Raw genomic sequence first — 49,236 nt, forward strand, 5'->3', positions numbered from 1 at the left:
TCTTTTCGCACACGCTGAAGTCGGCGATGACGCCATCCTTCATCGGGCGGATTGCCTGGATGTTGCCGGGAGTGCGGCCGAGCATGCGCTTGGCTTCGGTGCCGACGGCTACCACGCTTTTCTGGTTACCATGCGAGCGAATCGCCACGACCGAGGGCTCGTCTAGTACGATGCCGCGATCGCGAACGTAAATAAGGGTGTTGGCAGTGCCCAGGTCGATGGAAAGATCGCTGGAGAACATGCCACGAATTTTTTTGAACATGCGATGAATATACCCCGAGGGCGCGTGGGTTAAATGTCAAGAAACACTGATAAGCTACCCGCCGCTGCGGCGGGGCTCCCTTCATTCAGGGAAACGGGAGCGTAACCGGTCGGACAAGCTGACTCCCAGAGTAGCTGATCGGTACATCCTGAAGTGTCGCAACTCTAACAATGGCGGGGTTTTTGGGCAAGGCGCGTCTGTGGTAAATTCGCCCCTTTGTCCGGTTCCGACGCCGCCTTTTCGCGGACGCCGCAGAGGGTTGCGTGTCCTCTCGGATTCCTCCCGGCTTCATGGAGAAACAACATGGCCCTAGACCGTTCGGATGTGGAAAAGATTGCACATCTGGCCCGTATCGCACTGAGCGACGAAGACGTTCCTGCGACCACTGCCAAACTGTCCGGCATTCTCGGGCTTATCGACGAGATGCAGGCAGTCGATACCGACGGCATCGCACCGCTGGCCCACCCGCTGGAAACCACTCAGCGTCTGCGCCCCGACCAGGTCAGCGAGACCAATCAGCGCGAGACCTACCAGACCATCGCCCCGGCCACCGAAGCAGGCTTGTACCTGGTTCCCAAGGTGATCGAATAAGCCCGCCGCGTGCGGCGCAGACAGGACGAGACATTCCCATGCATGAGAAGACCCTGGCCGAACTCTCCCAGGCCCTGCAGAGCAAGAGCATTTCCAGTGTCGAGCTGACCGAGCACTACCTGAAGCGGATCGAGCAGCTCGATCCGGCATTGAACAGCTTCATCACCGTGACCCCGGAGTTGGCACTGCAGCAGGCGAAGGCCGCCGACGCGCGGATCGCCGCTGGCGATGCCGACCCGCTGACCGGTATTCCGCTCGCGCACAAGGATGTGTTCTGCACGCAGGGTGTGCGCACCAGCTGCGGCTCGAAGATGCTCGACAACTTCATTGCCCCGTACGAGTCGACAGTGACCGCGAAGCTGCAGGCCGCCGGGACCGTCTGCCTGGGCAAAACCAACATGGACGAGTTCGCCATGGGCTCGTCCACCGAATCGAGCTTCTACGGTCCGACGCGCAACCCGTGGAACACCGACCACGTGCCGGGCGGTTCTTCGGGCGGCTCGGCCTCTGCCGTCGCGGCCCGGCTGTGCGCCGGAGCCACCGGTACCGACACCGGCGGCTCGATTCGCCAGCCCGCCGGCTTCACTGCGCTGACCGGCCTCAAGCCGACCTATGGGCGCGTATCGCGCTGGGGCATGATCGCCTACGCATCGAGCCTCGACCAGGGCGGCCCGATGGCCCGCACCGCGGAAGACTGTGCGCTGATGCTGCAGGCCATGGCCGGCTTCGACGCCAAGGACTCGACCAGTGTCGACGAGCCCGTAGCCAACTATTCAGCCAGCCTGAACGATTCGTTGAAGGGGCTGCGCATCGGCCTGCCGAAGGAATATTTCGCCGGTGGGCTGGATGCGGCGACTGCCAGCGCCATCGACGAGGCGGTGAAACAGTTTCAGGCACTGGGCGCCGAGGTAAAAGAAATCAGCCTGCCGAACGCCCAATTGGCCATTCCAGCGTACTACGTCATCGCTCCGGCCGAAGCCTCTTCAAACCTGTCCCGTTTTGACGGCGTGCGCTTCGGCTATCGCTGCGACAACCCGGCCGACCTCACCGATCTGTACAAGCGTTCGCGGGCCGAGGGCTTCGGCGCAGAGGTCAAGCGGCGCATTATGGTCGGCGCCTATGCCCTGTCCGCGGGCTACTACGATGCGTACTACCTGAAGGCGCAGAAGATTCGTCGATTGATCAAGAATGACTTCATGGCTGCCTATCAAGATGTCGATGTGATTCTCTGCCCGACCTCGCCGACGCCGGCGTTTCGTATCGGCGAAAAAATCGACGATCCGGTCAGCCTGTACCTGACCGACATCTACACCATCACCGCCAACCTCGCTGGCGTACCCGGCGTCGCCCTGCCCGCCGGGTTCGCCAACGGCTTGCCGCTGGGCATGCAGTTGCTGGGACCGTATTTCAGCGAGGCCCGCCTACTGAACATCGCCCACCAGTATCAGCAGGTGACCGACTGGCATCGCCGCGCGCCGGCCGGCTACTGAGAGGATTGAGGACAGACTATGCAATGGGAAATTGTCATCGGCCTGGAAATTCACGCCCAGCTGACCACCGCCTCGAAGATCTTCTCTGGCAGCGCTACCACGTTCGGCGCTGAACCGAACACCCAGGCAAGCCTGGTTGACCTCGGCATGCCGGGCAGCCTGCCCGTTCTCAACGCCCAGGCGGTAAAGAACGCGGTCAAGTTCGGCTTGGCGGTAAACGCCGAGATTGGCATGACCAACGTCTTCGCCCGCAAGAACTACTTCTATCCCGACCTGCCCAAGGGCTACCAGATCAGCCAGATGGATCATCCCGTCGTCGGCAAGGGCTTTCTGGATATCACGCTCGAGGACGGCACGGTCAAGCGCGTCGGCATCACGCGCGCCCACCTTGAGGAAGATGCGGGCAAGAGCCTGCACGAAGATTTTCAGGGCATGAGCGGCATCGATCTGAACCGCGCCGGCACGCCGTTGCTCGAGATCGTGTCCGAGCCCGACATGCGCAGCGCGAAGGAAGCGGTCGCCTACGCCAAGACGATTCACTCGCTAGTGCGCTACCTGGGCATTTGCGACGGCAACATGGCCGAGGGCTCGCTGCGTTGCGACTGCAACGTCTCGATCCGCCCGAAGGGCCAGGCCGAGTTCGGCACGCGTTGCGAGATCAAGAACGTCAACTCCTTCCGGTTCATCGAAAAGGCCATCAACACCGAAGTGCAGCGGCAGATGGAGCTGATCGAGGATGGCGGCAAGGTGATTCAGGAAACGCGCCTGTACGATCCGAACAAGGACGAAACCCGTTCGATGCGGAGCAAGGAAGAAGCCAACGACTATCGCTACTTCCCTGATCCGGATCTGTTGCCGGTGGTCATCGAACCGGCCTTTATCGAAGAGGTGCGCCGCGAACTGCCAGAACTACCCCAGGACAAGCGCGAGCGTTTTCAGAGCGAATTCGGCCTGTCCGCCTACGATGCGAGCGTGCTCTCCGCCCAGCGCGAGCTGGCAGACTACTTCGAGGAAGTCCAGCGCCACTGCGGCGACGCCAAGCTGGCGGCGAACTGGGTAATGGGCGAACTGTCCAGCCTGCTCAACAAGTCCGACCTGGACATCAGCGAGTCTCCGGTCAGCGCCGCGCAGCTCGGCGGGTTGATCCAGCGCATTCAGGACAACACCATCTCCGGCAAGATCGCCAAGGTGGTCTTCGAAGCGCTAGCCAATGGTGAAGGCGACAGCGCCAATACGGTTATCGAAGCCAAGGGCCTCAAGCAGGTGACCGATAGCAGCGCCATCGAGACCATGCTTGACGAGGTGTTGGCTGCCAATGCCGAACAGGTCGAGCAGTATCGCGCCAGCGATGGAGCCAAGCGCGGCAAGATGTTCGGCTTTTTCGTCGGCCAGGCAATGAAGGCATCCAGAGGCAAGGCGAACCCGCAGCAGGTGAACGAGCTGTTGAAGAAAAAACTGGATAGCTGAGCGTGCGCCGGGTCGCTAGAACGCGCCCGGCCACATTCTAGAGCAGGGAGAGCCAAACATGCGCCGACGGATGATCGCATTGTTGATCGTGTTACCGCTGACCGCCGCAGCCAGCACTGCGCCGATCAGCGACAACACTGAGGCCGAGGTTTACAGCACCGTAGGCAAGGCGTCGTATTACTCCTCGCGCCTGCATGGCAGAGCGACGGCCAGTGGCGAACTCTACGATCAGACAGCCTTGACTGCCGCCCACCCGAATCTCCCGTTCGGTACCATTGTTTGCGTAACCAATACGCGCACCGGCCAGAGCGTGGCCGTGCGCATCAACGACCGCGGCCCCTTTACCGGTGGCCGGATCATCGACCTGTCACGCCGCGCTGCCCGTGAAATCGGCATGATCAACGCCGGAAGCGCCCGGGTTCACGTCGAATCCTGTCCGCAGATGGCTGAAGAGTCCTGACTGGCTCAGGACCAACCGCCCGCGCTTGCAAAGCGTTCTGCCTCGATTGAGGAAACATCCGGCCTCTAAGTAGTCCACTGGTCAGAACGTCGTCCGCGACGATTCGCTTCGAAACGACCAGAAGGAAACTTCAATGACGGCCAACAACCCAGCATGGAAGTCGACGATTCTCGTCCCGGTCTTCGCTCCCGCAGTCATCGTCACGCTGCTGCTTGTCATCGGTACCATCGCCAATCCCGAGCTGGCTGGCCAGGCCTTCTCGGCTACGCTTGGCTACATCACCCGCACCTTCGGCTGGTTCTACATGCTGGCGGTGGCAATTTTTTTGGTATTCATCGTGCTCGTGGCCTCGAGTCGATGGGGGAACATCAAGCTGGGCCCGGATCATGCTGAGCCGCAGTACAGCTTCCCCGCCTGGTTCGCCATGCTGTTTTCGGCCGGGTACGGTATCGCGCTATTGTTCTTCGGCGTTGCCGAACCTGTACTGCACTATGCGTCGCCGCCAGTCGGTGCTCCGGAAACGCTGGACGCCGCGAAACAGGCGATGCAGATCGCCTATTTCCACTGGGGCTTTCACATATGGGCGATATACGGTCTGGTCGGGCTGGTTCTAGCCTATTTCTCGTTCCGCCATGGGTTGCCACTGTCCATGCGCTCTGCGTTGTATCCATTGATCGGCGAGCGCATCCACGGACCCATCGGCCACGTCGTAGACGTATTCGCCATTCTCGGCACGCTGTTCGGTATCGCTACCACGCTGGGGTTGTCCGTCGCGCAGATCAACGCGGGGATGAATTACCTCTGGCCCAGCATCCCGGTCGCCACCTGGGTGCAGATAGTGGCGATCGCTGTCATCACCGGGCTCGCGCTTATATCCGTGGTAGCCGGCCTGGACAAGGGGGTGAAGAACCTCTCCATCCTCAACATGGTCCTTGCCGTTGCACTGATGCTGTTCGTGTTCATCGTCGGGCCGAGCATCTTCATTCTCGAAGCCTTTCTGCAGAACACCGGCAGCTACCTGAACAACATCGTCGAACGTACTTTCAACCTGCAGGCGTATACGCGCAGTGACTGGATCGGCAACTGGACACTGTTCATCTTCGGCTGGACCATCGCCTGGGCACCCTTCGTCGGCCTGTTCATCGCCAAGATCAGCCGCGGCAGAACCATTCGCCAGTTCGTCTTCGGCGTGATGTTCGTGCCGACCATGTTCACCTTCCTGTGGTTCGCGATTTTTGGTGATACCGCGCTGCATCTGATCATGAACGAGGGATACACCGCGCTTATCGGAGAAGTACAAAACGATACCGCCATTGCCCTGTTCAAACTCTACGAACGCTTGCCACTGACCAATATCGTCTCGTTCATCACCGTGATCCTGATCGTGACCTTCTTCGTCACCTCTTCGGACTCAGGCTCATTGGTCATAGACTCGCTGGCGTCCGGCGGGGCAATGGTTACACCCGCCTGGCAGAGAGCATTCTGGGCCATTCTCGAAGGTGCGGTAGCCTCCGCACTGCTGTTGGCTGGTGGTTTGAGCGCGCTTCAAACGATGACCATCGCCAGCGCTCTGCCGTTTGCGATCATCATGCTCATCGCCGCAGTCGGAATGTGGCGAGCCTTGGTCATTGAACGACATCAGGACGCGAGTCTGCGCCATCACATGCAGGCGTCACGCACTGCCAGCGGGAACCTGTGGAAGAAACGCCTGGCTGGCATCGTCAACTTCCCGGAACATGAGGCGGTGCAACGCTTTATCGAAACCACGGTGAACGAGAGCATGCAACGCCTGGCTCGCAATCTGGAGACGCAAGGCTGGCCGGCAAAGGTGAGCTACGACCCGGATCTGGTGCGCTCGTACATCGAGGTGATCAAGCCCGACCAGCTGGACTTCATCTACGAGATCCGCCTGCGCGAGTATGCTCGGCCGTCGTTTGCCTTCCCGCAGATCGATCCTGGCGACAGTCGCGAAGCGAGCTACTACCGTGCGGAAGTGTTTCTGCGCCGAGGCGGTCAGACCTATGACATCTACGGTTATGACCAGCAGGAGATCATCAGCGACATCCTCGATCACTTCGAGCGCTACCTTCACTTTCTGCACATCTCGCCAGGCTCGCTGCCGTGGAATATGGCCGAGCATGACGAGATGCTGCACCAGCCACTGCCTCCGGACGCCGCTGGTTCCACAGTGGGCGAGGATCCACCGAGGGCATGAACGAAAAAAAGCCAGGCGATGCCTGGCTTTTTTATTTCATCGCGATCACATTCAACGTTGCAGAATCTGCACAATAGCCGGATCGCGGAACACGCGAGTCAAGGCATCGCTCATCACTTCGGTAACCAGCTTGGTATTGGTCGCCTGATTGGGTGCGTAACCGAAACGATGCTGGGCCGATGCGTTGTAGCGGCCACGGTAGTTTTCGTTCAGCGAGCGCGCCTCGGCAGCGAAGGTAGCGCTGATATCAGCCTGGGTCACGTAGGCACCGTCGCTTGGCGAGCGGTAGTTCAGCTCCGCCAGATTGACGGTCAGCCGATTGGCGTTCGGCGTGCCCTCGGCGACCACGACAAAGCCCAGTTGCCGGACCGCCTGCTCGACCTGCTGGCGAATGTTGGCAAGGCTCTGCTCGGTGAGAGTGAGGTTGCTGGAATCGGGATAGATACCGCCGCGGGTGCCGAGCACCTTGGAAGGCCTGGTGTCCTGAACCACGACTACCACTGGCTGGTTGCGCGCGACGGCGTTGAGCGGAACCTGGACCTGAGGCTGCACATTGAGTTGCTGAGGACTATGAGCACAGCCCACCAGCGACATCGCCAGCACACCAAGGATCAGCACACCCACACGGTTCAACATGGTCAAGGCACTCCTGGAAAAACGGTTGGACAGATCGTGCGCCCGCGGCGCAGTAGGCTGCACAGCATAGCCCGATTCGCTCTTCCAGCCCAGCGGTGAGCGTGTCATCGCAATGCCATACAAGGCGCGGACAATCGCAGCAACAACCGACCAGAATGGACTGGCAATGCTCTGGAAACGCAGCAAGCCGCAACGATGTTTCGCTCAGCTCGATGCCAGCGGGCGCTGCATAGCCTTCTGGGTACTCCCGCAGCCACCGGCGTCGGGCAAATGGATGGAAGTCAGCGATGCGGACCCACGCTGGATCGGACGACAGCTGCACAACCTGACTGCCACCACCCTTCCTGCGCGGAGCGCGCGGCCCTGACCGGCTAGCGTTAACGCGCCCCCGCCGCCTCCAGCGCGGCTACGTATTCTTCGCCGCGCGAATGCTGGCGGACCGTATCGAGGAAGGTCTTGCCTTCGCGATCGGTCGCATTGAGGTCATAGCCCTCGGCCTTGAACATCACCAGGAAACGTTCGAAATCCTCGATCCGCAAGCCGCGGTAGGCGCGGGTCAGGATGTGCTGTTCCACCGACTCGTCGGCGTACGGACGTGCGTTGAGAAACGCGGCGACCTGCTCGTCACTCATCGGCTCGCCGATCACTTTCTGTTTGTCTTTACGCACAGGCACCTCGCTGGCTGCAATCGAAAGCGGAGATTGTAACGAGCCGGCCGTGGCGCCACCAGCGTTAGTCAACGACGGACCGCTACCGGCCCGCTGTGAATGTCCGACCAGACCGTGCCGTTCGCGTAGAAGCGGGCCTGCACATAGTGGGGACCGGGGCGGGAAAACAGCGTCATCAGCGTATCGAGCTGCGCCGCAGGCAGGTAGAGCATGAGCGTCTCGCTTGATCGGTCCAGCCGTGCCGGCAATACGCGGCCCCCAGCGTCGATCAGGTTCACCTGAGCCCGGCTGACCTCATTGCCCCCGGCCAGAGACCGGCCCTCAAGAAACAGCCAGGCCGAGCTGCCTTGCGCTCCGGGGATTGCCTGAGGAATGGTCTCGTTTCCAAGCGTCAGACGATAACTGGTGATCTCGATCAATACCTGCTCGGGACGGTCCTGACGATTGCCGTAAACGTCCGGCGGAAGGAATGCATCATGGGGCAAGCGGACCTGTTCGGCCGCACCGGCGGTTCCCAGCGCAGCCAGCAACATGGTCGTCAGCGTAATACGTTTAATCAACATACTGCCTGGCCCTCCCCGGCCCGGACCACGGCTCGCTCAATGGCCCTTGAGCGCGAAGATGCCGTTGGCGTTGCGCCAGTAACCTTTGTAATCCAGTCCAAAACCAAAGATGTAACGGTCCTCGACGTCCAGGCCGGTGAAATCGGCGCGCATGCCCGCGTAGGCCTTGCGATCATGAACTTTGTCGAGCAGTACCGCAGTGAGCACCTGTTTGGCGCCAGCGTCACGGCAATATTCCACAATCGCCGCCAGCGTATGTCCCTCGTCAAGGATGTCATCGATGATCAGCACGGTACGGTCGACCAGCGAATGCTCGGCCCGCGCTTTCCAGAACAGCTCACCACCGGTGAGCTTGTTGCGATAGCGCGTCGCATGCAGGTATCCAACTTCCATCGGAAAATCCAGGCGGGTAACCAATTGACCGGCGATGATCAGACCACCATTCATCACGCTATAGACGATGGGATTGCTGTCGGCCAGTTGCTGGTTGATGGACACTGCCATCTCGTCCATGGCGGCTTCGACCTGCTGCGCCGTGAACAGGCAATCAGCCTCGGCCATTACCTGCTTGATGTGTTCCAGATCAACCGACATGAGATTCTCCAGTGGGTGCCGCGAAAAAGGGGCGAAAAATACTGAGCTTGTCGGGCAAACGCAAGCGCACGCAAGGTCGGTCGTCGTTTATCAAAGACCAACCGCTTCCTGGCGCTCATGGCAAAATTTGCTGCGAAACCCTAAGCTATAGGCCGATCTATGGCCCTGCACGAGAACGCCCCCTGATGAACGTCAAAGAAATACGCCATCCGCTAATCCGTCACAAGCTGGGCCTGATGCGCCGGGCTGACATCAGCACGAAAAACTTCCGGGAACTGGCGCAAGAAGTCGCCTCTCTGCTCACCTACGAAGCGACCCAGGACATGGCTGTCGAAGAGCATAGCATCCAGGGATGGTGCGGCGAGGTGCAGGTCGAGAAGCTCTCGGGCAAAAAGGTCACCGTCGTGCCGATTCTGCGCGCAGGGTTGGGCATGCTCGATGGCGTCCTCAGCCTGATCCCCAGTGCCAAGGTGAGCGTAATCGGCCTGGTACGCAACGAGCAGACGCTCGAAGCCGATACCTATCTGGAAAAGCTCGTCGGCAACATGAATCAGCGCCTGGCATTGATCATCGACCCGATGCTTGCCACCGGCGGCTCCATGGTTGCCACCATCGACATGCTCAAGCGAGCCGGTGCGCGCGAGATTCGCGCGCTGGTGCTGGTCGCAGCGCCTGAGGGCATCGCGCGAGTCAACGCCACGCATCCCGACGTACAGATCTACACCGCGTCGATCGACGAGCGCCTGAACGAACACGGCTACATCATTCCCGGCCTCGGCGATGCTGGCGACAAGATTTTCGGAACCAAGCAGAAGGACGTTCAGTGATGCAGGACATCCAGACCACTGGCTGGCGCAGCGCACTGGCCGGTTCGCAAATGCTGTTCGTCGCGTTTGGCGCCCTGGTGCTCATGCCGCTCATCACCGGCATGAACCCCAGCGTCGCGCTGTTTACCGCCGGCATCGGCACACTGATGTTCCAGTTCATTACCCAGCGTCAGGTTCCGGTCTTCCTGGCCTCGAGCTTCGCTTTCATCGCGCCGATTCTTTACGCCAACCAGACCTGGGGACTGCCGGCTACGCTGGGCGGTCTGCTTGCCGCGGGCCTGGTCTACATTCTGCTGAGTCTGCTGGTCTGGTGGCGCGGGCCGGGGTTCATCCAGAAGCTGCTGCCGCCTGTTGTGGTGGGCCCGGTGATCATGGTGATCGGTCTGGGGTTGGCGTCAGTCGCGGTGAACATGGCGATGGGCAAGGCCGGCGATGGCAGCGCTCAACTGGTCGAATACAATACGGCCATTGTCATTTCCCTGGCCTCGCTGATCACCACCATCATCGTCGCCGTATACGCGCGGGGCATTTTCCGTCTGGTGCCGATTCTCGCCGGCATCCTGGTCGGCTACTCGCTGTCCTGGATCCTCGGCGTAGTCGATTTCAGCGGCGTAGCTCAGGCGGAATGGGTGTCGGTGCCCGGTTTCGTGACGCCTGAATTCCATCTGGCTGCCATTCTGTTCATGTTGCCGGTGGCGATCGCTCCGGCGATCGAGCATATCGGTGACGTGCTCGCCATCGGCTCGGTAACCGGCAAGGACTATATGCGCAAGCCAGGCCTGCAGCGCACCCTGCTCGGCGACGGGATCGCCACCTCCGCCGCGGCCATGTTCGGCGGACCACCCAATACCACCTACTCGGAGGTGACGGGCGCGGTCATGCTGACCCGGAACTTCAATCCGAACGTGATGATCTGGGCGGCGGTATTCGCTATCGGCCTGGCCTTCGTCAGCAAGTTCGGCGCGATCCTGCTGAGCATGCCGGTACCCGTCATGGGCGGCATCCTCTGCCTGCTGTTTGGCTCGATTGCGGTAGTCGGCATGAACACGCTGACCCGTCATCAGGTCGATTTTTCCCAGGCGCGCAACTTATGCATCGTCTCGGTGACGCTGGTGTTCGGCATTGGCGGCCTGGTCATCGGCAACGAGTCGGTCAGTCTGCAGGGCATCAGCCTGTGCGGTGTCGTGGCGATTATTCTTAACTTGATTCTCCCCGCCGAACGCGAACCGGTTCACCCCGCCTGAAGGCAACCTGTCCGCCTCAGCGGCGCCAGCATTTGGCGTCGCTGGGCGAACGCCGGCCGACCTGGTCCAGCGAGTAGTTAGCGCAGAGGTCCCCCGCCATCATCCCGCCCGACTGAGCCGTCGCACTGATCGAGTAGCTTTGGCTGTCCGCTACCAGCGACAGGTTGTATACCGGCGTACCCGTGACCGGAGCTTGTGATACCAGACCGCTGACAGCACCGGCATCATAGGCACCGTGGCGGGTGTAGTGTCGCTCTAGCAGTTGCGCGTTCTCGAGCATCAGCGCAGTGACTTCCGCGCGCCGGGTTTGCCGCACGTGCTCGATGTAACTCGGATAGGCGATCGCTGCGAGAATCCCGACGATCGCCACGACCACCATGACTTCGATAAGGGTGAAACCTCTGTGCTGGTTGTCGTGCATCTTCATGGCTCCCTCCTCACATCAACTGGCGCCACATGATGCGGCTGAGCTCACAGCGGCTGTTGCCAACCACCGACGTGATGCCGTCCGAGCCCGGCAGCAGATAGTATTCATCCCCACAATCAGGCGGTGGTGGGCAATCGTCCCCGGCGCAACCGCATTGCTCGCCCTCCGCGCAGTCAGGCTCTTCGGGTGGCCTTCTCACCAGGTTCAGTCTGCCTGGCAGGCCGATATCCAGATCCACTCCGGCGGCCGGGTCATCGTTTCCATCGACCACTCGATCGCCATTGGTATCGATAGTCGCGCTAGGCAACATGCCGCCGGAATAGATATCCAGTACCATCAGCCAGCCATCGCCCGTGGTAACACAGGGGTCCGCGCCGGTATCGCGGATCAGCCCGGTCGTGAAGATGACTCGGCTTCCCTGGGTAATGAAGTCTCGCGTCACCCGCTCGCCGGTATTCACCCCGCCCTGAACAAGCGGCAGCATCCATCCGCTTTGCGAGTGCCAGTCGACCCGGTGCTGGCTTACTGACCTGAACGACTGGTCCTCGCGCCGTTGCTCATTGATGGTTTGCCCCAGCAGGTCGTCAGCCTCAAGACCGCCGGCGCCACCAGGCCGGTCCCATACTGCGTAGAAGGCCTGCGTCGACCGGTCCGCCAGGTCGGAGGCCTCAAGGAATTTGCCGGTACCGAACAACAGCAGATGACCGCCCTGAGGGTGAGCGACGATTTGCGGCTGAACGGTGATCGGCTGGCCAGCGTGGGCAGTGAACATGGGGACCCCAGCATGGCCGACGGACCAATCGTCGAGATCGCCGACAAGGTCGAAGCGCCATAGCCGACCTGTCAGGTCACCAGCATAGGCCGCTACCAGATTGCCTCCGGCGTCGGTTACCAGTTGGGGAGTGGAGAGACCATTGCCGCCCGGCTCGCCCACTTTCAGGCGCTTGAGCTGGTCTCCGGTGATGGCGTCGAGCACGTACAGCACCGCCTGACCACTCGACCCACCGTAACCGTTGCCGGTAATGATTACCCAGCGCCCGCCTGTCTTTGCGAGCAGGGGCTTGGCATAGGTAAAGCCTAGATCGCTCCAACCCTCGTCATCCGCATTGACCTCCCACAGGGCACCCAGCGCGCTGTTACCGTGGATCTGGTCGAACAGTCGAAGCCCGAACAGACCCTTGCCACCCGCACCCATGCCGCCTACCGCGATAGTGTTCCAGCTGTCATGTGTTTCGACATCCCCCAGGATGATTGGGCCATCCATTCCCGATTCATGCGTGGGACCGAAATCCAGCCTGGCTCGGTTGCCCATATGTCGATGCATCGCCGCCGGCAGAAAAGCATAACGATGCTCGCCGTTGACGGCTCCGATCACATGCACCAGACCATCATTGGCGCCGGTGACCAGCGAAGCGGTCATCTCGCGGCGTTTGATCGCAAGATAGACGGCATAGCCAGGCTCATCAGGTGGAGCCAGCACACCGGTCGGGCTGGCCAGTTCAAGCGGTGCGGCAATGATGTCGCCGAGCAGGACGTCTCGATGACGTAAACCGGCGACAGACGTTCCCCTTGTCCAGTCGAGCAACTGCTGTCCGATGCCGTCACCCTCGAGGCCGGCTATGCTCGCCTCATGCTCGATCAGCCTTCGCTGGCTTTGCGACAGTCTGCCGTAGGTGGATGCGTCGAGCGCGACGACCCCAGCCCGCCCGGTTGTGTCTGCCTGGCGCCATGTCTGGTACAGCTGAGCTCTGTTGGTCGTGCGCAACGTCTGGTCCGTACTCCAGAGTTGCTGGCCGAGCACCCCTTCTTCATCCAGGCGGTAAGCCTCGACCGCTCCGGTCCAGCCGTCGGGGTCATAGCGTGTCCGGTAGAACGACGAATCGGCGCTGAGCTCGGCTGCGCTGCTGATGCCACCACCACCGGAGCCGGACGCAGCGTTGATTTCCTTCAGGGCGTCGTCTAGCGCGGCGGTCAATTCAGCGCTGCTGGTCGCGGTGTAGTAATTGCCATTTCCAGCCTGCGCAACGCTACGCAAACGCGGGTCATCGACAGCGAAACCGACTGCATAGGTGCGCATGTTCTGTAGCGGGAACTGCGGGTCATCGAAACTAACCCCCGCGTGGTCAGTCAGTCCAGGCGCTCCATCAGCGCTGCGCAGGTCGGTGTCGTAGGCGAACGCGGCGATGTCATCCAGGTAGAACGTGCTTCCTTCTACGGACACATCGTCGCCATCGCTGTCACCTTGGCTCTCGCCGTCCCAGTCAGGCAGATTGAACGAACCGGCCACCTGCAAGTTATCTCCATCGCCATCCTCCTGCAGGCTAGACGGGAACTGACTGTCATAGGTTGGCAGGCCGTCTGTCAGGACAAGGCCGAAGCTTCGCTGACAGCGATACTCGACAGGGCTGTCGAACCGCTCTCGACTTCCGGAAGATGTTGATTGGGGATAGAAGGCCCGCATGCCACGCATGTACCGGGTCACTTCATAGTACGTCTCGGCCAGCGGCGTATAGGTGAAACTCTCTGCAGCGCTCGGCGCGACGCCTTCAAGCGTGGACTGGATCCGAGCGAAGCGCTCCTCCCCTCCTTCTTCGCCTGCCGCCACAGAGCCGACTTCGACTGCCAGGCGGCCACCCGGTGCATCGCGGTTGCGGCCGGAGCCCTGCGTGTCGCGAAACATGAACAGCCCGAAGCGCACGTTGCGATTGCCCGAAATCAACTCCTGCGCCGCATGCCGGGCCACTTCCAGACGTGTCTGCCCGGTACCCGGCACGCGGTTGAGAACCATGCTGGAAGAATTGTCGAACAGCATGACAACGTTTGGCGGCACCGCAGTGTTTGCCAGGATCGGGCCGCTCAAGGGAGAGAATGCCTGCGCTGCGCTGGCACAGCCGAGCGTCAGCGTTACGCCAGTCAGGAGCCCGACCCAGCGGTCCAGGCGCGCAGGACGTTCAGATGATGGTATGAGCATAGGTCGCCTCCAGTACGGTCCTGGTCTGCCCGCGGAAGCTGACTACCAGGATGCGATAGAGCTCGCCCGGTGCCTGGCTGCGAGTATTGGCCGGCGCCAGCGCGCTGCCCAGCGCAACAACGCGGTACCACACGTCCATCTGATTGGTCGCCTCGCTTCGGGGAACCGAAACCCAGCCGCTTCCCGGCGACCCCCGATGATCGATATCCAGCGCATTATCGGAGAGGTCACACTGTTCCGCCGCGCAGGGGGCAGCGATGCTGTGCGGAGCGCTGGCAAGCGCTTGTTCGGCAATACGCAGCCCGGCTTCGGCCGCCTGGAAGCTGTCGTTCTTGATCCTCGCGTTCGCCGCCATCCGCTCCTGGCTGGTTGACGCCTTGATGCCGGCCACGCTGCTCATGGTAAGCAGCACCAACAGCATCAGGCTGACGATCAGCACTGTGCCCTGCTGCCGCGTTCGCGAAAAGGTATTGTCCATCGGCTCTCCTTGTTGCCTCAGTTCGTCCGGTTGCGCAATGTCGCGACCAGCGAGTAGGTCGCAGCGCGGACATCACCCGCATCCGGATCATCGGGATTGTCGCTGAGCTGTAGTTCGAGCCGCACACTGCGGACTCGTGGGAAATCGGTGGGGTCGATCGCGCTGACGTAGGCACCGCTGACGTGTGCTTCATCAACGGTTGCCGACAGCCCGAACGAAACGTTCAGCGCCACCACGCCGTCGATGAGTGTCTCCCGGTTGCCGCTGCCGTTGAGCCGCGCGCGGACGCTATGCTCCTGCACCGAATATTCCAGTTGGCGGATCGGGATGAGCACATCGCCGGGCCGTACCGGAACGTCTTCCGTGCCGATGCGCAGGTCTTCCGCGGTCCGGCAATTGGTGATGAGCAGCCAGCGCGCGCCGAAGTCGCTGGCGCTACGTGTGCTGGCTACGGAAAATCGCTGAGCGTGGGGGACTGCGGTGAGGATGGTCAGCGTGCCGTCGGAATAGGCGATGGGTTGCGCAAACGCGCTCGGGACGCTGGCGGCCACCGAAGCGGGCAAGCGATTCAGGTCGAGACAGCCGAACATGTTGACCATGCGTAATTCGCGCGCCATGCGGTTGAGCAGGAAGCGTGCGTTTTCCTGCATCGTCGAGGCGCTCTGCTGAACCACGAAGCTGTGCTTGGCACCGATGAAGATCTGCGTGACGCCGAGTATCAGGATCACTCCGAGCGCCAGCGCGATCATCAATTCGATTAACCCAAAGCCGCTCGCGCCGCGGACGTCCGCGCGGATCACGGCCCGGCCCCGAGGCGGGTTGATATCACTAGCTGGGTATCCGGTTCGTCAGGCGCGATGCGCGCCTCCGACCAGCCCACCGTGACAGTAGCCTGATTGCCCGCTACCACGATGCTGCCGGCTCCCTTTGGTAGCTGGCAGCCGACCGCCGCAGCGAAGTCGCGCCGATCCTGCGCGCCGAGCTCCGTGGCCGGCTGCGGATCGCTGCAGCCACTAACGCTCAGTCCGGCGTAATCTTCGATATCGTCGGCGTTGGCGCGCAGCCGATCAAGCATGTCGTAGGCAATGAAGCTGGCCTGGGTCGCATGCGCTGCACCCGCGTTATAGCGCAACGCTGCGAGTTGTAGCTGGGCAGCGCCCAGCACGCCAGCAGCCAGGACCAGAACGGCTATGAGGACTTCCAGCAGGCTGACACCAAGCTGGCGTCGCGCAGCAGGCGACGAAAAAAATCGAGGCATGTTGCTCTTCCGTGAGTCTGCGATTGAAGCAGCCGACTACGAAACAGCTACGTTTTCCTTGGGGGTCGAAGCTTAGTGGTCGAAGCTTGGCGAGACATCACCCGAACGGGTGATGTGCCATGAACTGTGAACCAGCCCTCAACTGACGACGCGGCGCGGTTCCGAATGCGTGAACGACTCGAGGTTTTCGGCCAGCTGGTTGACGATCGTTTGCCGCGCTTCGCGGCTTCCCCAGGCGCTGTGCGGCGTGACAATCAGATTGTCCACATTCGCCTTCAGCAACGGATTGCCGTTGCGTGGAGGCTCTTCAGTCAGCACGTCGAAAGCAGCCCCAGCCAGATGACCGCTGCGCAGACTGGCGACCACCGCCGCTTCGTCAACCAGCCCACCCCGCGCAGCATTGATCAGGAAGCTGCCTGCCTTCATCCGCGCCAGCTCCGGTGCGCCGATCATCCCCCGCGTCGTCTCGGTCAGCGGGCAATGCAGGCTGAGCATATCGACCTGCGGCAACAGCTCGTCGATGGATGGACGCCTGGCACGCTCGCGGCCGGGCAGCGCTCCGACGATTACCCGCATATCGAATGCTTCCGCCCGTCGCGCAACGGCCTGGCCCAGCTCGCCGTAGCCGAGAATGCCCAGCGTGCGCCCCGCCAGTTCACCGATCGGGAAATCGAGCAGACAGAACTGGCTGCTGCGCTGCCAGGCGCCGTCGCGTACGGCCTGGCGATACGACTCGAAGCGGGTCACCAACACCAGCATCAACATCAGCGTGTGCTGCGCCACGGCCGAAGTCCCATACGCCTGGCAATTGCACACGGTAACGCCCCGCCGGCGCGCGGCATCGAGATCGACATTGTTGGTACCGGTGGCGGCAATCAGGATCAGCTTTAGCTGCGGGCAAGACTGCATCACCGCCTCGTCAATTACTACCTTGTTGGTGATCGCGACCTGGTGGTCGCCAATGTGCTCGGCGACCTGTTCGGCGGTGGTGGTGTCGAACTGCGCGAAGCTTGAAGCAGCCCTGACTAGAGGCGCGAGATCGAGATCGTCACGATCCAGCGTGGAAAGATCGAGGAATACCGCTGATAGGCTGTTTGCCATGGTCACTGTGCCTGTCTTGCCGATGTCAGGCCGTTTAGAATGGTCGTTTTGCTCGGAGCCGTCCATGTATCTGGAAGAATTTCTGTTGGTTGCGCTGGTGCATCTGCTGGCAGTCATGAGCCCTGGGCCGGACTTCGCCGTGGTCATTCGCAACAGCGTCAGCCTGGGCAGGCAGACCGGCCTGATGACGGCGGCAGGCATCGGTACGGGCATACTGATCCACGTTGCCTATTCGCTGCTCGGCATCGGGCTGATCGTGTCGCAGTCGGTGTGGTTGTTCAATCTCATGAAATGGGCGGCGGCGGCGTATCTGCTGTATATCGGCCTGCGGGCGCTGCGCTCGCAACCTCAGGTACTTAACACCGAGGGCAGCCGGATCGATCCTCTGTCACCGCGCCGCGCCTTTACCCAGGGCTTCATTACCAACGGACTGAACCCGAAGGCGACCTTGTTCTTCCTGTCCTTGTTCACCGTGGTGATCTCGCACGACACACCGTTGCCGGTGCAAGCCGGTTATGGGCTGTATCTGGCTTTCGCTACCGGGGCCTGGTTCTGCCTGGTTGCCGTACTGTTCAGTCATCCCCGGGTGCGTCGAGCGTTTTCGCGCATGGGGCACTGGTTCGATCGGGCAATGGGATTGGTGCTGATCGGCCTGGGCATCCGCCTGGCGCTGTCGCAGTGGCTTGAGCGAAGCGACCAGGCACTCTGAAGCCGGCTAGGCTGCAGTCGGCTCGGTCCGACACCACTGGGCCAGGGTCTCGATCCAGTGCGGATGGTCGTTCAGACAGGGAATCAACACGAGCTCCTCGCCGCCGGCTTCGATGAACTGTTCGCGCGCCCTGTCACCGATCTCTTCGAGCGTCTCGATGCAGTCGGTGACAAACGCCGGACACATTACCAGGAGCCGCTTGACGCCCTGCGCCGCCAACTCATCAATCCGCGCATCAGTGTAAGGCTCGATCCACTTGGCCCGGCCAAGTCGTGACTGGAACGCCTGAGACCATTGCCCGTCAGCCAACCCCATTCTTGCCGCGAACTCCTTGGAAACCGCCGTGCACTGAGCGCGGTAGCAGGTTGCATGGGCTACCGAAGGGCGGTCGCAGCAGTCCGGATAGTTCAGACAATGATTACCGGTGGGATCTGCCTTGCGCAGATGGCGCTCCGGCAGCCCGTGATAGCTCATCAGCAGATGATCGAAGGGTTGCTCGAAGTACGGCCTTGCACTGGCGACCAATGCGTCCATGTAGCCGGGACGGTCGTGGAACGCAGGAATCACCGTGAGCCGAACGCTGAGTCCATGCTTGGCAATGACGCGCTCGGCTTCGCGAACCGAAGTCGTGATGGTGCTGTCGGCATGCTGCGGATATTGCGGGATGAAGAGGATTTCGCTGACTCCGGGACGCGCCGCCAGTGCCAGCATCCCTCGTTCGATGGACGGCTCGCCATAACGCATGGCCAGTTCCACCGGCATATCGAGCTTGGCTTGCACCGCCTGCTGCACGCGGCGGCTCAGTACGACCAGTGGGGAGCCCTCATCCCACCAGATCGAAGCATAGGCTTCAGCCGACTGTTTCGGCCGGGTGGCCAGGATGATACTTACCAATAACCGCCGCGCAGGCCAGGGCAGGTCGATTACGTAGGGGTCCATCAGGAACTGGTTGAGGTAGCGACGGACATCCGCCACCTCGGTGCTGGCAGGGGAGCCCAGATTAACCAGCAATACCCCGCGTGCGGACATGTACTACCTCTCTCATGTTGATCAGTGTTTCGAGTCGAGTACGTCGTTCAGCGCGGGCTCGAGCTCGGTGAAGCGGAAAGTGTATCCGCTTTCCAGCGCCTTGCGGGGCACTGCATTCTGCCCGCCGAGGAGCAACTCGGCCATCTCGCCCAGCCCCAGCTTGAGCGCGGCAGACGGCAGAGGAAGCAGCGCCGGACGATGCAACGCCCGGCCCAGCTCTCGCGCGAACTCACGATTGGTGACCGGATTCGGGGCAGTCGAATTGAACGGGCCTCGGCATTGCTCGTGAGTAAGCAGATGCCGAATGATGCCCACTTCGTCATGCAGGTGCACCCAGGGCATGTATTGTCGCCCCGAGCCGATCGGCCCACCCAGCCCCATGCGAAACGGCAGCAGCATCTTCTGCAAAAAGCCGCCATCAGGCGCCAACACCAGTCCGGTGCGGACCTGACACACCCGTATTCCATGGGCGGCTGCGCGCTGCGCGGCAGTCTCCCAGGCGTCACACAACGTGTGGGTGTAGCCTGCCTTTCCGGGATGTGTTTCGTCGATGATGGTGCTGCCGGTGTTGCCGTACCAGCCAACCGCCGAACCACTGATCAATACAGAGGGCTTCCTGGGTAGCGTTCCCAGCCAGGCGACCAGCTGTTCGGTCAGCGTGACTCTGCTCGCCCACAACTCGCCCTTGCGAGCCGAGGACCAGCGCTTGTCGGCAATCGGGGCACCGGCGAGGTTGATTACCGCATCGGGGGCGTCATCGTTCAGCTCAGTGAGAGTCTCCACACCACGGACCTTTGCACCGCAAAGCGCGGGAACCTGCTGCGGCCTGCGCGACAGCACAGTAACCCGGTGCCCGTCCGCGAGAAAGCTTCCGCACAGCGACCGGCCTATCAGGCCGGTACCACCAGTCAACAGAATATGCATGTGGGACTCCTCGCTTGCAGCGGAACGAAATCATGCCACCGTTAACGTAACAGGCTCACGGCCGCCGAACTTGAAGTCAGTTCGCAGATCGGCAATGCTATACATAAATACCTGTATGTACAACTTACGTATAAATCAAACATTATCTATCGGGAAACCTATGAAATCGCTTCGCATCGCCATCATCGGCGCCGGTCTGGCCGGGATCAGCGCCGCACGAACGCTCACCGGCAAGGGTCACTCCGTGGAGCTTTACGACAAGAGCCGGGGCAGCGGTGGCCGCATGAGCAGCAAGCGTACCGAATTCGGCGAACTCGACATGGGCGCGCAGTATTTCACCGCCCGGGACCCGCGTTTTCGTCACGAACTGCAGCGCTGGCTGGATGCCGGCTGGGCTGCCGAATGGTCTCCCAAAATGTATCGGTTCGACGACGTCGGGCTCGCTGCCTCGCCTGACGAACAAACTCGCTATGTGGGGTCGCCCCGGATGACGGCGTTGTCCCGTCATCTGCTCGTAGGCCTCGAATTGCAAAGCGGTGTACGTATCGTCGAACTGCAGCGCAACGATGAGCAGCACTGGAACCTGATGGACGATGGCGGTCGAGCATACGGTCCTTTCGACCGCGTCCTGGTTGCCACTCCTGCCCCCCAGGCGGTTCCGTTGTTGAAGGCGTCTCCCAACCTGGCCCAGGCCGCTGCGCAGGTACGTGTCGCGCCATGCTGGACGGTGGCTTTATCGTTTTCACAACGGTTAGCAACGGACGTTGAAGCCTGCTTCGTTCGCCATGGACCGCTGGACTGGGTATCTCGCCATCTCAGCAAACCGGGCCGTTCCGGCGCTGATAGCTGGATCATCCAGTCGAGTGCCGACTGGGCCACGGAACACGAAGCCACCGGCGCAAATGATGTCACCCAGCAACTGACCGAGGCCTTCGCTCAAGTGCTCGGGCTGAATCTGCCTGAACCCGACCAACGCATGGCCCATCGCTGGCTCTACGCCCGCTCTGTGGAACCCTGCGCATGGGGTGCTCTGGCGGCGCCTGAGCTGGGCTTGTACGCCTGTGGCGACTGGTGTCTCTCGGGACGCATCGAGGGCGCCTGGTTGAGTGGGCGGCAGGCGGCGGACAGTGTCGTCTAAGCGCGCTCCTGCCCATCGGATCAATCCGGCCAAGCTACTGCATTCGAAATGGACCGCGGTAACGCCGGCCAACCGCGAACGCCACTTCATGGTGGTCAAGGAACATGTAGACGATCTGGAACGGGTGATGGATGTCGACTGGCGCCAGCTGACCAACCTCGATACCTGGATCCCTGGCTGGCGATGACCACGCCTTCGCTTGTACAAATGCATAGCTCGTGTAGAATTTTATTGTACAAGTACAACGTTTTGTATAAGAGAGGTTTCCATGGACCCCCAGACGCCAGCCCGCATACCGATCGGAATCAGCGATTGTCTGACCGGCAGCCCGGTGCGGTTCAATGCCGGGCACAAGCATTCGTCCCTGTGCACCGAACAGCTAGGCCAATGGTTCGAGCTGGTGCCATTCTGTCCCGAGATCGCTGCAGGCCTGGGCACACCGCGCCAGCCGGTTCGCCTGGTGGGCGAGCCTTCCGCTCCCCGTGCCGTGGGGACGCGAGACGCAAGTATGGAGATCACCGAGCAATTACTGGCCTACGGCGAGACGGTGGCGGCGACGCATCCCCATCTCTGTGGCTTTATTCTCATGCAAAAATCGCCGAGCTGCGGTATGGAGCGGGTCAAGGTCTATCAGGACAACGGCCAGCCTGCACCGCAGACCGGTAGCGGGCTGTTTGCCAAGGCGCTGATGCAGGCCAATCCCTTGCTGCCCGTCGAAGAAGAAGGCCGTCTGCATGACCCGGTGCTACGAGAGAACTTCATCATGCGCGTGATGGTCATGGCGGCCTGGAAGCAGCTGGGCGAGGACGGCCTCACCCGGGTCCGGCTGATCGAGTTTCACTCTCGCCACAAATACCTGCTCCTGGCCCACGATCCGGACGCTTATCGCCGGCTTGGCCGGCTGCTCGCCAATTTGCGTGACTGCGATCTGCAGCGGCTGGCCGAGGACTACTTCGCCGACCTGATCCTTTCGTTGAAGCGCAAGGCCAGTCGTCGCTCACACAGCAATGTGCTCGAACATATCGTGGGACACTTCAAACGTGCCCTGGCAGGCCATGAGAAGTCGGAGATGCAAAGTCTCATCGAGCAGTACCGACTCGGGATGGTCCCGCTTGTCGTCCCGGTCACCCTGCTCAAGCATCATCTGCTCAACCATCCTGATGCCTACCTGGACAGCCAGGCGTATCTGCAGCCTTATCCAGCCGAGCTGAGCCTGCGCAATGCGATCTAGGAAAGCTGCATGAACATGCCAAGCGTCGATCTGCTGCCGATCCGCGAAGTTGCGCGCCTCACTGGCGTTACCGCCGTCACCTTGCGCGCCTGGGAGCGGCGCTACGGGTTGGTTCAGCCCCATCGCACGCCCAAGGGGCATCGTTTGTATACGCCAGACAATGTCGAACAGATCCAGACCATCGTCGCCTGGCTGGGGCGTGGCGTAGCAGTCAGCCACGTGCGCGAATTGCTGAGCCGACCCAACGTGTCGCTCGATCTTGACGATTCGCCCTGGGGCGAATGGCGCCGGGGCTTGCTCGAAGGCCTGCTGGGATTCGATGCCGAGCGAGCCGATCGCGTTTACAACCAGGCGATGAGCAGCTATCCCATGCAGCTGGCCTGCGAGAGATTGCTTGAACCGGCCATCGCTGACCTTGAGCTACGCTGGAACGGTCAGTTTGGCGACGCGGTAGAACGTGCCTTCGCCTGCACCTGGCTACGCGCCCGGGTGTCCGCGCGCATCTATCACAACAACTGCCTGCAGCCCGGCGAATCGGTGTTGCTGAGTAACCTCTCCGAAGATTCCTGCCAGCCGGGCTTCTGGCTGCTGGCTGCCATGCTCAGCCAGAGCGGGCGCCGCGTCGAGCTGCTGGACTGGAGCATTCCAGTTGCTGAACTCGGGCTGGTAGCCGAGCGACAGCCATTGCAGGCAATGGTGCTCTACGGCAGTCAGGCGCTCACTAACGAGCAGCTACGACGGGAGCTTCCGGCACTTATGCAGCAAGCCAACCTGCCAGTCTATTTCGCCGGGCCCGCTTCGCTGATCCATCACACTGGGTTGCAGGCACTGGGTATCGTGCCCACCGGCGAATCCCCCTGTGGCGCCTATGCCTGGGTCAATCAGGAACTGCGAGAGCTTTCTTGAGCATTCATCTGTGCTGGCTGCGCAACGATCTGCGCGTACATGACAACACCGCTCTCTGGCGAGCAAGCCAGCGGGGACAGGTGGTCGCTGTGTATCTGATCACGCCGGCGACCTGGAGCGAGCATGAGGAGGCAGCCAGCAAGGTCGATTTCTGGCTACGCAACCTGACCGAGCTGAGTCGCGAACTGGGCGAACGCAACATCCCGCTAAGGCTGGTCGAGGTGGAGCACTGGCGCGATGCGCCGCGAGCCCTGATCAAGCTGGCCGAAAGCATGCAAGCGTCGAGCATGTCATTCAACGACGAGTACGGCGTGCATGAACAGCTGCGCGATCAGGCGGTGGCCGACGCCTTCGCCGAAGCGGACCTGGATTGCCAGCGTCATGTCGATCAGACGTTGTTCAGGCCAGGTACCCTGCTGACCCAGTCCGGAAGCATGTACAAGGTGTACAGCCAGTTTCGCAAGCAGGCGTACAGCGCATTACATCGTCAACTCCCGGCCTGCTTGCCTGCGCCCGAGCGCCAGCAACCGCTTTACATGGCATCGGATCCAGTCCCCGAGCGGGTAAAAGGTTTTCAGGCAGTCTCTGAAGTCATTCGCACACTGTGGCCCGCCGGGGAGCACGCCGCCGCTGACCGGCTCGCGCTATTCACCGAACACCTGCTCGAAGACTACGAGGACACCCGGGATCGGCCTGACATCGACGGCACCAGCCGGCTCTCGGCCTACCTGGCCAGTGGCGTGATCTCGGTACGTCAGTGCCTGCACGCTGCGATCGGCCACAATCTCGGCGAGTTCGATTCGGGCAAGCCCGGCGGGGTGAGCTGGATCAACGAGCTGCTGTGGCGGGAGTTCTACAAACACATCCTGGTGTGTTACGCACATGTGTCCCGCGGCGAAGCGTTCCGCGCCGAATATCAGGACTTCAACTGGCGGCACGACCCCGAAGGGCTCGAAGCCTGGCGGACCGGTCGTACCGGGATTCCGATCATTGATGCGGCCATGCGTCAGATGCTGGCCACCGGATGGATGCATAACCGCCTCCGCATGCTCACCGCGATGTTTCTCTGCAAGAACCTGCTGATCAACTGGCAGGAGGGAGAACGCTGGTTCATGCGCCATTTGATCGATGGCGATCTCGCTGCCAATAACGGCGGGTGGCAATGGAGTGCGTCGACAGGCACCGACTCGGCGCCCTATTTCAGGGTATTCAATCCCGCCACCCAGGCGCAGAAGTTCGACCCGGACGGGAGTTTTATCCGCGAGTGGGTGCCCGAGCTGAGCTCGCTGTCGCCGCGGGAAATACATCAGCCGCTCTCCCCGGCACGGCTCGCCGAACTCGGCTATCCGCAGCCGATCGTCGATCTCAAAGCCAGTCGTCAGCGAGCCATTGCTGCTTTTCGCGGAGCCTGAATATCGTCTACCGATGAGTTCGCCAGCCCGCGATCGACGCAGGATGCTTTATCATGAGCCATGATTGAAGAAGCGGACGGGAAACCGCTGCCAGAACGAGCGAGAGTAGATGAAATGCCGGCAAAAATGATCGTCAACGCCCTGCTGTTTCAGATCGGCTGGTTCGCTTGCTTGCTGGGCGGTACGTCCTGGTGGCTCTTGCTGCCACTGGCGGTTCTCGTGGTGCACTTTACCTGGATCAGTTCCTGGCGAGACGAAGGCAAGCTGGTGATCACGGTCATGCTTGCCGGCGGCGCGCTGGACTCTTTTCTGCTGCAGATGCATCTGTTCCGCCTGCCAGGCGACCCTGACCTGGTCCCGCTTTGGCTGTTGCTGGCCTGGGCGCTGTTCGGTACCACGTTGAACCACTGCTTGATCTGGGCGCGCCGAACCTGGTGGCTGACGGCCTCGACCGGTGCGATCGCCGGCGCGTTTGCCTACTGGGTTGGGGCGCAACTCACCGATTTCCGTCTGGGACTCGGCACGACCAAAACGCTGGCTATCGTTGCGCTGATCTGGGCGTTCCTGCTTCCGCTGCTGCATGGCTTCGCCAGGATGTATCGCCAGCAGCAGCGTCTGCGGAAACTGCAGGATGAGCAGGGCCTGAGCTAGGCCCTGCTCGCGAGGTCGGATGTCAGATGGGCAGCCGGTAGTACAGCGTTGCGTTCTCGATGCCCTGGTTAGGCTCTTTCAACCCGGCATTGGAGTAGTGAAAGATGCGCACGCCGAGCTCCGAGCCACCGCCGAACCGCAACCCTGCACCGAGCCGGTCTTCGAAATGAAATCGCGAGCCAAGGTCCGGATCGCCATTGTTGATGCTGCTGCGGGTGAAGTACGCCGCCCCTACGCCCAGTTCGAGGAAGGGAGTCATTGCACCGCCCTGTCCGAACTCGAGCCGCAGCACCGGTGAAACGCCGACACTGGTGGTATCGAGACCGCTCCAGCGCACCACACCCGCATCCCAGTACCCGCCGAGACGGACATTACGCGACTGCGTTTGCCAGAGGGTCGTGCCGAAGTCGAACTGGGCCGAGAGGCGATAGGTGTCGGTCGATTCTGAGCTGCGACCTGCCTCAAGGGTGATGCCGTCAATTGCATGGGCCAGGGGGGTAAAGCTGGAAACTACCAACGTACAGCCAAGTAACAGACCGCGTTTGTTCATGGATTGTGTTCCTTGCGTCATGATTCCTGCCGGGTCGCCCCGTACCTCTAAACGGACAACCGTAATACCGCTGCGTTCCCGCCCCACAAGGCGGGAAGCGCGCGCTCAAGCGCCTCTGGCTCGCCGCTCGACCAGAAGCGGGCCGACCGAGATGGCCCTTGCGCGAGCATGTCACGCTCGCCCAGACGAGCCGCTACCTGCCGTGCCACTGCGGCGCCGGTGTCGATGATCACGACGCCTTCGGGTACTAGTGTCTGCAACACCGGTCGAACGAAGGGATAGTGGGTGCAACCGAGAATCAGCGTATCGCAACCCGCCTCGACGAGGGGAGCGCTGAAGCCGAGCAGCAACTGCTCCACCCGTGGCCCGGCCAGCTCCCCTGCTTCGATCAACTCGACCAGCCCCGGGCAGGGCTGAGTGTGCACTCTGACCGAGCCGGCGAACCGATCAAGCAGCGCTGCAAAGCGGGCGCTTTGCAGCGTACCTGTGGTAGCCAGCACGCCTACTGCTCCGCTACGAGTCGCCGCCGCTGCCGGCTTGACCGCCGGCTCCATTCCGATGACGGGCACCGTGAAGCATTCCCGCAAATCGGCCACCGCGGCCGCCGTAGCGGTATTGCACGCCACAACCAAAGCCTTCACCCCCTGCTCGAGCAGAAATTCGCTGATGGCCCGGCTGCGCTGGCGGATATAATCGGGCGACTTTTCACCGTAGGGGACATGGCCGCTATCAGCCACGTACAGCAGCGATTCATCAGGCAAGAGACGCTCAATCTCCCGCAATACGGAAAGCCCGCCAACGCCCGAATCGAAGATACCGATAGGCGCGTTACGCATCGCTCGTCCGACCGGCACAGACGGCACAGACGGCACACGCCGGATCGCGACGCAAACGCATTTCTCTGAACCGGGAGTCGAGCGCATCGATCAGCAACAGGCGTCCAACCAGTGGCTCGCCGAACCCGACAATCAGCTTGATCGCCTCAAGCGCCTGCAGGCTGCCAACCATACCGACAAGAGGCCCGAGTACTCCGGCTTCACTGCAGCTCAACGTCGTCTCATCGCCCGTTCCGTACAGGCACTGATAGCAGGGGGATGAGTCGAGACGCGGATCGAAAACGCTGAGCTGGCCCTCGAGCCGGATCGCAGCGCCAGATACCAGCGGCTTGCGGGCAGCGAAGCAGGCGCGATTGACGGCCTGGCGGGTAGCGAAATTATCCGAGCAATCGAGGACGACGTCCGCCGAAGCGACTGCCTCGTCCAACTGCTGATCAGCAAGGGCGAACGGCAACGGCACGAGCTTCGTCTGCGGGTTGAGCGCCGCGATACTCTGCACCGCCGAGTCGACCTTTCTGTGGCCGATGCTGCCGGCCTGATGGATGATCTGTCGCTGAAGATTGGTCAAGTCGACCTCATCGGGATCGGCCAACAGCAGCGTGCCGATCCCGGCAGCAGCCAGGTACAACGCCGCTGGCGAGCCCAGACCGCCGAGACCGACGATCAGTACCCGCGCCTGGAGCAACGCCTGTTGACCGGCCACGTCGACCTGCTCGAGCAGGATCTGCCTGCTATATCGCAGCAGCTGATCATCCTGCATGCCAGTATCCTCCGGTTACGCGTTGATGGCCGCCGATGTCGCGGCGACTGAAGATACTCTGGAAGCCTCGACTGTCCAGCAGCGAGGCGACCGATTCCGCTTGATCCCAGCCATGCTCCAGAAGCAGCCAGCCGGACGCGCTGAGAAATGCGGGTGCCTGCCCGATGATTCTCCGAATGTCATCGAGCCCGTCCGGCCCGCTGACCAGCGCCGAGGCCGGCTCGAAACGCACGTCGCCCTGCCCCAGATGCTCGTCGTTCTCAGCGATGTACGGCGGGTTGGAAACGACCAGATTGAAGCGTGCGGATGGATCGAGCGCGCCGAACCAGTCGCTGAGTACAAAACGAGCATTGCGGGCGCCAAGCCGTCTGGCATTGCTCGTCGCGAGCTGGACCGCATCGTCTACGCGATCGCAGCCTAGGACCTGCCAACCAGGTCTCTCGCCAGCCAGAGCCAGTGCAATCGCACCAGTGCCGGTACCCAGATCCAACACTGTCGCCTCGGCCGGCAGCGCCAGATCGAGTGCCGCCTCAACCAGCGTCTCGGTGTCGGCACGCGGGATCAGTGTCGAGGGGGCTACCTCGAGATCGAGATTCCAGAAGCCCTGCCGGCCGAGCAGATAGGCGACAGGTTCGCCTGCCCTGCGCCGGGTGACGAGCTGCGAGTAGCGCTGCAGCTCATCAGGCTTCAGTGCATGTTCCGGCCAGGTGCGCAGGAAGCTGCGGGGCTTGTTCAGAACATGAGCCAGCAGCAGCTCGGCATCGAGCCGCGGACTCGATGAGTCCGGTAACTCGACCTGCGCCAGCAGAGCCGTTACGGTCGCGCTCATCCCTGGTCCAGAGCTGCCAGTTGGTCTGCCTGATATTCACGCAGCAGCGGATCGATGACGTTGTCCAGATCGCCCTGAACGATTTGGTCCAGGCTGTACAGCGTCAGATTGATGCGGTGGTCGGTCAGGCGTCCCTGCGGGAAATTGTAAGTACGAATGCGTTCGGATCGATCCCCCGAGCCCACCAACTGGCGACGCGTGTCGGAGATCTCCCGCTCCTGCGCCTCGCGCTGGCGGCTGACCAGTTTCGACTGCAGCAGGCTCATCGCCTTGGAGCGGTTCTTATGCTGAGACCGCTCTTCCTGACACTCAACCACGATGCCGGTCGGCAAGTGGGTCAGGCGAATCGCCGAGTCGGTCTTGTTCACGTGCTGGCCGCCGGCGCCGGAGGAGCGATAGGTGTCCACGCGCAGGTCGGCGGGGTTGATTTCGACCGCCGCCTGCTCGTCCATCTCGGGAAGGATCGCCACGGTGCACGCAGAGGTATGAATACGTCCCTGCGACTCGGTCTCCGGTACGCGCTGCACGCGATGGGCACCCGATTCGAATTTCAGCTTGCCGTAGACCGACTGGCCTTCGACCCGAGCGATGACTTCTTTATAACCGCCATGCTCGCCCTCGTTTTCCGAGAGCACTTCCACGCGCCAGCCCTGACGTTCGGCGTACCGTGAATACATGCGAAACAGATCGCCCGCGAAAATTGCTGCTTCGTCGCCGCCAGTCCCGGCGCGAACCTCCAGGAACACGTTGCGCTCATCGTTGGGATCGCGCGGCAGCAGCAGTCGATTGAGCTCGACTTCGAGTTCCGCCTGCCGCTCGCTCGATTCGCGGAGATCCTCTTCGGCCATCTCGCGCATGTCCGGATCGCTATCCTTAAGCAAGCTCCGCGCTTCGGCCAGGTTGGCCTCGACCTTGCGCCACTCGACATAACAACGGACGGTCGACTCCAGATCGGCGTATTCCTTGGAATAGGCACGGAAGCGGGTCTGGTCGCTTATCACCTCCGCGTCGCTCAGCAGCGCGGCCAGTTCTTCGAAGCGTTCGCTCAGGGTGTCCAGACGATTCAGCAGAGATGCCTTCATGATTTGCCTTGTACGGAATGCGTGTCTTCGTCCAGGGCGAACAGCTCCTGGGCCAGCGTCAGCGCCTCGGCGCGCCCTTCGGCGCTCATCTGCTTGAGCTGTACGCTGGGGTCGTGAAGAAGTTTGTTGGTCAGCGAGCGTGCCATTTCCGCCAGCACAAGTTGCGGATCAGTACCCCGTTCGAGACGGGCCTGAGCCTTCGCCAGTTCCTGGTCACGCAAATGCTCGGCCTTCTGGCGGTAGCGACGCAGCACGTCCACCGCGGCAAGCGCGCGCAGCCGCTGCATGAATTCGTCCGTGCCGAGATCGATCAGCCGCTCTGCGGCCTCGGCTGCCCCCTGGCGCGAACGCAGGTTCTCTTCGATCACCTCGTGCAGGTCATCCACGCTGTACAGATAGACGTCCCTTAGGCCACCGACTTCCGGCTCGATATCGCGTGGCACGGCAATGTCGACCATGAACATCGGGCTCCGCTTGCGTGCCTTCAACGCCCGTTCCACCGCACCCTTGCCGAGGATAGGCAACGGGCTGGCGGTGGAACTGATGATGATGTCGCACTGCGCCAGCACATCAGGAATCTGATTGAGCAGGATCGCCTGACCACCCAGTGGCTCGCTAAGCAGCTCGGCACGCTCCAGGGTGCGGTTGGCGACGATGATCTTCTGCACGCCCTGTTCATAGAGGTGGCGGGCCACCAGCGCGATGGTCTCGCCAGCGCCTATCAGTAATGCCGTGCTGCGGCGCAAGTCGGAAAAGATCTGACGGGCCAGACTGACCGCAGCGAATGCCACCGACACCGGATTCTCGCCGATCGCGGTATCGGTACGGACCTGCTTTGCGGTGTTGAAGGTGCTCTGGAACAGCCTGTCCAGGTACGGACCGAGGGTCCCGGCAGTGCGCGCCGACTGCCAGGCATCTTTCATCTGGCCAAGGATCTGCGGCTCCCCCAGCACCATGGAATCAAGCCCGGCAGCCACCCGCATCATGTGGCGAACCGCACCGGCATCACGATGCAGATAACTGCAACGAGCCAGCTCCTCGACAGTCATACCGTGAAAGCGGGCAACCCACTCAACAACCGCGTCGGGGTTCGGATGATCCTGCGAGAGATAGATTTCGGTGCGGTTGCAGGTCGACAGGATCGCCACTTCCTGTGTCAGGGTATCCTCGCGCAATTGCTGCAGCGCGTCAGCGAGCTGATCGGGGGCAAACGCCACCCGCTCACGCACCTCTACTGCTGCAGTCTTGTGATTGATGCCGAACGCGAGAAAGCCCATGGCGCCTCATATACCCGACGACGCGGGTGAGAAAACATGCAATTGTCCTATGTAAGGCGATACCGATCAATTCCCCGCTTGCGGCCGGTGGGTTTGCGACACATCCTGTGTCATCATCATTGTCCGTCAGATATCGACCGGGTACGCATGAACCAATCGCTCAAGCCCCCCATGAAAGTCACCTTGCTCGCCGCGCTGTTCGCCAGCCTGATCGGCTGCGCGCACCTCGGCCCCGACCGCCAGCCCCCTGCTCCCGCCGAACCAGTGGTCGAGGCGCCGGCAGAGCCGGAACAGCCCAAAGAAGTCGTATACGGTCAGTTCAGCACGGACAGCCTGTATTCATTGCTGGCGGCAGAGATCGCCGGACAGCGTAATCGCTTCGATATCGCCCTGGAGAATTATCTCGAGCAGGCGCGCACCACGCGCGACGCTGGAGTGATAGCCCGGGCGATGCAGGTCGCCGAATTCCTTGGCGCGCATCAGCAGGCAAAGGAGATGGCGTTACTCTGGGTAGACGTAGCCCCGAATGATCCGCAGGCCCTGCGAGCCGGAGCACTGCAGCTGGCCCGTGCTGGCGAACATGGGCAGGCGATGCAGTTCATGCAGCGCGTCCTCAACCTGCACGGGGAGACCAACTTCGACTTCCTCGCACTTGCCGCTGCACAAACCGACCCGCAGACGCGCCAATCGATGCTGCAATCGCTCGAAGGTTTGCGCCAGCAATACCCTGACAACGCTCAGATCACCTTCTCCTCCGCTTTGCTGATGCAACAGGATGGACGTAACGAAGAGGCGCTGGCGCTGCTCGATGCGCTCCCGGACCAGGTCGCGAGCCAACCGACAGTGATGCTCCAGGCTCGCCTGCTGGCCGACCAGGGCCGCACCGAGCAGGCCATCGAGGTACTACAGGAAGGGTTGCGCAAATTTCCGGACGATACCCGCATGCGCCTGCTCATGGCGCGTCTGCTGGTCGCCGAAGACAACATGGACGCTGCGGCTACGCAATTCGCCGCACTGGTCCAGCAGAACCCCGACGACGCAGAACTGCTGCTCACGCTGGGGCTGGTCAATCTGGAAAACGACGATCCCAAGGCAGCCATTGGGTATCTGGAGCGCGCCGATCAGGCCAGCCCAGGGAATACGTTGGCCCGGTACCATCTGGGTCTGGCGTACCAGGCGATCGGCGACGAACAGCGTGCCATTCAGGCATGGCGCAGCGTGGGCCCGGGCAACGAATTCCTCACCTCGCGGTTGCAGCTGGCGCAAACGCTCGCCCGGCAAGAGCGTGTCGAGGAGCTGAGCGAAATAATGGCCGCCGATCGCAGCGTCTACCCCCAGCATGCGCTACCACTTTACCTGCTGGAGATCGAGGCACTCAGCGCCGTCGATCTGCAGCTGGCACTGCCACGCATCAACCAGGCGCTGGGCGAGTTCGAGAACAATACTGATCTGCTTTACACCCGGGCCATGCTACGTGAGCAACTTGGCGACGACGCCGGCTTCGAAGAGGATCTGCGCACCATCATCGCTCGCGAACCTGACAACGCCATGGCGCTCAACGCATTGGGTTACACCCTCGCGGACCGCAACGAGCGTCTCGACGAAGCGCTTCAGCTGATCGAACGCGCTCACTCGCTCAACCCCGATGACCCGGCGATCATCGACAGCCTTGGCTGGGTTCATTACCGTCGCGGCGACCTGCAGCGCGCCGAAGCCTTTCTGCGGCAAGCTTATCGCGCCATGCCCGATCAGGAAGTAGCCGCGCATCTGGGCGAAGTGCTGTGGCAACAGGGCCGCCAGCGCGAGGCGGTACAAATATGGGAAGAAGCCATGCAGGACGGTGCCGATAACAGTCAGATCCGCACCACCCGCGAACGTCTGGAACAAAGCTGATATGCGTCGTATACATCTCGTCCCGATCATGTTGTTGACCATGCTGGTGACGGCGTGTAGCAGCTTCCATGAACGCGAAACGCTGAAGTTCGGCGGCGACCCGACTGCCTGGCGCGCTCACCGGCAGAGCGTGGAGCCGATCCAGAGCTGGACGCTACAAGGCAAGCTGGGGTTACGCTCCGAACAGGAGTCTGGCAGCGGGACACTTTGGTGGCAACAAGACCACCGGTTCTATGATATTCGCCTCTCCGGTCCGCTCGGCCGCGGCGCCACGCGTATTCAGGGTTCGCCTGGCGGCGTGATTCTCGAAATGGCCGGACGCCCGCCCTATCATGCCGAATCCGCTGGCGAGCTTCTCGAACAGCAGATTGGCTGGCGACTGCCGGTTGAACATCTACTTTGGTGGGTACGTGGCCTGCCCGATCCGGACCGGCCGAGCAGATTGCAGCTTGATGCCAACAGCCGCGCCGCGCGCATCGCACAGGCTGGCTGGACTGTGGAATACAGCCGTTATCAGCAGGTAGGCGATGTCGAACTGCCGCAACGGCTGCAGATCTCCGGTCACGACATCCTGCTTACCCTGGTCGTCACCGACTGGCAGCCCGAGGCGCAGCCGTGAGCGAACCAATGCTGAGCCTGCCCGCACCGGCCAAACTCAATCTCTTTCTGCACATAACCGGCCGCAGGCCGGACGGTTACCACATCCTGCAGACGCTTTTCCAGTTCCTCGATCACGGCGATACGCTGGATTTCGTACCTCGCAGCGATGGCCGGATCCAGCTGTGTGGCGACCTGCCCGGCGTGCCAACTGAGGACAATCTCATCGTCCGTGCCGCACGCCTTCTGCAAGAAGCTAGCGGCACGAATCTGGGCGCGACCATCACGCTTCACAAGCGCTTACCCATGGGCGGAGGCATAGGCGGCGGCAGCTCCGACGCAGCTACCGCCCTTCTCGGTCTCGATCGGCTATGGGGCACGGACACGGGGCTGGGCAAACTGGCAGAGCTTGGCCTGACACTCGGCGCTGACGTACCGGTTTTTGTCCGCGGGCGAGCTGCCTGGGCCGAAGGAGTCGGCGAACGGCTGAGTCCGGTCGAACTGGAGGAACCGTGGTTTCTCGTGGTTGTCCCGCCCTGCCACGTCAGTACCGCGGAGATTTTTTCTGATCAAAGGTTGACGCGTGACACACCGCCCATTACATTAGCGGCCTTCCGTGAGCACGGTGGTCGGAATGACTGCTTGCCGGTTGTCACAGCGCGTTACCCTGAAATACGTAACACGTTGATCTTGCTAAACAAATATTGTGAGGCTAAGATGACCGGGACTGGCAGTTGCTTGTTTGGGGCCTTCCCAAACGAACGCGAAGCTGATAAAGTTCGCGCCCGGTTGCCAGCCACACTGCAAACCTTTGTCGCAAGGGGTTGTAACAGATCACCGTTACACCTGGCGTTAGACAAAGCGGCGTAAGAAGCGGATGCAACCGAGCATCCGGACAGTTACAGGGGCGTCGCCAAGCGGTAAGGCACCAGGTTTTGATCCTGGCATGCGTTGGTTCGAATCCAGCCGCCCCTGCCATTTTCTCCGGTAGCAATCATTACATCTTGAGCCCGGCTTGACCGACGCGGCGCATTGCTTTGCTACGTCCGTATCCGGCTCATCGCATCGACCACTACCAGAAGGTATTGCAGCGTGTCCAAGATGATGGTCTTCACGGGGAACGCAAACCCCGATCTGGCACGGCGCGTCGTGCGTCAGTTGCACATCCCCCTTGGTGACGCCTCTGCCGGCCGCTTCAGCGACGGCGAAGTAGCGATCGAACTCAACGAGAACGTTCGCGGCAAGGATGTCTTCATCATCCAGCCCACCTGCGCGCCGACCAACGATAACCTGATGGAACTGGTGGTCATGGCCGACGCCCTGCGTCGTTCGTCAGCATCACGTATCACCGCAGTTATCCCCTACTTCGGCTATGCCCGGCAGGATCGTCGCCCGCGCTCGGCACGTGTGCCGATCAGCGCCAAGGTCGTTGCCGACATGCTCGACGTGGTAGGCGTGGATCGCGTTCTGACCGTCGACCTGCATGCCGACCAGATCCAGGGCTTCTTCGATATCCCGGTGGACAATATCTACGGCTCCCCGGTGCTGATCGATGACATCCAGGACCAGCGCCTGGACAATCTGATGATCGTCTCCCCTGACATCGGCGGTGTAGTCCGCGCTCGCGCCGTGGCCAAGGCACTCGGTGTTGATCTGGCGATCATCGACAAGCGTCGGCCTAAGGCCAACCAGTCGGAAGTGATGCACATCATTGGCGATATCGAAAATCGCAACTGCATCCTGGTAGACGACATGGTCGATACCGCCGGCACGCTGTGTCACGCGGCAAAAGCGCTGAAAGATCATGGCGCTACCAGGGTATTCGCCTACTGCACGCATCCGATCCTGTCGGGCAAGGCTATCGAAAATATTTCAAATTCCGCGCTCGACCAGCTGGTGGTGACCAACACCATCCCGCTGTCGCCGGCTGCGGAAAACTGCGAGCGCATACGTCAGCTGGATATGGCACCGATCATTGCCGAAGCCATGCGCCGCATCAGTAATGAAGAATCCATCAGCGCCATGTTCCGCTAACCGAACGGCACTGATATCAACGGCCCGCACGAGCGGGCTTCACCCTTCATCCGTCCACGCTGGTCGCAAGCTCGGCGGGTGTTTAGCAAGGAGACTACAATGGTCGACTTCACTCTTACTGCGATTGCGCGTGACGACCTGGGGAAAGGTGCGAGCCGCCGCCTGCGTCGTAACGCAGATATGGTTCCGGCTATCGTTTACGGTGGCGAAAAGGCTCCCCAGAGCGTGTCCCTGGAAGCCCGTGAACTGAACAAGGCGCTGGAAAACGAAGCCTTCTACTCTCACATCATCAGCCTGTCTGTCGATGGCAAGAAAGAAGACGTCCTGCTCAAGGCCCTGCAGCGTCATCCGTCGAAGCCGCGCGTCATGCACGCCGACTTCCTGCGCGTGGTTGCTGGCCATCAGGTCACCGTTCAGGTTCCGTTGCACTTCATGAACCAGGAAATCTGCGTTGGCGTCAAGCAAGGCGGCGGCATCATTTCCCACACCATGACCGAAGTGGAAATCGCCTGCCTGCCCAAGGACCTGCCGGAATTCATCGAAGTCGACATGGCCAAGGTTGGCCTGAACGACATCGTGCACCTGTCGGACCTGAAGCTGCCCAAGGGCGTCACTATTCCGAGCCTGGCTCAAGGTCCGGACCACGACCTGCCGGTTGCCAACGTACACCCGGCTCGCGTCGTAGCAGACGACACCGACACCACCGAATCTTCGGAAGGTGAGGAATCGGCGGAGTAATTCACGCCGAGACCCATAAGGGGCGCCCGTTGTGACACAGGGAATCAAGTTGATCGTCGGCCTCGGCAACCCCGGGCCCGAATATGAACTGACCCGGCACAACGCTGGCGCCCTTTTTGTTGAGCGACTGGCGGATCGGCACAACGTGTCGCTTCGACCGGAAGCCAAGTATTTCGGCCTGACCGCCCGCCTCACTCTGGACGGCCAGGACGTTCGCCTGTTGATACCCACCACTTTCATGAATCGTAGCGGCCAGGCCGTTGCTGCTCTAGCCGGCTTTTTCCGCATCCTTCCGGAAGAAATCCTGGTTGCGCATGATGAACTGGACTTGCCTCCGGGCGTGGTCAAGTGCAAGAAAGGGGGTGGACACGGCGGACACAACGGGCTGCGCGACATCATCGCCAGTCTGGGCAATCAGAACACTTTTCATCGCCTTCGTCTGGGCATTGGCCATCCGGGCCACGCCTCACAGGTGACCGGCTTCGTGCTCGGACGCGCGCCAAAATCCGAGCAGGAAGCGCTGGACGCCTGTATCGACGAAGCCGTACAGCAGATACCCGCCATGCTCTCCGGCGAATGGACTCGGGTCATGCAGACCCTTCACAGCTTCAAGGTCTGATCAATTTTCGCCGTCATCCACGGCAGCAGAGGACACCGAAATGGGATTTAACTGTGGAATCGTCGGCCTTCCCAACGTAGGCAAATCGACGCTCTTCAACGCTCTCACCAAAGCCGGCATCGGCGCCGAGAATTTCCCCTTCTGCACGATCGAGCCGAACAGCGGTGTGGTCCCCATGCCGGATCCTCGTCTGGATGCGCTGGCTGCAATCGTCAAGCCGGAAAAGGTCATCGCGACCACCATGGAGTTCGTCGATATTGCCGGCCTGGTCGCGGGTGCGTCCAAAGGCGAAGGGCTTGGCAACAAGTTTCTGGCCAATATCCGCGAGACCGATGCCATTGCCCATGTGGTCCGCTGCTTCGAAGACGAGAACGTCATTCACGTCTCAAACAGTGTCGACCCCAAGCGCGATATCGAGATCATCGACCTGGAACTGATCTTCGCCGACCTTGATAGCTGCGAAAAGCAGCTGCAACGGGTGTCCCGCAATGCCAAGGGCGGCGACAAAGAAGCTCTGGCGCAAAAAGCATTGTTTGAAAAGCTCATCCCGCATTTCAGCGAGGGCAAGCCCGCACGCAGCCTGATGAAGAGCATGAGCGAAGAAGAGAAGCGCATGGTTCGCAGCTTTCATCTGCTGACCAGCAAGCCGGTGATGTATATCGCCAACGTGGCCGAAGATGGGTTCGAAAACAACCCACATCTGGATGTGGTCCGGACTATCGCTGAAGAAGAAGGCGCGCTAGTCGTCCCGGTGTGCAACAAAATCGAGGCGGAGATCGCCGAGCTTGACGACGGCGAAGAGAAGGACATGTTTCTCGAATCGCTGGGACTGGAAGAGCCCGGTCTGAACCGCGTCATCCGCGCTGGTTACGAACTACTCAATCTGCAGACCTACTTCACCGCTGGTGTGAAGGAAGTCCGCGCATGGACCGTTAAGATCGGCGCGACCGCGCCGCAGGCGGCCGCTGTCATTCACACGGATTTTGAAAAGGGGTTCATCCGCGCAGAAGTCATCGCGTATGACGACTTCATCCAGTACCGCGGCGAAGCCGGTGCCAAGGAGGCAGGCAAATGGCGTCTGGAAGGCAAGGAATACATCGTCAAGGACGGCGACGTGATGCACTTCCGCTTCAACGTCTGATACCGGGGCCGGGCGTCTGCCCGGCCGCACTTCCAGAGCCCTCCCCATTCCGCTTTCAGCGTGTTTTGTTCAACGCGTCCTCATGATGCATTGCGATCGCCCCGGTTTTGTCGCTCCTGACCTCGTACTGTGGTTCCTCTGAACTGGCAGGACGGTGACGTCCCTTGAACTCTGTATCGCTGGTGTGCACTCGAACTACTTCCCCTTCGATATGCCCCGCCTCCGAGTTCCAACGAACGTGATCCCCTACTTTCAGTTTCTGCGTCATGGCTGTATTCCTCAGGGTTTGCGACTTCGAGTTCGACTCGACTATCTCCGATAAGTTGACCCGACAGCCTATTTCCCGCGGTACCTGGCCAGCCGGCGGCGGGAACTATCGCCGCGGGACATGACCGAATTGGTACCTTCACAGCAAGACATCGATCGCGAGATAACAGGAGCAGTGGCGAATGGATTGGTGGCGAACGGATTGGGAATTCCTCCAGCAGGATTCGATCTGGATCAACCTCGGCATATTGCTGGCAGTGACTCTGGTCGGTTACTGGGTACTGCGTGCGATACTGAAAATAGTCAGCAAACGTCTGGCAGCGAAGGCGGACAAGTCGCATACCGCTTTCCTCATTATTCTGTCGGAAATGCTCCGGCACACCAGTCGCGTATTGCTGTTTGCCTTCTCGCTTCTCCTAGCCCTGCGCATCGTGGACGTGGCGTCGGATTGGGAGCGATTTCTGTCCCATGGCTGGTTCATCGCGCTAGCCTTCCAGATTGCCCTCTGGCTGGACACCGCAGCCCGCCTTTGGATGGACAGTCTCACCCGCGACGGCAAGAAGCGAAACCCGGTGACCACCACCGTCATCGGTATCATGATCCGCCTGGTGGTGTGGACCATGATGCTGCTTTCCATCCTGGCCAACCTGGGAGTGGACATTACGGCCATGGTGGCCAGCCTGGGTGTCGGCGGTATTGCCATAGCCCTGGCGCTGCAGACGCTCCTGAGCGATGTGTTCGCCTCCCTGGCAATCGGTATCGACAAACCATTCGAGATAGGCGACTTCGTGGTATTTGGCGAGGTAGCCGGAAACATCGAGCACATAGGCCTGAAGACGACCAGGATCCGTGCCTTGAGCGGCGAGCAGATCGTCTGCGCGAACGCGGATCTATTGTCTAAGATCTTGCACAATTACAAGCGGATGAACACGCGCCGGATCGTTTTCAAGTTCGGGATCATGTATAGCACCCCGACAGAAAAGGTTCGCGAAGTCGCAACCATGGTGAGAAACGTCGTCGACGCTGTACCCGATACGAGGTTCGATCGCGCGCATTTCGTATCTTTCGACGACAGCCAGCTCACCTTCGAGGTCGTACACATTGTCCAATCGTCGGACTACAACCGCTACATGGACATTCAGCAGGAGATCAACCTGGGCTTGCTGCAAGGCTGTAGAGACCTCGGCGTTGGCTTTGCCTTTCCTACTCGCAGCGTTGAGTTCGTTGGCGGGAAGTTGCCTGAAATCAGCGTTGCAGGTGTTCCACAGGGGAAATCAGCGGCGAACCAGCAGTCTGCCGGCGACTGAATGGCCGTGGCGCAACAAGGCAGTAAGCGGTTGAATAAGCGGGGAAAAAATCGAATCAGAACGCTTGACAATAACGCCGCACGACTGAATAATGCGCGCCTCGGATGGCTACATAGCTCAGTTGGTTAGAGCACAGCATTCATAATGCTGGGGTCCCTGGTTCAAGTCCAGGTGTAGCCACCAACCTTTTCAAGGGCTTGGCTTCGGCCAGGCCCTTTTTTATTGCCTGTCTGCTCTGCCTGCGTGATCTCTCAGAGGTGTTCCAGAATCGCCCTTTCCAGCTCCGTGGTGGTTCTGGAACCGAGACCATCCAATGGCAGCTCGCTTAGCACCGCCTCTACCGCCCGCTCCACGCGTTCCGCCAGTTCAGGCTTGCGCCAGTGATAACGCAATAGCAGCGCTACGCTGAGAATCGCAGCGATCGGGTTGGCCTGTCCTGTTCCGGCTATATCCGGCGCGCTACCATGAACCGGTTCGGCGAGGGCCACGCCGTCGCCCCAGTTGAGCGAGGGCGCCATGCCCAGTCCGCCACACCAATGACTCGCAAGGTCCGAAAGAATGTCGCCGAACAGGTTACTGGTAACGATCACGTCGAAGCGCTCCGGTCCTGCCACCAGATCAAGCGCAGCGACGTCAACCAGCCGTTCATCCACCAGCGCACCGAATCCCGAATTGATAAGCACGTCCCGCACGCTGTCACGGAACAGCCCGCCGGTGAGGGGCAACACATTGGCCTTGTGTACGATGGTGATACGCCTGCTCTGCCGGAGTTCGGCAATCGCCCTCGCCTTTGCCGCCAGTCGCTCCGAAGCGGCCCGGCTGACGTGACATTCGGCAATAGCGATACCCGTCGCGTCCAGTCGTTCTATCCCTACATAAAGACCTTCACTGTTTTCGCGAACCACCACCAGATCGACATCCGGTCGCGGCGAGACCTGCGGCCAGCTGCGCACCGGTCGAACATTCACGTAGAGCCCCGCCTTTTGCCGCAGCGTGAGGATTGCACTGCGGTAGCCCTCAACACGTCCTGCCGGCGACGAAACAGCTCCGAACAGGCCCGCTCCACACTCCAGCAGCGACTCAAGCGTGCGTTCAGGAACTGCGCTGCCGTGCCTGGTGAAACAATCCCAGCCGGCTTCCGCCTCGACGACTTCGAGGTCCGGCAACAGCTTCTCTAGCACTGCAGCAGCCACCGGGACGACCTCCCGGCCTATACCGTCTCCGGGTATGACGCATAGCTTCTTCACGGGCGAGTTTCCCAGGTCGCCAGCAAAAGCCCGAGGAAGGTCAGCGCACCTCCAGCCAGATGGTACCAATGCAAGGTTTCACCCAGGAGCGCAACGCTCAGCAGCGCAGCGAAGACTGGCATGAGATAACTGAATAACGAGGCAGTCGCCGGGCCCAGTACCTTGACGCCATTGTTCCAGGCCAGGTAAGCCACCAACGAGGCGAATATGGCGGTGTAGCCCACTGCCAGGAAGGCTTCCGTTGACAAGGGCATCCCGCCAGTCTGCTTCAGCTCCCATAGATAGAACGGCAGCAGCAGCGGCACCCCGAACAACAGCATCGCCGAGAGCTGCACCACTCCCGGGACCGGCAATATCCACTTACGCAGCAGCACCGAATACAAGCCCCAGGCAAGCACCGCGACCACCATGATCAGGTCACCACGGTTGAACGTGAGTGTCAGTAGCCGCGCCGGCTCACCGAGCGTAAGAATCACCAGCAAGCCGAGGAACGACAGTACCGCGCCGAGCAACGTCATCGCCGTCGGCCATTGGCGCAGCAGTACGATGGACCAGATGAACGCGGCGACCGGCAAGCCCGTGTTGACCAGAGTGATGTTGATGGCCGTGGTGCTTTGCGCCGCCAGATATAAAAGCGTGTTATAGGACGAGATGCTCAGCGCCGCCAGCACTGCCACGCGAAACCACCGGCTAAAGAGAACCTGGCGATGGAACCAGAGCGCCCGCAACGTGAACGGCAGCAGAAGCAGCAGCGCTGTGGTCCAGCGCCAGAACGATAAGCTGATCGGCGGCAGTAGTCCTGCCGTGGCACGTGCCACCAGCGCATTGCCGGCCCAGGCGAGGGTACAAATCACCAGCCCCGCCATCGCCAGCTGTCTGGAGGTCATGCGCCAGGCGGACCTAGCCGGTACTGCTCGGGAATCTGCGTGGCGTCTGATACGGTCACATCCAGATCCTTGAGAAAGCCGTCCTTGATGCCGTAGATGAACCCATGCACGGATAGCGGCTGGGCGCGGTGCCAGGCGTTTTGAACGATGCTGGTGTGGCTGACGTTGGCGACCTGGCGCATGACGTTGATCTCACACATCCGGTCGAGGCGCGTCTCCTCATCTTCGATCAACCGGAGCCGCTCGCGCTGATGGTAATACAGGTCGCGTATGGTACGCAGCCAGCCATCACTCAACCCCAGCTGTTCGTTACGCATCGCGGCACGCACGCCACCGCAACCATAGTGGCCGGTCACTATGATGTGTTTAACCTTGAGCACATCGACGGCGAACTGCATTACGGACAGACAGTTGAGATCAGTGTGCAGCACCACGTTCGCGACATTGCGATGCACGAATAACTCACCCGGCATCAAACCAACGATCTCATTGGCAGGAACACGTGAGTCGGCACAACCGATCCAAAGATATTCAGGTGATTGCTGCTTTGCGAGCTTGGAGAAAAACTCGGGGTCGTCCTGCTTGATGGACTCGGCCCACTCACGGTTGTTGGCGAACAGGTGCTTCAAATCGGACATCTTCTGTACTCTTGTCTAGCCGTTTTGTTGTTGCCGTTTCAGACGTGCTGCTTCAAGCCCGCGTCACGTCAGTCGAGCAGTGAATAGGCCATCACCAGCGCGTCTTCACGGCCGCCAACTGCAGGGTAGTAGTTCTTTCTGCGGCCGATTTCGTTGAAACCGAACCGCTCGTAAAGATGGTTGGCTGCCTCATTCGATTCGCGCACCTCGAGAAAGGTCACTTCTGCCTCGCGCTGCCTGGCTCGCTCAATCAGGTGAGCCAGGAGTCTGCCGCCAAGTCCGTTGCCCTGGTTCTCTGGCTTCACGGTGATATTCAAGAGATGAGATTCACCAGCTGCCGCTGTCAGTACACCATGACCGATCTGCTGATTACCTAAAAACATCAGCCAGCATTCGTAACCTGAACGAATGCAGTCAAGAAAAATCCCACGCGTCCATGGATGGCTGAACGCGGAGTACTCGACGTGTAGCACCGCATCCACATCGCTTTCCAGCATTGGCCGAAAATGCAGCCCGTTCATTCCCGCTCCTTCCACCTCGGCATCACCCGCTTCAATAGTTTCCACAATTTTATCTTCTCGGACGGAACACTCGGTAACTGCTCGAGCCCGGCGGCAAACCAGGCAGGAGCCAGCCCATCCAGCGCTTCCTCGCGTCCAAACAACCGCTCCGGGGTACTGGCATCCGCGTCAGCAAGCAATGCGCAACGCTCACCGAAGCACCCGATCGATACGACAGATTGATCTTCCAGTCGCGCCTGAACGAACGCAATCAGCGCCTGGCTGGCTGCTTCCGCGCTGCGATCAAACTGGGGGTTGCGTGTCAGCGGCCACTGAAAATCGGCAAACAACGCGGGCCGATCAGGCAGTCCGGCTGCGCGGAGTATGTCGGCGAGCAGTCGATAGGGTGCAGTGGCTTTCTCCAGGCCCGGTTCGCTGACTTCCAGAAGCAAAGCACAAGGCCCGGCCAGCCAGAGCTGCAGATAGAAAGGCGCCAACGCGGGTGAGCTCGGCTGAGCCTTGGTCACCGCCTCCATTTCCGTAGCTGGCTTTTCTGCGGTTTCCGCAAGCGAGGCAGAAGCAGCAGGCGGGGCAGGCTCGCTCGTCTGGTCCGGTTGCTCGTGTGGCCCAGCATCAGCAGGCATGGGCTCAGTCGACTGGCCGATAGCGGAAATGTCCGCCAGACCTTGGCCGCCCTCTGGTTGCGCTGAAGCTTGTACGGGAAGGGTTGGTGAATCAGACGACTGCTCTCTCGGCACCCAACTGATAACACCCAACGCATTCAGGTATGCGAGTCGCGTGTTTTCGTGCATCAAACGCCTTCCGTTTGCGGGTGAGCACGCTGCACACCGCTCTGCATGAGATTCAATGCGTTGATATAGGCTTTTGCGGACGCCACCACGATGTCGGTATCGGCACCATTACCGTTGACGATCCGGCCGGCCTTCTCGAGGCGCACGGTTACCTCTCCTTGCGAATCGGTGCTCTGGGTGATCGCATTTACGGAATACAGTTGCAACGAGGCATGAGAACTGATGATCTGCTCGATCGCACGGAACGCTGCATCGACCGGCCCGGAGCCATCAGCCGTGGCACTACGCGCCTGACCATCAACGCTCAGCGCAACTCGGGCGCGCGGCGTTTCGCCAGTGCGAGACGCCACGTCGAGATAGACCAACTTCACTCGTTCTACAACGTCACTGAGCGTGTCCGACACAAGCGCCTGAAGATCTTCGTCGAAGATCTCATGTTTCTTGTCGGCCAGCTCCTTGAAGCGGGCGAAAGCCGCGTTGAGCTCCGACTCGCCCGACAGTTGGATGCCCAGTTCTTCGAGCCGGGTCCTGAAGGCGTTGCGCCCCGACAATTTACCCAGCGATAAGCGACTCGTGTGCCAGCCCACCGACTGAGCGCTCATGATTTCGTAGGTTTCGCGATGTTTGAGCACACCGTCCTGGTGAATGCCGGACTCATGCGCAAAGGCATTTGCCCCGACGATGGCCTTGTTCGGCTGCACCGGGAAGCCGGTGATGGTCGATACCAACTTCGACGTACTAACGATCTGCTCGGTGACGATGTTCGTATGCACGCCAAGCACGTCCTGGCGAGTCTTGATCGCCATGACGATCTCCTCAAGCGCCGCGTTGCCGGCCCGCTCGCCGAGGCCGTTGATCGTGCATTCGACCTGCCGCGCTCCGGCGGTGACTGCAGCAAGAGAATTGGCTACCGCCAGCCCGAGATCGTTATGGCAGTGCACCGAGAAAATAGCTTTGTCGGCATTCGGAACCCGCCGGATCACCTCGCCGATGGTCTCGGCGAACTGGTGCGGAATGGCATAACCTACGGTATCCGGGATATTGATGGTTCGAGCCCCGGCGTCGATCGCCGCTTCGATGATCCGGCAGAGGAAATCGATGTCGGAGCGACCCGCATCCTCACAGGAAAACTCGACGTCCGCGCAGAGATTCCTGGCATGCCGCACCGCTCGCACCGCTTGTTCAATAACCTGCTCCGGTGCCAACCGCAGCTTGTATTGCATATGTATCGGGCTGGTAGCGATGAAGGTGTGAATACGGCCTGAGTTGGCGCCTGCCAGCGCCTCGGCGGCGCGTTCGATATCCGCTTCCACTGCGCGAGACAGACTACACACGGTGCTCTCGGTCACGCTATCGGCAATTGCCTTGACCGCGGCGAAGTCACCCGGACTGGCAATAGCGAACCCCGCCTCGATCACGTCCACGCCAAGCTTTTCCAATGCTTTGGCAATGCGCAGCTTTTCTTCGCCGGTCATCGAAGCGCCTGGACTTTGTTCTCCATCACGCAAGGTGGTGTCGAATATGAAAACGCGGTCCTGATTCATGGCAGCAAACTCCAGCGAGCCGATACGGAAAAACGATCACGTTACTATAACCGATCCATACGAGCCGAGTGACCGCTGCCGGGCCAGACGACTCCGCAACAACGGACCATTGGCCCGTTTATGGACGATCAACACGAACCTGACTGAGCGTTCCCATTTCGCCTGCGGCACGTCTAAGCTGTCAAATAGTGCTGCGGGCACCTTGGCTCGCTTTCAATAACAACAATGCAGGTACCTCCATGTTCGACCGCCACTACCAGGTCTGGCCGCCGCAAGTGCCGAAACAGTTAGAGCTGCCGGCCACCAGCCTGTTTCATAACATTACGGTTTGCGCGCTGCGGTATCCAGAGCACCCTGCCATCCTCTACTACGGCACGCCGGTTTCGTACCGCAGACTCCAACAGGAAGCCGAGGCAATCGCCGGGCATCTGGCGGAAGCGGGCGTAGCCAAAGGCGACCGCGTCCTTTTGTACATGCAGAACAGCCCTCAATACATCATCGGCTATTTCGCGATTCTGCGTGCCAATGCCGTGGTGGTTCCAGTAAACCCCATGAACCGAGCGGCAGAACTCAAGTATCTGATAGAGGATACCGAAGCCAAGGTTTGTCTTTGCGCGCAGGAATTGCTTGAGAATGTCAGCCCCCACTTAGGCGAAGGATTGCTCGAGGAGATAGTGGTTACCGCTTACGCCGATTATGTTACCGAGCATACCGACCTCTCCTTGCCTGAAACCGTAGCGGAGCCTGCTCGAGACCATTCGATCGGTGGCGTCACCTTGTGGCACGAAGTGGTCAATGCGAACAAGCAGCCGCCTGCGCTTACCACCGGCCCGGCGGACCTATGCGTCATCCCGTATAGCTCCGGAACTACAGGCAATCCGAAAGGATGCGTACATACGCACCATAGCGTGCTGGCAACGACGGTGTACGGGGCGGTTTGGACCAATGCGCAGCATGACATCGTTCATCTCGTATCAGTGCCGATGTTTCACGTCACCGGGATGCAGTCGTGCATGAATAGCACGTTGTATGTCGGCGGCACGCTAGTGGTCATGACCCGCTGGGACCGGAAGGTAGCCGCCGAGTTGATTCAGCGCTATAAGGTGAATACGTGGCGAAACATCTCCACGATGGTCGTAGACATGCTGTCTGACCCGGACATCGACAGTTATGACATCAGCTGCTTGAGAAGCATTGGCGGTGGCGGCGCCGCCATGCCGGCCGCGGTTGCAGGCAAGCTGCACGACAAAACCGGTCTGACCTACATGGAAGGCTATGGTCTATCCGAGACGATCGCACCCACCCACGTCAACCCGCCCCAGGCGTGCAAGCCGCAGTGTTTGGGTATCCCCCTGATCGGCGTCGACTCGCGAGTAATCAATGTCGATACGTTGGAGGAAGTCGGCCCAGGAGTGACCGGAGAGATCATTATGCGTGGTGAGCAGATCTTCCAAGGCTACTGGAAGAGACCCGAGGCCACCGAAGAAGCATTCTTGGAACTCGACGGACATCGATTTTTTCGCTCCGGCGACTTGGGCTACTACGATGAAGAGGGCTACTTCTTCCTGGTCGATCGTGTCAAACGCATGATCAATGCATCAGGGTACAAAGTGTGGCCGGCCGAGGTCGAATCGTTGATGTATTCCCACCCAGCCATTCGCGAGGTGTGCGTGGTATCGACGCCGCATCCACGTCGCGGCGAGACGGTGAAGGCGTTCGTTGTATTGGCAACAGGGAAGGAACATACGACCGACAAGGACATCATCGCCTGGTGTCAGGAGAACATGGCAGCGTACAAGTGTCCAGTAACAGTAGAATTTACTGACAGCATACCCAAGTCGCCCACTGGAAAGATCATGTGGCGACTCTTGCAGGAGGAGGAATGGAAGAAGTCAGCGCAGTAGCGAGGCGACCTTACACTCGCTTCTGAAGCAGTCCTAACCGGCCTAAGGGCCGGTTTCTTTTTCAGCTTGCAGCGTACGGATTGAACACCGAAGGCGCTTTGCCGAGACGAACTGAAACTAGCCAAACCGTTGAGGATGCAAACCGCGGGCAACCAGACTTTTTACGCGCACATAAGAACGCCCCGATCCTTGTGGGATCAGGGCGTTCGGTATAGGCGCTTGACGATGACCTACTCTCACATGGGGAAACCCCACACTACCATCGGCGATGCATCGTTTCACTTCTGAGTTCGGGATGGGATCAGGTGGTTCCAATGCTCTATGGTCGTCAAGCAATTTGTTGCTGACCGGTTTTGAGTCCGAGCAGCTAAAAGCTTGGGTTGGTGATAGAAGGAAGACGGATCTTGTAATCTCGTACAGTTCCAGCTTGTCGTTCATCTGTCTTGATCGTTAACACCAGATTGCTTGGGTGTTATATGGTCAAGCCACACGGGCAATTAGTACTGGTTAGCTCAACGCCTTGCAACGCTTACACACCCAGCCTATCAACGTCGTAGTCTTCGACGGCCCTTTAGGGGAGTCAAGCTCCCGGTGAGATCTCATCTTGAGGCAAGTTTCCCGCTTAGATGCTTTCAGCGGTTATCTTTTCCGAACGTAGCTACCCGGCAATGCCACTGGCGTGACAACCGGAACACCAGGGGTTCGTCCACTCCGGTCCTCTCGTACTAGGAGCAGCCCCTCTCAAATCTCAAACGTCCACGGCAGATAGGGACCGAACTGTCTCACGACGTTCTAAACCCAGCTCGCGTACCACTTTAAATGGCGAACAGCCATACCCTTGGGACCGGCTTCAGCCCCAGGATGTGATGAGCCGACATCGAGGTGCCAAACACCGCCGTCGATATGAACTCTTGGGCGGTATCAGCCTGTTATCCCCGGAGTACCTTTTATCCGTTGAGCGATGGCCCTTCCATACAGAACCACCGGATCACTAAGACCTACTTTCGTACCTGCTCGTCGTGTTGGACTCGCAGTCAAGCGCGCTTTTGCCTTTATACTCTACGCACGATTTCCGACCGTGCTGAGCGCACCTTCGTACTCCTCCGTTACTCTTTGGGAGGAGACCGCCCCAGTCAAACTACCCACCATACACTGTCCTCGATCCGGATAACGGACCAGAGTTAGAACCTCAAAGTTGCCAGGGTGGTATTTCAAGGTTGGCTCCACGCGAACTAGCGTCCACGCTTCAAAGCCTCCCACCTATCCTACACAAGCAAATTCAAAGTCCAGTGCAAAGCTATAGTAAAGGTTCACGGGGTCTTTCCGTCTAGCCGCGGATACACTGCATCTTCACAGCGATTTCAATTTCACTGAGTCTCGGGTGGAGACAGCGCCGCCATCATTACGCCATTCGTGCAGGTCGGAACTTACCCGACAAGGAATTTCGCTACCTTAGGACCGTTATAGTTACGGCCGCCGTTTACCGGGGCTTCGATCAAGAGCTTCGCCGAAGCTAACCCCATCAATTAACCTTCCGGCACCGGGCAGGCGTCACACCCTATACGTCCACTTTCGTGTTTGCAGAGTGCTGTGTTTTTAATAAACAGTTGCAGCGGCCTGGTATCTTCGACCGGCATGAGCTTACGGAGCAAGTCCTTCACCCTCACCGGCGCACCTTCTCCCGAAGTTACGGTGCCATTTTGCCTAGTTCCTTCACCCGAGTTCTCTCAAGCGCCTTGGTATTCTCTACCTGACCACCTGTGTCGGTTTGGGGTACGATTCCTAGTTACCTGAAGCTTAGAGGCTTTTCCTGGAAGCATGGCATCAACCACTTCGCTTTCTAAAAGAAAGCTCGTCATCGGTTCTCGGCCTTAGGATCCCGGATTTACCTAAGATCCCAGCCTACCGCCTTAAACAAGGACAACCAACGCCTTGCTGGCCTAGCCTTCTCCGTCCCCCCATCGCAGTAACTAGAAGTACGGGAATATTAACCCGTTTCCCATCGACTACGCCTGTCGGCCTCGCCTTAGGGATCGACTCACCCTGCGTCGATTAACGTTGCGCAGGAACCCTTGGTCTTCCGGCGTGGGAGTTTTTCACTCCCATTGTCGTTACTCATGTCAGCATTCGCACTTCTGATACCTCCAGCCAACTTCTCAATTGACCTTCACAGGCTTACAGAACGCTCCTCTACCGCTCATCCTAAGATGAACCCGTAGCTTCGGTGTATGGTTTGAGCCCCGTTACATCTTCCGCGCAGGCCGACTCGACTAGTGAGCTATTACGCTTTCTTTAAAGGATGGCTGCTTCTAAGCCAACCTCCTAGCTGTCTAAGCCTTCCCACATCGTTTCCCACTTAACCATAACTTTGGGACCTTAGCTGACGGTCTGGGTTGTTTCCCTTTTCACGACGGACGTTAGCACCCGCCGTGTGTCTCCCGTGCTGACACTCACTGGTATTCGGAGTTTGCATCGGTTTGGTAAGTCGGGATGACCCCCTAGCCGAAACAGTGCTCTACCCC

50 protein-coding genes, 2 tRNA genes and 2 rRNA genes (2 of these 54 cut by a window edge) are annotated in these 49,236 nt (G+C 60.3%); 26 read left to right on the forward strand and 28 right to left on the reverse strand.

The annotated features are described in order from the left end of the window. On the reverse strand, positions 1-262 hold the 5' portion of the coding sequence (mreB, locus tag BLT85_RS11920; protein WP_093395045.1) for a rod shape-determining protein MreB. Its footprint begins 776 nt before the window's first position; 262 of the gene's 1,038 nt are visible here — the first part of the coding sequence; the start codon lies at positions 260-262; its stop codon lies beyond the left edge, outside the window. A 303-nt stretch (positions 263-565) separates the two neighbouring features. On the opposite strand from mreB, the gene gatC reads away from it, so the two are divergent. From gatC to BLT85_RS11945, 5 genes are all read left to right on the forward strand, one after another. Continuing rightward, entirely contained in the window at positions 566-853 is a 288-nt protein-coding gene (gatC, locus tag BLT85_RS11925) for an Asp-tRNA(Asn)/Glu-tRNA(Gln) amidotransferase subunit GatC (RefSeq protein ID WP_093395048.1), read from the forward strand. A 38-nt stretch (positions 854-891) separates the two neighbouring features. Beyond that, positions 892-2,343, forward strand: coding sequence for an Asp-tRNA(Asn)/Glu-tRNA(Gln) amidotransferase subunit GatA (gene gatA, locus BLT85_RS11930; RefSeq protein ID WP_093395051.1), 1,452 nt, complete (start codon positions 892-894; stop codon positions 2,341-2,343). An 18-nt stretch (positions 2,344-2,361) separates the two neighbouring features. Then, entirely contained in the window at positions 2,362-3,810 is a 1,449-nt protein-coding gene (gene gatB, locus BLT85_RS11935; protein WP_093395054.1) for an Asp-tRNA(Asn)/Glu-tRNA(Gln) amidotransferase subunit GatB, read from the forward strand. Positions 3,811-3,868: 58 nt separating this feature from the next. After that, a complete protein-coding gene (locus BLT85_RS11940; protein WP_093395057.1) occupies positions 3,869-4,270 on the forward strand; it encodes a septal ring lytic transglycosylase RlpA family protein in 402 nt (133 codons plus the stop codon). A 133-nt stretch (positions 4,271-4,403) separates the two neighbouring features. Further along, complete coding sequence (locus BLT85_RS11945; RefSeq protein WP_093395060.1) at positions 4,404-6,485, forward strand: BCCT family transporter; 2,082 nt, start codon at positions 4,404-4,406, stop codon at positions 6,483-6,485. 51 nt (positions 6,486-6,536) lie between these two features. Here BLT85_RS11945 and BLT85_RS11950 read toward each other — a convergent pair whose 3' ends face one another. Further along, positions 6,537-7,121 (reverse strand): YajG family lipoprotein, encoded by a 585-nt coding sequence (locus BLT85_RS11950; protein WP_093397710.1) that lies wholly within the window; start codon positions 7,119-7,121, stop codon positions 6,537-6,539. 166 nt (positions 7,122-7,287) lie between these two features. Between BLT85_RS11950 and BLT85_RS11955 the strand changes: the two genes are divergently transcribed. Continuing rightward, positions 7,288-7,488: a hypothetical protein gene (locus BLT85_RS11955; RefSeq protein WP_093395063.1), complete on the forward strand. Its 201-nt coding sequence runs from the start codon at positions 7,288-7,290 to the stop codon at positions 7,486-7,488. A 10-nt stretch (positions 7,489-7,498) separates the two neighbouring features. On the opposite strand, the gene BLT85_RS11960 is transcribed toward BLT85_RS11955, so the two are convergent. From BLT85_RS11960 to BLT85_RS11970, 3 genes are all read right to left on the reverse strand, one after another. After that, positions 7,499-7,789 carry a PA4642 family protein gene (locus BLT85_RS11960; RefSeq protein WP_197673848.1) on the reverse strand — a complete coding sequence of 97 codons (291 nt, stop codon included), beginning with the start codon at positions 7,787-7,789 and terminating at the stop codon, positions 7,499-7,501. 68 nt (positions 7,790-7,857) lie between these two features. Then, the gene (locus tag BLT85_RS11965) at positions 7,858-8,352 is read right to left on the reverse strand and encodes a hypothetical protein (protein WP_093395065.1); all 495 of its coding nucleotides are present in this window, start codon (positions 8,350-8,352) and stop codon (positions 7,858-7,860) included. 36 nt (positions 8,353-8,388) lie between these two features. After that, positions 8,389-8,946, reverse strand: a complete 558-nt coding sequence (locus BLT85_RS11970; protein WP_093395067.1) for a hypoxanthine-guanine phosphoribosyltransferase — start codon at positions 8,944-8,946, stop codon at positions 8,389-8,391. A gap of 185 nt (positions 8,947-9,131) precedes the next feature. Between BLT85_RS11970 and upp the strand changes: the two genes are divergently transcribed. Then, the gene (gene upp, locus BLT85_RS11975) at positions 9,132-9,773 is read left to right on the forward strand and encodes a uracil phosphoribosyltransferase (protein WP_093395070.1); all 642 of its coding nucleotides are present in this window, start codon (positions 9,132-9,134) and stop codon (positions 9,771-9,773) included. Then, positions 9,773-11,017, forward strand: coding sequence for a uracil-xanthine permease family protein (locus BLT85_RS11980; RefSeq protein WP_093395073.1), 1,245 nt, complete (start codon positions 9,773-9,775; stop codon positions 11,015-11,017). Before upp ends, BLT85_RS11980 begins: the two co-directional genes overlap by 1 nt. Positions 11,018-11,033: 16 nt before the next feature. Here BLT85_RS11980 and BLT85_RS16960 read toward each other — a convergent pair whose 3' ends face one another. From BLT85_RS16960 to BLT85_RS12010, 6 genes are all read right to left on the reverse strand, one after another. Beyond that, positions 11,034-11,444, reverse strand: a complete 411-nt coding sequence (locus BLT85_RS16960; protein WP_093395075.1) for a type IV pilin protein — start codon at positions 11,442-11,444, stop codon at positions 11,034-11,036. Positions 11,445-11,454: 10 nt separating this feature from the next. After that, on the reverse strand, positions 11,455-14,415 hold the full coding sequence (locus tag BLT85_RS11990; protein WP_093395078.1) for a PilC/PilY family type IV pilus protein: 2,961 nt from the start codon (positions 14,413-14,415) through the stop codon (positions 11,455-11,457). Further along, entirely contained in the window at positions 14,396-14,893 is a 498-nt protein-coding gene (locus BLT85_RS11995; RefSeq protein WP_093395081.1) for a pilus assembly PilX family protein, read from the reverse strand. The genes BLT85_RS11990 and BLT85_RS11995 overlap by 20 nt, the downstream gene beginning before the upstream one ends. A 17-nt stretch (positions 14,894-14,910) precedes the next feature. Then, positions 14,911-15,693, reverse strand: a complete 783-nt coding sequence (locus BLT85_RS12000; protein ID WP_157718176.1) for a PilW family protein — start codon at positions 15,691-15,693, stop codon at positions 14,911-14,913. Then, positions 15,690-16,151, reverse strand: a complete 462-nt coding sequence (gene pilV, locus BLT85_RS12005; protein ID WP_093395085.1) for a type IV pilus modification protein PilV — start codon at positions 16,149-16,151, stop codon at positions 15,690-15,692. Before pilV ends, BLT85_RS12000 begins: the two co-directional genes overlap by 4 nt. A gap of 138 nt (positions 16,152-16,289) precedes the next feature. After that, positions 16,290-17,252, reverse strand: coding sequence for a 2-hydroxyacid dehydrogenase (locus BLT85_RS12010; protein ID WP_093397715.1), 963 nt, complete (start codon positions 17,250-17,252; stop codon positions 16,290-16,292). Between the two features lie 64 nt (positions 17,253-17,316). On the opposite strand from BLT85_RS12010, the gene BLT85_RS12015 reads away from it, so the two are divergent. Further along, on the forward strand, positions 17,317-17,961 hold the full coding sequence (locus tag BLT85_RS12015) for a LysE family translocator (protein WP_093395087.1): 645 nt from the start codon (positions 17,317-17,319) through the stop codon (positions 17,959-17,961). A 6-nt stretch (positions 17,962-17,967) separates the two neighbouring features. On the opposite strand, the gene hemH is transcribed toward BLT85_RS12015, so the two are convergent. Beyond that, entirely contained in the window at positions 17,968-18,990 is a 1,023-nt protein-coding gene (gene hemH / locus BLT85_RS12020) for a ferrochelatase (RefSeq protein ID WP_093395089.1), read from the reverse strand. Positions 18,991-19,011: 21 nt separating this feature from the next. Next, entirely contained in the window at positions 19,012-19,914 is a 903-nt protein-coding gene (locus BLT85_RS12025; protein ID WP_093395092.1) for a TIGR01777 family oxidoreductase, read from the reverse strand. Between the two features lie 160 nt (positions 19,915-20,074). Here BLT85_RS12025 and BLT85_RS12030 point away from each other — a divergent pair, with 160 nt between their 5' ends. The 6 genes from BLT85_RS12030 (at position 20,075) to BLT85_RS12055 (ending at position 25,252) form a co-directional block, all read left to right on the forward strand. Next, a complete protein-coding gene (locus BLT85_RS12030) occupies positions 20,075-21,052 on the forward strand; it encodes an NAD(P)/FAD-dependent oxidoreductase (protein ID WP_093395094.1) in 978 nt (325 codons plus the stop codon). Then, positions 21,042-21,239: a TIGR02450 family Trp-rich protein gene (locus BLT85_RS12035; protein WP_093395097.1), complete on the forward strand. Its 198-nt coding sequence runs from the start codon at positions 21,042-21,044 to the stop codon at positions 21,237-21,239. The genes BLT85_RS12030 and BLT85_RS12035 overlap by 11 nt, the downstream gene beginning before the upstream one ends. An 81-nt stretch (positions 21,240-21,320) precedes the next feature. After that, entirely contained in the window at positions 21,321-22,283 is a 963-nt protein-coding gene (locus tag BLT85_RS12040) for a YbgA family protein (RefSeq protein ID WP_093395099.1), read from the forward strand. A gap of 9 nt (positions 22,284-22,292) precedes the next feature. Beyond that, the gene (locus tag BLT85_RS12045) at positions 22,293-23,189 is read left to right on the forward strand and encodes a MerR family transcriptional regulator (RefSeq protein WP_093395101.1); all 897 of its coding nucleotides are present in this window, start codon (positions 22,293-22,295) and stop codon (positions 23,187-23,189) included. A 2-nt stretch (positions 23,190-23,191) separates the two neighbouring features. Beyond that, the gene (gene phrB, locus BLT85_RS12050) at positions 23,192-24,601 is read left to right on the forward strand and encodes a deoxyribodipyrimidine photo-lyase (protein WP_093397718.1); all 1,410 of its coding nucleotides are present in this window, start codon (positions 23,192-23,194) and stop codon (positions 24,599-24,601) included. 114 nt (positions 24,602-24,715) lie between these two features. Further along, complete coding sequence (locus BLT85_RS12055) at positions 24,716-25,252, forward strand: DUF2878 domain-containing protein (RefSeq protein ID WP_093397721.1); 537 nt, start codon at positions 24,716-24,718, stop codon at positions 25,250-25,252. Positions 25,253-25,274: 22 nt separating this feature from the next. Here BLT85_RS12055 and BLT85_RS12060 read toward each other — a convergent pair whose 3' ends face one another. The 6 genes from BLT85_RS12060 to hemA are packed head-to-tail and all read right to left on the reverse strand — an operon-like array spanning position 25,275 to position 30,586. Beyond that, positions 25,275-25,802, reverse strand: a complete 528-nt coding sequence (locus BLT85_RS12060; RefSeq protein ID WP_093395104.1) for an acyloxyacyl hydrolase — start codon at positions 25,800-25,802, stop codon at positions 25,275-25,277. Positions 25,803-25,849: 47 nt separating this feature from the next. Continuing rightward, positions 25,850-26,638 carry a glutamate racemase gene (gene murI / locus BLT85_RS12065; RefSeq protein WP_093395106.1) on the reverse strand — a complete coding sequence of 263 codons (789 nt, stop codon included), beginning with the start codon at positions 26,636-26,638 and terminating at the stop codon, positions 25,850-25,852. After that, complete coding sequence (locus BLT85_RS12070) at positions 26,631-27,398, reverse strand: molybdopterin-synthase adenylyltransferase MoeB (RefSeq protein ID WP_093395108.1); 768 nt, start codon at positions 27,396-27,398, stop codon at positions 26,631-26,633. The genes murI and BLT85_RS12070 overlap by 8 nt, the downstream gene beginning before the upstream one ends. After that, entirely contained in the window at positions 27,388-28,227 is an 840-nt protein-coding gene (gene prmC, locus BLT85_RS12075) for a peptide chain release factor N(5)-glutamine methyltransferase (RefSeq protein ID WP_093395110.1), read from the reverse strand. The genes BLT85_RS12070 and prmC overlap by 11 nt, the downstream gene beginning before the upstream one ends. Continuing rightward, on the reverse strand, positions 28,224-29,309 hold the full coding sequence (prfA, locus tag BLT85_RS12080; protein ID WP_093395112.1) for a peptide chain release factor 1: 1,086 nt from the start codon (positions 29,307-29,309) through the stop codon (positions 28,224-28,226). The genes prmC and prfA overlap by 4 nt, the downstream gene beginning before the upstream one ends. Next, complete coding sequence (gene hemA, locus BLT85_RS12085) at positions 29,306-30,586, reverse strand: glutamyl-tRNA reductase (protein WP_093395115.1); 1,281 nt, start codon at positions 30,584-30,586, stop codon at positions 29,306-29,308. The genes prfA and hemA overlap by 4 nt, the downstream gene beginning before the upstream one ends. A gap of 147 nt (positions 30,587-30,733) precedes the next feature. Between hemA and BLT85_RS12090 the strand changes: the two genes are divergently transcribed. From BLT85_RS12090 to ychF, 8 genes are all read left to right on the forward strand, one after another. Beyond that, positions 30,734-32,479 carry a tetratricopeptide repeat protein gene (locus tag BLT85_RS12090; protein WP_231701474.1) on the forward strand — a complete coding sequence of 582 codons (1,746 nt, stop codon included), beginning with the start codon at positions 30,734-30,736 and terminating at the stop codon, positions 32,477-32,479. A 1-nt stretch (position 32,480) separates the two neighbouring features. After that, positions 32,481-33,098, forward strand: coding sequence for a lipoprotein insertase outer membrane protein LolB (gene lolB, locus BLT85_RS12095; protein ID WP_093395117.1), 618 nt, complete (start codon positions 32,481-32,483; stop codon positions 33,096-33,098). A gap of 8 nt (positions 33,099-33,106) precedes the next feature. Beyond that, positions 33,107-33,946, forward strand: coding sequence for a 4-(cytidine 5'-diphospho)-2-C-methyl-D-erythritol kinase (ispE, locus tag BLT85_RS12100; protein WP_093395120.1), 840 nt, complete (start codon positions 33,107-33,109; stop codon positions 33,944-33,946). 33 nt (positions 33,947-33,979) lie between these two features. Next, positions 33,980-34,054: transfer RNA gene (locus BLT85_RS12105), tRNA-Gln, on the forward strand. Between the two features lie 114 nt (positions 34,055-34,168). After that, positions 34,169-35,110 (forward strand): ribose-phosphate pyrophosphokinase, encoded by a 942-nt coding sequence (locus BLT85_RS12110; protein WP_093395123.1) that lies wholly within the window; start codon positions 34,169-34,171, stop codon positions 35,108-35,110. A 99-nt stretch (positions 35,111-35,209) separates the two neighbouring features. Further along, entirely contained in the window at positions 35,210-35,848 is a 639-nt protein-coding gene (locus tag BLT85_RS12115) for a 50S ribosomal protein L25/general stress protein Ctc (RefSeq protein ID WP_093395126.1), read from the forward strand. Positions 35,849-35,879: 31 nt separating this feature from the next. Continuing rightward, positions 35,880-36,467, forward strand: coding sequence for an aminoacyl-tRNA hydrolase (gene pth / locus BLT85_RS12120; RefSeq protein WP_231701475.1), 588 nt, complete (start codon positions 35,880-35,882; stop codon positions 36,465-36,467). 40 nt (positions 36,468-36,507) lie between these two features. Then, complete coding sequence (gene ychF / locus BLT85_RS12125) at positions 36,508-37,608, forward strand: redox-regulated ATPase YchF (RefSeq protein ID WP_093395128.1); 1,101 nt, start codon at positions 36,508-36,510, stop codon at positions 37,606-37,608. A 55-nt stretch (positions 37,609-37,663) separates the two neighbouring features. Here the strand turns inward: ychF and BLT85_RS12130 are convergent, their stop codons facing one another. After that, positions 37,664-37,876 carry a hypervirulence associated TUDOR domain-containing protein gene (locus tag BLT85_RS12130; RefSeq protein WP_093395130.1) on the reverse strand — a complete coding sequence of 71 codons (213 nt, stop codon included), beginning with the start codon at positions 37,874-37,876 and terminating at the stop codon, positions 37,664-37,666. A gap of 181 nt (positions 37,877-38,057) precedes the next feature. Between BLT85_RS12130 and BLT85_RS12135 the strand changes: the two genes are divergently transcribed. Both BLT85_RS12135 and BLT85_RS12140 read left to right on the forward strand, forming a co-directional pair. Next, positions 38,058-39,182 carry a mechanosensitive ion channel family protein gene (locus BLT85_RS12135; protein ID WP_093395132.1) on the forward strand — a complete coding sequence of 375 codons (1,125 nt, stop codon included), beginning with the start codon at positions 38,058-38,060 and terminating at the stop codon, positions 39,180-39,182. Between the two features lie 106 nt (positions 39,183-39,288). Continuing rightward, positions 39,289-39,365 (forward strand) — tRNA-Met (locus BLT85_RS12140). A gap of 68 nt (positions 39,366-39,433) precedes the next feature. On the opposite strand, the gene BLT85_RS12145 is transcribed toward BLT85_RS12140, so the two are convergent. From BLT85_RS12145 to BLT85_RS12170, 6 genes are all read right to left on the reverse strand, one after another. Further along, positions 39,434-40,429 (reverse strand): isocitrate/isopropylmalate dehydrogenase family protein, encoded by a 996-nt coding sequence (locus BLT85_RS12145; RefSeq protein WP_093395134.1) that lies wholly within the window; start codon positions 40,427-40,429, stop codon positions 39,434-39,436. Next, positions 40,426-41,316: a DMT family transporter gene (locus tag BLT85_RS12150; RefSeq protein ID WP_093395136.1), complete on the reverse strand. Its 891-nt coding sequence runs from the start codon at positions 41,314-41,316 to the stop codon at positions 40,426-40,428. The genes BLT85_RS12145 and BLT85_RS12150 overlap by 4 nt, the downstream gene beginning before the upstream one ends. Next, entirely contained in the window at positions 41,313-41,954 is a 642-nt protein-coding gene (gene can, locus BLT85_RS12155; protein WP_093395138.1) for a carbonate dehydratase, read from the reverse strand. The genes BLT85_RS12150 and can overlap by 4 nt, the downstream gene beginning before the upstream one ends. 68 nt (positions 41,955-42,022) lie before the next feature. Beyond that, on the reverse strand, positions 42,023-42,475 hold the full coding sequence (gene rimI / locus BLT85_RS12160) for a ribosomal protein S18-alanine N-acetyltransferase (protein ID WP_093395141.1): 453 nt from the start codon (positions 42,473-42,475) through the stop codon (positions 42,023-42,025). Next, complete coding sequence (locus BLT85_RS12165; RefSeq protein ID WP_157718177.1) at positions 42,472-43,098, reverse strand: energy transducer TonB; 627 nt, start codon at positions 43,096-43,098, stop codon at positions 42,472-42,474. Before BLT85_RS12165 ends, rimI begins: the two co-directional genes overlap by 4 nt. Before the next feature lie 167 nt (positions 43,099-43,265). After that, positions 43,266-44,810: a 2-isopropylmalate synthase gene (locus BLT85_RS12170; protein ID WP_093395147.1), complete on the reverse strand. Its 1,545-nt coding sequence runs from the start codon at positions 44,808-44,810 to the stop codon at positions 43,266-43,268. A gap of 239 nt (positions 44,811-45,049) precedes the next feature. On the opposite strand from BLT85_RS12170, the gene BLT85_RS12175 reads away from it, so the two are divergent. Then, complete coding sequence (locus tag BLT85_RS12175) at positions 45,050-46,714, forward strand: long-chain-fatty-acid--CoA ligase (protein ID WP_093395150.1); 1,665 nt, start codon at positions 45,050-45,052, stop codon at positions 46,712-46,714. A gap of 217 nt (positions 46,715-46,931) precedes the next feature. Here the strand turns inward: BLT85_RS12175 and rrf are convergent. Both rrf and BLT85_RS12185 read right to left on the reverse strand, forming a co-directional pair. Next, positions 46,932-47,047 (reverse strand): 5S ribosomal RNA (gene rrf, locus BLT85_RS12180). Between the two features lie 143 nt (positions 47,048-47,190). Next, positions 47,191-49,236, reverse strand: a 23S ribosomal RNA gene (locus BLT85_RS12185) (it continues 844 nt past the right edge of the window).

The organism is Halopseudomonas xinjiangensis (assembly GCF_900104945.1).
GTDB lineage: Bacteria > Pseudomonadota > Gammaproteobacteria > Pseudomonadales > Pseudomonadaceae > Halopseudomonas > Halopseudomonas xinjiangensis.

Bases quoted from the DNA above. Each gene is read 5' to 3' on its own strand.
- BLT85_RS16960 (WP_093395075.1), bottom strand. From the start codon at position 11,444: ATGAAGATGCACGACAACCAGCACAGAGGTTTCACCCTTATCGAAGTC.
- ispE (WP_093395120.1), top strand. From the start codon at position 33,107: ATGCTGAGCCTGCCCGCACCGGCCAAACTCAATCTCTTTCTGCACATA.
- BLT85_RS11945 (WP_093395060.1), top strand. From the start codon at position 4,404: ATGACGGCCAACAACCCAGCATGGAAGTCGACGATTCTCGTCCCGGTC.
- BLT85_RS12165 (WP_157718177.1), bottom strand. From the start codon at position 43,098: ATGCCTGCTGATGCTGGGCCACACGAGCAACCGGACCAGACGAGCGAG.
- hemH (WP_093395089.1), bottom strand. From the start codon at position 18,990: ATGTCCGCACGCGGGGTATTGCTGGTTAATCTGGGCTCCCCTGCCAGC.
- BLT85_RS12025 (WP_093395092.1), bottom strand. From the start codon at position 19,914: ATGCATATTCTGTTGACTGGTGGTACCGGCCTGATAGGCCGGTCGCTG.
- BLT85_RS12090 (WP_231701474.1), top strand. From the start codon at position 30,734: ATGAACCAATCGCTCAAGCCCCCCATGAAAGTCACCTTGCTCGCCGCG.
- BLT85_RS11980 (WP_093395073.1), top strand. From the start codon at position 9,773: ATGCAGGACATCCAGACCACTGGCTGGCGCAGCGCACTGGCCGGTTCG.
- BLT85_RS12060 (WP_093395104.1), bottom strand. From the start codon at position 25,802: ATGAACAAACGCGGTCTGTTACTTGGCTGTACGTTGGTAGTTTCCAGC.
- BLT85_RS12070 (WP_093395108.1), bottom strand. From the start codon at position 27,398: ATGCAGGATGATCAGCTGCTGCGATATAGCAGGCAGATCCTGCTCGAG.
- BLT85_RS11965 (WP_093395065.1), bottom strand. From the start codon at position 8,352: ATGTTGATTAAACGTATTACGCTGACGACCATGTTGCTGGCTGCGCTG.
- gatA (WP_093395051.1), top strand. From the start codon at position 892: ATGCATGAGAAGACCCTGGCCGAACTCTCCCAGGCCCTGCAGAGCAAG.
- BLT85_RS11990 (WP_093395078.1), bottom strand. From the start codon at position 14,415: ATGCTCATACCATCATCTGAACGTCCTGCGCGCCTGGACCGCTGGGTC.
- BLT85_RS12175 (WP_093395150.1), top strand. From the start codon at position 45,050: ATGTTCGACCGCCACTACCAGGTCTGGCCGCCGCAAGTGCCGAAACAG.
- pilV (WP_093395085.1), bottom strand. From the start codon at position 16,151: ATGCCTCGATTTTTTTCGTCGCCTGCTGCGCGACGCCAGCTTGGTGTC.
- BLT85_RS11970 (WP_093395067.1), bottom strand. From the start codon at position 8,946: ATGTCGGTTGATCTGGAACACATCAAGCAGGTAATGGCCGAGGCTGAT.
- gatB (WP_093395054.1), top strand. From the start codon at position 2,362: ATGCAATGGGAAATTGTCATCGGCCTGGAAATTCACGCCCAGCTGACC.
- upp (WP_093395070.1), top strand. From the start codon at position 9,132: ATGAACGTCAAAGAAATACGCCATCCGCTAATCCGTCACAAGCTGGGC.
- prfA (WP_093395112.1), bottom strand. From the start codon at position 29,309: ATGAAGGCATCTCTGCTGAATCGTCTGGACACCCTGAGCGAACGCTTC.
- prmC (WP_093395110.1), bottom strand. From the start codon at position 28,227: ATGAGCGCGACCGTAACGGCTCTGCTGGCGCAGGTCGAGTTACCGGAC.
- BLT85_RS12010 (WP_093397715.1), bottom strand. From the start codon at position 17,252: ATGGCAAACAGCCTATCAGCGGTATTCCTCGATCTTTCCACGCTGGAT.
- can (WP_093395138.1), bottom strand. From the start codon at position 41,954: ATGTCCGATTTGAAGCACCTGTTCGCCAACAACCGTGAGTGGGCCGAG.
- ychF (WP_093395128.1), top strand. From the start codon at position 36,508: ATGGGATTTAACTGTGGAATCGTCGGCCTTCCCAACGTAGGCAAATCG.
- BLT85_RS11955 (WP_093395063.1), top strand. From the start codon at position 7,288: ATGCTCTGGAAACGCAGCAAGCCGCAACGATGTTTCGCTCAGCTCGAT.
- hemA (WP_093395115.1), bottom strand. From the start codon at position 30,586: ATGGGCTTTCTCGCGTTCGGCATCAATCACAAGACTGCAGCAGTAGAG.
- BLT85_RS12045 (WP_093395101.1), top strand. From the start codon at position 22,293: ATGAACATGCCAAGCGTCGATCTGCTGCCGATCCGCGAAGTTGCGCGC.
- BLT85_RS11995 (WP_093395081.1), bottom strand. From the start codon at position 14,893: ATGGACAATACCTTTTCGCGAACGCGGCAGCAGGGCACAGTGCTGATC.
- murI (WP_093395106.1), bottom strand. From the start codon at position 26,638: ATGCGTAACGCGCCTATCGGTATCTTCGATTCGGGCGTTGGCGGGCTT.
- BLT85_RS12115 (WP_093395126.1), top strand. From the start codon at position 35,210: ATGGTCGACTTCACTCTTACTGCGATTGCGCGTGACGACCTGGGGAAA.
- BLT85_RS11940 (WP_093395057.1), top strand. From the start codon at position 3,869: ATGCGCCGACGGATGATCGCATTGTTGATCGTGTTACCGCTGACCGCC.
- BLT85_RS12170 (WP_093395147.1), bottom strand. From the start codon at position 44,810: ATGAATCAGGACCGCGTTTTCATATTCGACACCACCTTGCGTGATGGA.
- BLT85_RS12150 (WP_093395136.1), bottom strand. From the start codon at position 41,316: ATGACCTCCAGACAGCTGGCGATGGCGGGGCTGGTGATTTGTACCCTC.
- BLT85_RS12130 (WP_093395130.1), bottom strand. From the start codon at position 37,876: ATGACGCAGAAACTGAAAGTAGGGGATCACGTTCGTTGGAACTCGGAG.
- rimI (WP_093395141.1), bottom strand. From the start codon at position 42,475: ATGAACGGGCTGCATTTTCGGCCAATGCTGGAAAGCGATGTGGATGCG.
- BLT85_RS12055 (WP_093397721.1), top strand. From the start codon at position 24,716: ATGCCGGCAAAAATGATCGTCAACGCCCTGCTGTTTCAGATCGGCTGG.
- lolB (WP_093395117.1), top strand. From the start codon at position 32,481: ATGCGTCGTATACATCTCGTCCCGATCATGTTGTTGACCATGCTGGTG.
- gatC (WP_093395048.1), top strand. From the start codon at position 566: ATGGCCCTAGACCGTTCGGATGTGGAAAAGATTGCACATCTGGCCCGT.
- BLT85_RS12135 (WP_093395132.1), top strand. From the start codon at position 38,058: ATGGATTGGTGGCGAACGGATTGGGAATTCCTCCAGCAGGATTCGATC.
- BLT85_RS12040 (WP_093395099.1), top strand. From the start codon at position 21,321: ATGGACCCCCAGACGCCAGCCCGCATACCGATCGGAATCAGCGATTGT.
- BLT85_RS11950 (WP_093397710.1), bottom strand. From the start codon at position 7,121: ATGTTGAACCGTGTGGGTGTGCTGATCCTTGGTGTGCTGGCGATGTCG.
- BLT85_RS12015 (WP_093395087.1), top strand. From the start codon at position 17,317: ATGTATCTGGAAGAATTTCTGTTGGTTGCGCTGGTGCATCTGCTGGCA.
- BLT85_RS12030 (WP_093395094.1), top strand. From the start codon at position 20,075: ATGAAATCGCTTCGCATCGCCATCATCGGCGCCGGTCTGGCCGGGATC.